Consider the following 51,757-nt stretch of genomic DNA (forward strand, 5'->3'; position numbering starts at 1 on the left):
GAGATCGACGGCGCGCTGGCGATGGGGGGCGGCGCAAAGTCTGAGTACTGGCTCCGCGTTATCGCCACGACATTGGGCATCCCTCTTCGCGTACCGGAGGCAGGCGACTTTGGCGCGGCCCTAGGCGCTGCACGCCTTGGCATGATGGCCGCGACTGGCGCTGGCGTCGAAATTGCCACCATGCCGCCAATCGCAAAAACCATTGACCCAGACACCCGCCTTCAATCCGCATTTGCGCAAGCGCACGACCGCTACCGCACCGCCTACAAAGTTCTAAAGGATATCTAACATGACCGACTTCTTCAAAGGCATCCCCGCCGTCAAATATGAAGGGCCAGACAGCGACAACGACTACGCGTTCCGCCACTATAACCCCGACGAAGTGGTCATGGGGAAACCGATGAAAGACCACCTGCGCTTTGCCGCTGCCTATTGGCATTCGTTTGCATGGCCGGGCGGAGACCCATTTGGCGGGCAAACCTTTGAGCGCCCTTGGTTCGGCGACACGCTGGCCGACGCAAAGCTAAAGGCCGATGTGGCCTTCGAGATGTTTCAAATTCTCGGCGTCCCCTACTACTGCTTCCACGACGCCGACGTGCGCCCCGAAGGTGCAGACTTTGCCGAGAACACCCGCAATCTAGAAGCCATCGTCGATTACTTCGGTGAGAAGATGGACGAGACCGGCATCAAGCTTCTTTGGGGCACGGCAAACCTGTTTTCGCACCGACGGTTCATGTCCGGCGCGGCGACAAACCCTGACCCGGATGTATTTGCCTTTTCGGCAGCAACGATCAAAACCTGCATGGACGCGACCATCAAACTGGGCGGCGAAAACTACGTTCTATGGGGCGGCCGCGAGGGCTACGAGACTTTGCTTAACACCGACATGGGCCGTGAACGCCAGCAGGCTGGCCGGATGTTGCAGATGGTTGTCGATTACAAACACAAGATGGGCTTCGAAGGCGCAATCCTGATCGAGCCGAAGCCACAAGAGCCCACAAAGCACCAGTATGATTACGACGTGGCAACGGTTTACGGCTTCCTCAAGGACTTCGGTCTCGAAGGTGAGGTACAGGTCAACATTGAACAAGGTCACGCCATCTTGGCAGGCCACTCGTTCGAGCATGAGTTGGCGCTGGCCCGTGAGTTGGGAATTTTCGGCTCCATTGACATGAACCGCAACGACTACCAATCGGGCTGGGACACCGACCAGTTTCCCAACAACGTGCCAGAAATGGCACTGGCCTACTATGAGGTGCTGCGTGCCGGTGGCTTCAAAACCGGCGGCACCAACTTTGACGCCAAGCTGCGCCGTCAGTCGCTGGACGCGGAGGATCTGATCCTTGCCCATGTCGGCGGTATGGATGCCTGTGCTGCGGGCTTCAAAGCCGCTGCCGCGATGCTGGAGGACGGCAAATTGGAAGCGGCACGTGACGCGCGTTATGCCGGCTGGCAAACGGAGGCAGGCACGGGCCTTCTCGATAGCGACCTGAGCGCGATCCACGACCGCGTTGTCGCTGAAGGCATCAACCCCGAGCCGCGTTCCGGCAAGCAGGAGCGTTTAGAAAATCTGATAAACCGTTACCTGTAAGAACACACCCCGCCGCGCGCACAGGAACGCGCTGCGGGGTTACCACGGACTGAGTTGGTGGTAGGTTGCGGCTCTCTGGCAACCAATGACGAGCACAGACCGCACATGACCCTCCGACAGTATGCCGCCATTGTCACCGCCATCGTGGCGTGGGGAGCGCTCACGCTGCAATGCGGCCTGATCATAGAGCGGATGACATCTGAGGGCGCGACGGCCTTGCAGGCTATCTGGCGCTTTGTTGGCTTTTTCACCATCCTGACAAATCTACTCGTCGCCATAGTGTCGAGCGCACTTGTGTTGCGACCGATGCATCCTCTTGCGTCTGCCCCGATGCGCTTGGCGGCGCTGACCGCCATACTGATGGTGGGCATCGTCTACTCAGTAGCCCTACGCGCCATCTGGAGCCCCACTGGCCTACAAGCCATCGTCGACAGCTTGCTCCATGACGTGACGCCGGTTTTGTTTCTGCTCACTTGGATTGCCTTCCCGCACGGTGACCTGCGCTGGCGCGACATGGCCCCCGCCATTCTGGTACCGCTCGCCTATTTCGCCTATGCCATGACGCGCGGGGCCTTTGATGGCTGGTACGCCTATTGGTTCCTTGACCCATCGCAGCAGAGCATTCCAGCTCTGGCGATTAGTATAGCTATCCTTATCGCCGCCTTCGCCCTTGTCGCGACCCTCGCCATTTGGGCGGACAGGTGGCTCGCAGGACGTCGGACATGACAAGGATCACACGACGGCACGCGGTAACAGGGCTCGCCGCGTTTTGCGCGCTAATTGGCCCGACACAAGCGAGTGACCGGAACACGCGGGCATGGCAGCCCCGCACTTATGATGACGGGCTTATTCCAGACTTTTCGTTTGAGTTGATCGAAATGGACCTCCAAGGTAGCCTCAATGTCTATGCGCTGGATACCGAGACGGGGCGTGCTGCAGTTTGGGGGCCACAGGAGCGCGTGCCAATTGGTGCGCTCATGCCGCTCATACTGGTCGCTGAAGTTTTGCGTGGCGTCGACGCTGGCACCAAGCAGTTCGAGAAGGGCCGCCCCCTGTATGACCTTTGCGAGGCCGCGCTGTTGCGTGGTGATAGATCTGCCGCGCGGTCGTTATTGGATCATGTCGGAGGCATCGTGGCCCTGTCTGCACAACTCGCCCTTGCCGGCGATAAGACGACCCGCATCGCCGGGTTAGACAGTGAACCTTGGGACATGCAGCACAGCACCACCGCACATCAAGCGGCCAATACGTTATGGATGTATCTGTCTGGGCCTGCGCTATCGCCGCAAAGCAAAGCGCTGCTACGCGGGTGGTTAACGGCCCCGATGTATGGCGTGCCCGCTGGCTGGGAAGCTGCGGCGCTAACTGGGGCAGAAGGCGACAACACGTTAAGTGTCGCGACCATCTTCCCGCCGGATCGCTCACCACTCCTTCTTGCGGCTTTCATTACCGGCGCGAACCGCGACTCAGATTTTCAGTTCGCCCGCCATGCGGAGCTAGTGCGCATCGCCACGACCAACCTCATGTCGCCGCCTTATGACCCATACGCCGATGAGTAGGTTCTCCCCTACCTTCTGGGGCGCCGGAATTTTCATGGTCCTTCCCGTAGCTGTCTTAGCGCAGGACGCTGGCCAGACATGGGCCGAACGCAAATGCGTGCTGTACCAACGCGCGGTCACCGACGCGACGAAGATGATCGGGCGCGACAGGTTGCGCGACGAGTTTATCAAGAAAAACCAAGAATTCATCACTGGCGGATGCCTGACGCAAGGCAACGTTTGCCCAATGACGGACGGCGAATTTGAGTTTGCCAACCTGCTGACGGTCATGACGATGAATGAAGGCATGGCGAGCACCTTTGTGCCCTTCGGGTGCCGTGACACGGCTGGCGAATGACTAGCGACGAGTGCTCAAAGGCAAAGTAGCATCCGTCGCAAATCATTCGATGATGGATAAGCGCCTCACTCCTGGTGAGCCTCCCCCTTTGAAGTGGTCTGCCCTCATAGTTAGAAAGCGGAGGGCCAGAGATGGCGATTAAAAGACCCAAGCCCGAAGAGGGCATGCACCTGCCCATCCTTGAATACAGATCACCACGCATAAACACGCGACTTAAGAGACTAAAACGAAAAATGCCTCAGCGAATTACCGCTAAGGCATTGAATTCATTGGCGCGCTGGGGAGGATTCGAACCCCCGACCCCTTGATTCGTAGTCAAGTACTCTATCCAACTGAGCTACCAGCGCACTGTCTGGGGGCGATGTAACCTTGCTGAAAGACCAATGCAACCCCAATTTGAAGCGTTCTTCAAAGAACCGCTCCGGATCGTGAAATTCCTGTGGAAAACACTGTTCGAAGCAACAAAACCAATCGTCGCTGCTGCCCAAACCGACGTCGAATCTCCTGCTGAGGGCCGACGACTTATTGCGCCGCCTGATCGAACAACGCGTTTTCTTTCGGCAGGAACAGTTGAAATTCTGTCCCGTGCTCATCCGAGCGTACCAACTTCAACTCACCGCCGTGGCCACGTGCGAGTTCTGCGGAGATGGCGAGGCCGAGGCCCGTCCCCCCGACCCGCACGCCGCCCTCAAACGCGGTGAACAAATTCTGGCGAGCCTTCGGGGGCAGCCCTGGCCCACTGTCTTGAATGGTCAGACGCCACCCGTCAGCGGCCTCCCCCCCGACTATACTGATTTTTCCCGCAGTGCCTGATGCTTCAAGGGCCTGCCGCGCGTTGCGCACCAAGTTCCCGAGAATCCGGTACAGCTGCTCGCCGTCGCAGCGTACCATCATTTGCTTAGGGACGTCGCAATCGAAGCGAATATCCGAGGACGTCGACAGCTGTTCACTTTGCAACACGTCCTCAACAATGTCGTGCACTTGCGTCATGGCAAGCTTCGGCGGGGCCTCTTCCACGCGACCGAAGGCCAGCGTCCCTTCGCACAGGTTAACGGCTCGGCTAAGGGAGTTCACGAGCTTTGGCGCAGACCGTTGCACCGCGGGGTCGTCAGACATCTCCATGCGGTCGGCGAGTAAGGTCGCCGTTGTCAGAATATTGCGCAAGTCATGGCTGATTTTGGCCACCGCACCGCCTAGTTGCGCCAAGCGTTCTTTCTGCTTGAGCGAGCCTGTCAGACGCGTCTGCAATTCCGCCAGCGTGTCTTCGGCCGCGCGCAACTCTGTAATCGAGGAGGTCGGCTGGATCACACGGCGCGCATCTTCGGGTGCCAATGCGTAGGCCTCCATCGAGTGAACAACCCGCTTGATCGGGCGCACCATGAAACGGCGAACGGCCAAAAACAACAGTGCCGCAGAAATGATGGAGATGACGGCAGACAACGCCAGAACGTTTAGCCCATAGTCGACCATTGCAGCCCTTAGCGGGGCTTGCGGCATGGCAACCTCAATCATCGTGCCTGCCGCGCGCGTCGGCGCCCCGATAACTCGAATGACCCCTTCGGGCGGTACGAACAGCTGACGCATGGCCCCGATAATCAGATAGGCGGCAGACGGATCACGCAGGTCCACCATAGTCGTCACAGGACCAGGAACCGGCGAAGACAAGACCAACTGGCTCGCGGCGTCGCGCCTCAAAACCACGTTGTAGACACCCGCGTTGTCCAGCAACTCCTGCGCAAGGCTGGACGAGATGTTCTGATCCTGAGACGCCAGAACCGACAGGGACGCGATTTGGGATTTTTCCAAACGGGCCAGCAAGTAATCCTCTCTGAAGCGCGCCACGGATGGCACGAAAATCAGAACTTCGGCGAGCATCACGAAGATGACCGTCAGTATGAGGAACCGACCTGAGAGCGAATTAATCAAACATCTGCCTCCAGCAGGTGGGGTCTATGGCAGGAACCTCTGCACTAAGCCCACGACTTTCTTGACCATATCGCTTTCGAATAGCCTTGGCGAGAAATAGGCACCCGCAGCCCGTTTGTTAACCTCTCCGAGGGTCGGATATGGCGCAACCATGCCCGCGATCTGGCTCATCTTCATATTATTCGCGATTGCGAGCGCCCAAACACCGATCAAATCCCCGGCGCTTGCGCCGACAATAGACGCCCCAACAGGCCGCCCCTTCACAACCGTGACTTTGATCAAGCCGGTTGTTTTGCCTTCCGCAATCGCCCTATCGTTTTCATGGAACGGAAAACGGTACACCTCGGCCTTGTCGCCGTGCTCTTCGCGCGCTTGTGCTTCGGTCAGGCCAACCTGCGCCAACTCAGGGTCGGTGTAGGTGGCCCATGGGATGTGCGCCTGCTTGGTTTTGGCGGGAAGCCCGAACAAGATGGAGCGGATAACAACACCCGCATGATAGCCTGCCACGTGAGTAAACTGTAGCTGCCCCGCAACGTCGCCGATGGCGTATACTTTCTTGTTAGACGTCTTCATCGACGCATCCACGTCGATACCACGGCGTGAGTATTCCACACCGGCTTGCTCCAGCCCCAAGTCGCTCACGTTTGCGGAGCGTCCAACTGCGACAAGCAAATGCGACCCATTGAACACGCGCCCGTCTTTGGCTTTCACTGTAATATCGCCCGCTATGCCGGATACTTCATCCGCATGCGCGCCCTCTTCTATCACCATGCCCTCTTCACGCATCCGGTCTAGCACGACGGCGGCCAGCTCTGGGTCATCCTTGCCCATCGCCTTGTCGCCCTCAATCACCGTCACCTTGGAGCCGAGGCGCAAGTGGGCCTGCGCCATCTCAATGCCGATAGGCCCGCCGCCAATGATCAACAGATGCTTTGGCAACTCACGCAGGTCCCACAGGCTTTCGTTGGTCAAATAGGGCACTTTGTCCAATCCAGGGATTGGTGGCACAAACGGCGCGGAGCCGGTTGCGATAACAATGCGCCGCGCCGTGATTTCCGTGTTGCCAGCTTGCACTGTTGTGGGACCAGTAAACCGCCCACGCTCTCGAATGACGGTGACGCCGAGCCCTTCGAACCGCTCCTGGCTGTCGACGGGCTCAATCGTCGCAATCACGTTGTTCACGTGATCTTTGGCGGCTGCATAATCAATTTGGGGTTCTACATTCGCCACGCCAAACTTGGCACCGTTGCGCATAACATGTGCCTGCTTGCCCGCCGCGATCAACGCCTTGGACGGCACGCAACCATAATTCAGGCAGTCGCCACCCATCTTGTGATCTTCCAGAAGCACAACCTTGGCCCCCATTTGAACGGCGCCGGCCGCGACTGAAAGCCCGCCGGAGCCTGCGCCGATCACGAGAAGGTCGGTTTTAATGGTTTCCATATCTATAGTCCTTCTTTGCCGCGCACGGCTTTTAAGATGATCGGCAGCAGCGCCAGCGCGCAGAGGCCAAGAATAGGCAGCAGGATGTGCGGCTCAAAAATTATCCCCAAGTTCGGCGTATCGCCGCGCTCGAACACTTCGCCCAAACCGGCCCCGACGGAGGTATAGACGATGGACCCGGGAATGATCCCCAAGAACGTCGAGATCACAAAGCGGCGCAGCGGCACGTCCACCAGTGCAGGCACCAGATTGGCCACAAAGAAGGGAACGGCAGGCACGAGGCGGATCAAGAACAAAACCGACCACTGATTTTCGTCTATACCGTCCTTGATCTTCTTCACCATCCCAGCGCCGCTTTCCATTTTAGCGGCCAGCTTGTCGCCGAACCCCATGCGCGCAGCCGAGAAAATCGCGGTGGCACCGATGGTGGCCCCCACAACGTTATATAAAAAACCGGGAAACGTGGCGAACAGGAAGCCACCTGTTAATGTCGCAATCGCTGCCCCCGGCAACGAAAACGCAACAATGACAACGTAGATTGCAATAAACCCCAACACCGCCAGCACATAGTTGGCGTCGCGGTAGGCGATCAGCGCCTCGCGGTTGTCACGCAGCGCGTCGAAGCTGAGATAGTCGCGCAGGGTGAACGCACCGATCAGCGCCACCGCGACGATAATCAGAATAGGCAGTTTCTTTTGAAAGGCCGACTTTCCGGTGTTTGTCATCATATCTGCCATGGATTCGGGTTCCTGAAGGTTAAGCTGCCATGTTAGTGAGCGAATTGAATGCGTTTTGATACCACCGCTCACGGTCGCTTGATCAAGGGTGAGCCAAACACAGGCCGGATGGCCTTTATTCGCGGCTTAGGTTACAACACTGTTCAGAATTGTTGCAGAATTGGGCAGGTTTGCCCGTTGACGCAGAACACAGGGCTGTCTATGACGCAGGCTCTGAACACTTATGGGTTCGAATCCTTTCCGGATTCCCCCCTATCCGCAGGAGCCTCGCTCATGAGCAAACGTACATTCCAACCGTCGAACCTGGTTCGCAAGCACCGCCACGGCTTCCGTGCCCGTATGGCGACTAAAGCTGGCCGTAAGATTTTGAACGCGCGTCGCGCGAAAGGCCGGACGAAGCTGAGCGCGTAAAGCGCCCTTCTTCTTCCTTTTGACCTAGATGCCGCCGGAGGCCAACGTGACAGGACCAAACGTCCAGATCGCGGATGTGCCACCGGCGGCTTCCGTTCGTCTAGAGGTTATCAGCAAACGCGCTGACTTCTTACGTGCGGCGCGGGCCAAGCGCGCGGGCCAACCGGGCTTTCTGCTGCAAGCACGAAACCGCGGAGACGACGCCCCCCCGCGTGTCGGCTTCACCTGCTCCAAGAAGATTGGCAACGCCGTAGCGCGCAACCGCGCCAAACGGCGATTGCGCGAAATCGCCCGCATCGCCCTCAGCGCCAAGGCGCAGACAGGCTGGGACTACGTTCTTGTCGGTCGCCCGACTGAGACGGTGTCGCGCCCTTTCGCACAACTCATGGCCGACTTGGAACGCGCCATCGCCAAGGTGCACACATGACGCCGCTCGCGTGGGTCTGCGCCCTGCCCGTGCGCGGCTACAGGGCGTTGTTTAGCCCATGGGTCGGCCACAACTGTCGCTACGACCCGACCTGCTCTGCATATGCCTTGGAGGCCTTGCAAAAGCACGGCGGCCTAAAAGGGTCTTGGCTTGCGGCCCGACGCATTGCGCGGTGCAACCCTTGGGGCGGGATGGGCGTCGACGACGTGCCTGACTAGCCGCCCCTCACACCTTCTTCTTTGGCATCATTCTCTCAAGCTCCGGCGAGATCGGGATGTGCTCCGCGTTATCACCTGCGGGAAGCTTGAACGGACCATTCTCCCAATCAGCCTCCTTCCAAGCCTCTTTGGCGTCCTCGATCTTGTCACGTGATGACGATACAAAATTCCACCAGATCAAACGGCCTTCATTCATGGTTTCACCGCCTAGGGCCATCAGTCTGGCCCCGCGCGCGCCAGCGCGAACGCTGATATTATCGCCAGGTCGGAACACCATCATGCGGCCCTCCTCAAACACATCGCCCGCCACCTCAACGGACCCTTGCGTGATATAGAGCCCCCGATCTTCATGGTTGACGGGCAACGGAAAATGCGCACCAGGCTTTAGCACCACATCCAGATAGAATGTTTCTGACTGCATGGTCACTGGGCTGATCTCGCCATAGGCGCTGCCAAGGATCAGCTTTGCCTCGACACCGGCCTCAGCAATCACCGGAAGGGCCGCCTCCTTGTGATGTTCAAACTCGGGAGCCATGTCCTCTTTGTCTTCCGGCAGGGCGATCCATGTCTGAATCCCGAACAGCTTGTGCCGTGTCGCGCGGGTCTCGTCGCTGGTGCGCTCTGAGTGCGTCACACCCTGACCAGCCACCATCCAATTGACCTCTCCGGGGTAAATCATCTGGTGGGTACCCACACTGTCACGGTGCTCAAACTCGCCCTGATAGAGATAGGTTACAGTACCCAAGCCAATGTGGGGGTGTGGCCGCACATCAATTCCACCCTCGGTGATAAATTCAGCCGGGCCCATTTGGTCGAAGAAAATGAATGGGCCGACCATCTGCCGCTTCGGGCTTGGCAATGCCCGACGCACCTCGAAGCCACCCAGATCACGTGCGCGGGGGATGATTAGCGTATCAAGCGCATCAAGGCTTGTATGCGGACAGTCGGGTTTTTGGGTTGGGTTCCAGCTCATGTCTTCACCTCGGTGTTTCTACGTGGTTTTAGCGGTTGGCTCTACGAAATTGGATGGAAGCATCCGCCCTCTCAGCTGATGATATCAGCTGTTTCCGCTTTGTGGCGGGACACATAGCTGCTCATGAATGGGCAAAGGGGCACAATCTTTTGTCCCGCCCGCCGTGCGTCCGCAATTACTCTCTGAGCCAAGGCCCCCGCGACCCCCATCCCGCGCATGGCGTCTGGCACGGCGGTGTGATCGACGATGATCAACACGTCTGACACCTTCGATAGCGTCAGCTCTCCTTCGCCCGCGACGCCGTCAAGCGTGGCGGTGTAACGCGCCTTGGAATCGGTGTCCGTGCGGGTAATCTTAATGTCAGTCATATCAGTAATCCTTCGTATTCTGGCGAGGGGCGTGCTCCCCCTCCTAGCCGGGGGCGGTGGTGAATTGTGCTGCAAGTGCGGCAAGCTCTTCGCGCCGAATTTCGTGCCCGCCCGCATGGAAGCTTGTGCTGACACAAGCCCCTTGCGCCGAAGCCCAAGCAACGAGCTCCTCCGTCATCGGCCATGGGCAGATAGGATCGTGCTGTCCGGCGGTGATAAGAACAGACCTACCAGCCAATCCCGCCACCTCATTCGGGCTCCACGGGATCAAGGGATGAAGCATCCCCACCCTATCGAAAAGATCAGGCCGCGCCATCATCACGGACGCCAGAATATTAGCCCCGTTGGAGTAGCCGAACCCATACACCTCACGGTTAGGAAACTGGTCCTTCCAGTCGTCCACGAGTGCCGCCATTTTATCAGTCGCACGGGCCAAATCTTCCATGTCGTACACGCCTTCACCCGTTCTGTGGAAGAAGCGCGCAGCGCCGTTTTCAAGAACATCACCACGCGGGGAGATAACGCCCCCATGTGGGACCAATTCCTGAGCTAGGCCGAAAAACTGCGTTTCGTCACCACCGGTCCCGTGGAATGCGAACACAAGTGGCGCATCCCCTTCCGGATCCTTTGTAAGCGCATGATAGGTGCTGCTTTGCATCTTTGCCCCCTAACCAATCACCGCTAAATTTCGTTCGATCTGATCGCGGTATGGCTGATAACGCTCTGGCAGCATGAGCGCCTCGCCCAAATGCGCCGTGTCTTCGTCGCGGTCGAACCCCGGTTCATTCGTCGCCACCTCAAACAACACACCACCTGGCGTGCGGAAGTAGATCGCCCAAAAGTAATCTCGGTCAATCACAGGCGTGACTTGATACCCCGTGTCGACAAGCGCCTTGCGCACCTCCAACTGGGCAGCGCGATCCTCCACAGCAAAGGCGATGTGATGCACTGAGCCCGCCCCTTGCGTGGCTTGCTTGCCCACCGGAATTGCCTCCAGATCAATCGTCCGCGCTGCATTTCCGTCTTGGATGCGGTACCGCGTGACGCTGCCTTCCTTCTCGTCCCTTTCGTATCCCATGAAGGTCAAAAGCTCACCCGTCGCGTCGGCGTCCCGCAGCCGGAACCGCGCACCGTGAAAACCCAGAACACCCTCGGCATTACCGACACCGTTTCCCGTCCAAGCCGCCCTACCTTCTGGGTCGGCCTCAACCAATGCAAAGCTATCGCCGTCGGGGCCGTCAAATTCCAGACGGTCTTCCCCCAGAAACGAGCTGCCGGACAGCCCGGTGACGCCATTGGACGCGAGACGCTCCCTCCAAAAGCCAAGCGCCCCTTTGGGCACCGCAAACTCGGTAACGCCCACTTCACCCACGCCACGCTTACCTTTCGGCATTTTCCCGAACGGAAAATAGGTCATCACAGATCCCGGCGTTCCGACCTCATCACCGTAGTACAGGTGATAGACGTCAGGGGCATCGAAGTTCACCGTCTTCTTGACCCGCCGCAGGCCAAGTATGCTCGTAAAGAATTGGTTATTTTCCTTCGCATCTGCCGCCATAGACGTAACGTGATGCAACCCTTTGATAAGTTTCTTCATGGCCTATCGCTAACCTCTTTGAAATCGTTGAGCTAAACCTAGGGATCGCAAGGCATTCAATCTATAATAATTATATTGCACTCACTGTTACCAAGAATAATAACAATAATATGCAACAAGACTTAAAACCCGTTCGGGTATTCCTAGAGGTCGCGCGGCTTCAAAGCTTTAGCGCCGCCGCAAAGTCCCTTCAGATGACGCCTGCGTCCATCACACGCATAGTTGCACGGCTAGAGGAAAATTTCGGGCAGCAACTCTTGATCCGTACGACGCGGCAGGTATCGCTGACATCGACTGGTGCGCTTGTCGCAGCGCGCTACCAGCCGCTGGTTGATGCGTTTGACCGCGTTAAGCTCGACCTTGACCGCGAAATGCAACCTTACCGCGGACGTCTGTCGGTCAACGCCCCTATGTCATTAGGGTTGCGGTTGATGCCAGAATTAGTCGACAGCTTTAAGCTTGCCTATCCGAACATCGACCTCGACATCCGGCTCACGGATCGGTTGGTCGATATCGTGTCCGAGGTCTGCGATCTGGCGATCCGTGTATCATCGCCGCCGACCGACAAGTCGACTATCTGGCGAAAGCTGTGCGAGGTCCCGTTAACCGCCGTCGCGGCGCCGTCCTTGTTTGACCGACATCCGCGCCCCAAAACGCCGGACGCCCTCGATCAAAACCTCTGCATGTCCTACGGAGACAGCAACGAGCCGGAGGTCTGGCGCTTTCATAAGGACGGCGTGAAGCGTGCGATCACAACGGGCACGTCGATCCACAGCAACAGTGGCGATTTACTGTACAGGTTGGCCTGCAAGGGCACAGGTATCGCGGTGCTGCCAGAGTTTCATGTGAGAGATGGAATCACGAATGGTGACGTCGAGGTGGTCCTGCCCGACTGGCACCTCCCGCCGCTCTGGCTATCGCTTTACTACCCGCCTTACGAAGCACTACCGCCGCTTGTGGCGACCTTCACCGACTTCTTTGAGGCATATCTGGCCGACGAACGGGGCTTTAACTTTGCAAAGTAAGAAAACTGCCACCTGACATTAACCACGCGCTTGACCCGTGTTCCGCGCCCTCTTCCTTTGGTCACAGTAAGACCATATAAGCGCGGCCATGTTGGACAAACCAGATAACCCCGATCACATGAACGACGACATCCACGCGCTGTTCCACGGCGCGCCCTCGACCACTGAGTTCAAGAAGCTTCGCAAACGTATCATCCGCGATACGCGGCAAGCCATTGACGACTTTGGCATGGTGGAGCGCGGGGCCAAATGGCTGGTCTGCCTCTCCGGCGGGAAAGACAGCTACACGCTGCTAGCCGCGCTGACAGAGCTGCAGTGGCGCGGCCTGCTGCCTGTCGAAATACTGGCGTGCAATCTGGATCAAGGCCAACCCAACTTTCCGGCAACCGTCTTGCCAGAGTTTCTTAAAAAGATGGGCGTGCCGCACCGCATCGAGTATCAAGACACTTACTCAATTGTAAAAGACAAGGTCCCAGCTGGCCGCACGTATTGCGCGCTCTGCTCGCGTCTGCGCCGCGGAAACCTGTACCGCATCGCCCGCGAAGAGGGGTGCTCCGCAGTTGTTTTGGGCCACCATCGCGATGACATTCTGGAGACGTTTTTCCTGAACCTGTTTCACGGATCGCGCCTCTCGGCGATGCCGCCCAAGCTGCTAAACGAGGAAGGCGACGTGTTCGTCTACCGTCCGCTGGCCTATGTGTCAGAGGCCGATTGCGAGCGGTTTGCGCGTGATATGAACTACCCGATCATCCCCTGCGATCTGTGTGGCTCCCAAGACGGGCTTCAGCGACAGAACATCAAACAAATGCTTGACCTGTGGGAGCAGAGATCACCCGGCCGGCGACAGAAGATGTTTAGGGCGTTGGGCAACACCAATCCGTCGCACCTGCTCGACACCAGCCTGTTCGACTTTGCAGCGTTGACCCGCGATCAGGGACAAATTGAACAAAACCCTCCTGACTTGCTGTCGGGTGATTAACACGCTGCAAAGCATGCTTGCCTAACCTTCCCTTTGTCCGAGTGTGAAAGGGAAGTTGATGAAACGGCAATGGGCGTGGACAACACAAGTATTCAGGTCGGCTTTCGTAACGCGCTGCGGCCTCGCTGCACTCCCGTTAATTGCAGGTGTCTCTTTCGCGACGTCGCAATGGCAAGTGCTGGCGGTGGCCAGCTTCGCCCTCCCCGTACTCCTACTGGGCATTCGCCCCTTACACGCACGACCATATCGCTTGCAGTTACGCAGCGGGGGCAAAGCTGGTCTAGATGCCGCGCTTGATGAGGCAATGACCTCGTCAGATGGGAACCATCGATGTGCTGCGGTACTTCTCGAACTTGATGCGCAGGCCAAACTGCAAAATGCTTGGGGCGCTGATGGCGTGGAAACGATCATGGCCACTTTGGCTGATCGGCTCTGCTCCGTTCTGCGCCCTGGCGACGTTATCGTGCAACTGGACGGGAATCGCTTCGCGCTCGCCTTAGCAAACATCAGAACACCAGAGCTAGGCGCTATTATTTCTTTAATCGAACGCCTGCAAAAAGCCGCGAGTGGCTCCATCATCCTCGATGATACCAGTACCTACGTCACGTTAAGCGCAGGGTTTTGCCTGGAACACCGTGCACCGGAGAGAAACGCGCAATCGTTGCGCCGCGCCGCAGCCCTTGCGTTAGAGGACGCAAAGTCCAAGGGGCCTGAAGGGTTACGCGGGTATTCGACCGACACCCCCACTCCATGCGCAGCGACGGATTCCTGCCAAGAAGAGGTTCTGGAAGCGCTGCAAAGCGGCCAGATCATCGCGTGGTTTCAACCGCAGATATCTACCGAGACCGGCCAAGTCACAGGATTTGAGGCCCTTGCCCGATGGAACCACCCGACACGCGGCATCCTCCCGCCAGCAGGGTTTCTGAGCGCGATGGAGGATGCGAACGCGATGGAGCAACTTAGTGAAACGATGCTTCAACATGCGTTGCGCGCCATTCGCGCGTGGGACGCTTCAGGTTTTAACATTGCGTCCGTCGCTGTTAATTTTTCCACGCAGGACTTGCGCAACCCCAGCCTAGTTGAGCGAATCAAGTGGGATGTGGATCGTTTCGAAATGGTCCCATCGCGATTGACGGTGGAGATACTGGAAACAGTGGTGTCGGAGAATGAGGACGACATGATCACGCGCAATATCAGAGCGTTAGGGAGCCAAGGCTACAACATTGATCTAGACGACTTCGGAACCGGCCACGCCTCCTTGGCGAACATTCGTCGCTTTAAAGTCGACCGCATCAAGATCGATCGCTCATTCGTCACACGTGCTGATGACGACCCTGAGCAACGGCGCATGATCAACGCCATCGTCAGCATGGCGGAGCAAATGGGTGTCAAAACACTTGCTGAAGGCGTTGAAACCCTCGGTGAGAAAAGCATCCTGTCGCAGCTCGGCTGCACGCATATGCAGGGCTATGCGATTGCTCGCCCGATGCCATTCGAGCAAACGCTTGTGTGGCTCAAAGAGCACCAGAGCCGGCTGTCGAAAATGAACTACGTTCCAAGACGCGCCGGATAGCCGCGTCCCACCCCATGCGTGTGACCAAGCAAGAACGCGTGATCAGCCAATACCGCTTGACCTTTCGGTCCCCAGCCTGTTGAACCACCATGACTTAAAATTGACAGGTGGCGGCCCCCAAATGGACGATCAAAACAAGAACCTCATTCTTGCAACAGCGCTCAGCTTTTTGGTGATCCTAGGCTGGTTCTTCATCTTCCCACCAGAAGATGTCGCGGTCGATCCGAATGCCAGCTCGCCCAGTGTCGCGCAGACCGACGGGTCAGCCGTTCTTCCGCCAGCAACAACCGCGCCTACGTCTATTGCGACGCCGGCCATGGTCGCAGAAACACGGGCAACAGCACTAGCCGAAAACACCCGCCTGAAAATCGAAACCCCAAGGCTGAACGGGTCCATCTCCCTGACCGGCGGCCGCCTTGATGACTTATCCTTGACGACATACCGCGAGACGCTCGACGCGGAGTCTGACAACGTCACGCTTTTGTCGCCAGTCGGAACCGACAACGCTTATTACGCCCTTTACGGCTGGGCCCCGTCAGGCACGTTGACATACGAACAGGTTCCGGGCGCGAACACTCAGTGGACCCTCGCTCAGGGCGACACACTTGCCCCCAATGCTCCCGTCACACTGACATGGGACAACGGCGCTGGCCTGCTTTTCAGCCGCACTTTCACCGTTGACGAAAACTTTATGTTCACGGTCACCCAAAAGGTTGAGAACGCTTCAGGAACCGCGCAACGCATTCAGCCTTACGGCATCGTGGCCCGCCACGGCGAACCGGAAATCGAAGGTTTCTTTATCGCCCACGAGGGCGTTGTTGTGATGGCCGATGGTGTGCTGAGCGAGATCGACTACGACGACATGCCCGAACTGCCGAACGTCGCACGTGAAGCGGCCAACGCCGAGGTGTCCGAAGTCGGAGCAAACGGTTGGATCGGCTTTGCCGACAAATACTGGATGACCACGCTGATCCCTGATGGCGCAACCCCCTTCACATCCGTCGTCAAATACGTCCCAAGCGCCGATATCTACCAGACGGAAGCCCGCCTGCAGCCCGTCGACATCGCGGCTGGTGCCTCTGCAGAGGTGACCACGCGCCTGTTCGCCGGCGCGAAAGAATGGGAAGAAATCAAATCCTATGAAGCGAATGGCGTTTACAACTTCATCGACAGCATTGACTGGGGTTGGTTCTTCTTCCTGACCAAGCCAATCTTCGCGGTGCTACACTGGCTCAACACAATTATCGGGAACATGGGTTGGTCGATCATTGCGCTGACATTGCTTATCAAGGCGCTGCTCTTCCCGCTGGCATATAAGTCATATGTCTCCATGGCGAAGATGAAAGAACTCCAGCCTCGCATGGAGAAAATCAAGGAAAAGGCCGGGGACGACCGCCAAAAGCTTCAGCAAGAGATGATGGAGCTTTACAAGAAAGAGAAGGTTAACCCCGCCGCCGGTTGCTTGCCGATTTTGCTGCAAATTCCGATCTTCTTCTCGCTCTATAAGGTTATTTTCAACACCATCGAACTGCGCCACGCGCCGTGGATTGGCTGGATTCGCGATTTGTCCGCGCCAGACCCGTCGTCCATTCTGAACCTGTTCGGCGCACTGCCCTATGCAACCCCAGAGCCCGGCTCGATTTTCTTCATCTTCTCGCTTGGCGTGCTGCCGATCATCCTTGGCGTCTCCATGTGGCTGCAGCAAAAGCTGAACCCAGCCCCCACCGACGCCACACAAGCGATGATCTTTGCTTGGATGCCGTGGGTCTTCATGTTCATGTTGGGTAGCTTCGCATCCGGTCTGGTCATCTACTGGATCGCCAACAACATTATCACCTTCATCCAGCAGTACTCGATCATGCGGTCCCAAGGGTACAAGCCGGACATTTTTGGAAACATCAAGTCCGGGTTCCAACGGAAAAAAGCGACTGAAGGCGACAAAAAATGACGGCAACTCTCGCCCCTATCTGGCGCCACCCCGTCAAATCACATGGGCGGGAGCAGCTCTCCGAGGTGTCCCTTGAAGCTGGCAAGACAATGCCATGGGACAGAACTTGGGCGGTGGCGCATGAAGGTGCACGCACGGACGGCACAGACTGGGCACCTTGCGCGAACTTTTCGCGCGGGGCCAAAGCCCCCCAACTCATGGCAATCGCGTGTAAGTTGGATGAGGCCACAGAGGCGCTAACCCTGTCGCACCCCGACCAAGAGACCGTGACCCTACACCCGGAGCGCGACAGTGCTCAGCTGATGGAGTGGGTCAAACCCCTGATGCCAGAAAACCGCGCGCAATCCACGCGGGTCGTTCGCGTGGACGGACGCGGCATGACTGATACTCCGTTTCCATCACTGTCCATTGCCAACATCGCGACGCATCGCGCAGTGGAAGGCGCGTTAAATACGCCCCTATCTATGCAGCGCTGGCGCGCGAACCTTTGGTTAGACGGATTGGAGCCATGGGAAGAATTTGGCTGGATCGGAAAAACACTGCGCATTGGCGACGTCGAATTCACTATCGAGGAACGCATCACGCGCTGCCTCGCCACAACCGCGAACCCCGAAACCGGTGAGCGCGACGCAGACACGTTGGGCGCGTTAAAAACTTGGGACCACCAAGATTTTGGGGTCTATGCTGTCGTCAAAACGTCAGGCATCATCCGCAGCGGCGATAAGGCATATATCACATGACCAGTTTTACATTCTCAGTCGCTGAGGAACCCACTTCCGAGGAAATCGAAAAAGGCCGCGTTCTGTTTGCCGGCGAAACCGACTTCCTGAAGGGTGTCGTGGCGATGGATGGCATGCCGCCCGCTGATCGGTTGGAAGTCTGCTTCGCAGGCCGCTCCAACGTGGGTAAGTCCAGCCTGATCAATGCTTTGACGGGCCGGAAGGCCTTGGCGCGTACGTCCAACACACCCGGCCGCACCCAAGAGATCAACTTCTTTACGCTCGCTGAAAGCCACTACCTTGTCGACCTTCCGGGCTATGGCTTTGCCGAGGCACCGGTGGCGATTGTCCAAAAATGGCAGCGCCTGTTGAAGGCTTATCTTTCAGGCCGCCAAACGCTTCGGCGTGCGTTCGTGCTGATCGACTCGCGGCACGGTGTGAAAGCCGTGGATGAAGAAATCCTGTCGCTATTGAATAAATCCGCTGTGACATTTCAGGTTGTTCTGACAAAAACAGACAAGTTGAAAAAGGGTGAGCTTGAGAAAGTCATCGCGCAGGTCAGCACCGCCTTGCAAAAGCACCCCGCTGCATTTCCAGAGATCGTTTTGACCTCTTCTGAGAAAGGCCTAGGCATCCCGACGCTGCGCCATATAATCGGCACATTGGTTTAAACCCAGCCACCTTGCCACCGTTCGGCAGGTCACCAATTCACCCAAGTAACCGACCGGCTCCAAATGAAACAACAGACCGCAATGAACAGCAACTGGATCGAAACTGCCAAAACCTTGTCGGCGGCCCTGCCATACCTGCAGCGCTACGACGATGCGATCGTGGTTATCAAATTGGGCGGCCACGCGATGGGCAGCGACGAGGCGATGGACCTCTTCGCACGCGACGTCGTTTTGATGCAGCAAGTCGGCATTAACCCTGTGATTGTTCACGGCGGCGGCCCGATGATCAACGACATGCTCGCGCGTCTTGGTGTGCAGTCTGAATTCGTCAACGGCAAGCGCGTCACCGATGCTGCAACTGTAGAAGTTGTGGAAATGGTCTTGTCTGGCTCGGTTAACAAGAGGATCGTGCAAGCCATCAACCAGCAAGGCGGTCGTGGGGTTGGCCTGTCCGGAAAAGACGCCGCCATGATCCGCTGCACCGCATCCCAACCAGAGTTGGGCTTCGTCGGGGAACCGGTCGATGTGAACCCAAAAGTCCTGCACCAGATGTTTGCAGCAAATATCATACCCGTTATCGCCCCCTTGGGCTTCGGTGAGGACGGCGAGACGTTTAACATCAACGGCGACACAGCCGCAGGTGCCATCGCCGCCGCGCTGAAGGCGGACCGTTTGCTGCTGCTGACCGATGTAGCTGGGGTGAAGGACGCCAGCGGCGAAGTGGTAACGGAGTTGACCGCGTCCTACATCCGTAAGCTCACGGAAGACGGCGTTATAGCAGGCGGCATGATACCCAAAACGGAAACCGCCCTTGCCGCCTTGGACGGTGGTGTTCGCGCTGCGGTTATCCTTGACGGGCGCGCACCCAATGCTTGCCTGTTGGAGCTGTTCACGCCGCATGGTGCGGGATCCATGATCCGTCAGGACAGCTAAGCAACCGGCACACTTATGTGTGAGCAGCCAAGCCCAATGCACGCCACCCCTTGCCAGCCTGCAGCAACGCCGTAGGTTGAAGGTCATGGAAAACGAAGCTCTCGTCCGATTGGTGGTCTTTGCAGGCCTGTTCGCGCTCTTTGCTGCTGTGGAGGCCTTCGCCCCCCGCCGTAACCGCACACAAACGCGCAAAGCGCGCTGGACGACGAACTGGGCCATCATCATTCTTGATACCGTCACGCTGCGTGCGATGGCTGTATTCTTGCCACTCCTCGCCGTGGGCGCGGCTTATGACGCCTCATCTAAAGGCTGGGGGATTTTCAATACACTGGATTGGCCCGTTTGGATCGAAGTGGTGCTGGCCATCCTGATCCTTGATTTTGCAATCTGGGCGCAGCATCTGATTACGCACAAGGTACCGCTACTGTGGCGTCTGCATCAGGTCCACCACGCGGACGTCGACATAGACGTCACCACGGCCATCCGCTTTCACCCCATTGAGATCGGCCTGTCCATGCTGCTCAAGATCGGGCTGGTCTATGCCTTGGGCCCCGCAGCGGTGGCCGTCATCTTGTTCGAGATCATCCTGAACGGCACAGCCATGTTCAATCACGCAAACATCAAGCTGCCGCTACGGCTGGACGCAGTGCTTCGCCGCGTTCTTGTGACACCCGACATGCACCGCGTGCACCATTCGGTCCACCGCGCTGAACATGACAGCAACTACGGTTTTTCCCTATCAATCTGGGACCGCATGTTTCGCACCTACATTGCCCAACCGAGTGAGGGACACGACGACATGAAGATCGGGTTACGCTGGCAAGACGGCCGCCCGTCAAAACTCGGCTGGACCCTTGCCCTGCCATTTCGCAACAAATGACCTTGGACGAATTGCGCGCCCGCTGTCGTAACGTCAACTTGGACATTCTGGGGGCATTTCATCCCAAACCTGAAGACTTAGCCCCCGAAGGCTGCGGCACACTGGTGCTGCTCGGCCCGAATGAGCCTGGATTTTGGGACGCGTTCACAGCCTCACCTGAGTGGCGGGACGATGCTGCCGACCCTATGGATCGGTGGTCCCTTCGCGTCATCAACGACCTCGCGCAGCAGCTTCATGCGACCGCGCTGTTCCCCTTTGGTGGTCCTCCGTATCAGCCGTTCTTTCGCTGGGCCTTGGCATCGGGCCATGCGTGGCAAAGCCCCGTGTCGTTGCTCGTGCACGCAGAAGCCGGGTTAATGGTCTCTTACCGCGGCGCCTTGGCCCTGCCTGACCGGTTGGAGTTGCCACCGCCCTGTACACGCCCCTGCGATAGCTGTGCGGTCGAACCATGCCTGACGGCCTGCCCCTCCGGCGCGCTGACTGCGGCTGGCTATGACGTCCCCAAATGCCACGACCACCTCGATACGCCAGCAGGCCGAACGCAGCTGACCAAGGGCTGCAACGTGCGCCGCGCTTGCCCGCTGTCCCAAAGCTATGGCAGGGTGGAGGAACAGTCGGCGTATCACATGTCGATATTTCACAAGGGGGCCGCTACTTGAAACTCATCCTCACCCGCCACGCCAAATCCAGCTGGAACGACTTGACGCTGGACGATCACGACAGACCACTTAACGAGAGGGGGCAGTCAGCAGCACAACGGATGGGAAATTGGGTTCAGGGCCGCAGGCACACCCCCTCGCAAGTGCTGTCCTCAGACGCCGCCCGCGCCAAGGAAACCGCGGAGCTGATGATCTATGAGATGGGAAATGCACCGAGCCTCACTCTAGACGCGGGCCTTTATCATGCCTCTGCAGATACCATTCTTGCCCGCATTCAGCGCGCGCCTAAGGGTGATTTGATGATTGTAGGGCACAATCCCGGAATGGCGGAGCTGGCGGCGCGTATCGTGGACGTGCGCCCGGTGCACGACCGCTTTTCGGTCTACCCGACGACAGCAACCTTGATCACCGAAGTACCAGTAGATGACTGGGCTGATCTGAAATTTGGCATGGCGCGTGTCATACAGTTCATCGTCCCGCGCGAACTGAAAGAGCTGAACACAGCCTAGAACCTGTACATCGAATGCAAAAAAGGCCCCGACAAATACTCGGGGCCTTTTTTGTGTTTTTTCTCAGCCTTAGTGACCCAAAATCTGGCTCAGGAACAATTGTGTACGTTCCGATTTGGGGTTGTTGAAGAATTCTTCCGGCTCGTTCTGCTCCACAATTTGTCCCGCATCCATGAAGATCACGCGGTTGGCAACCTGACGTGCGAAGCCCATTTCGTGGGTCACACAGAGCATGGTCATGCCTTCTTCCGCCAGCTCGATCATGGTGTCGAGCACCTCTTTGATCATCTCGGGGTCAAGCGCAGATGTCGGTTCGTCGAACAGCATAATGCGTGGCTGCATGCACAAAGAACGCGCGATCGCCACACGCTGCTGCTGGCCACCCGAAAGCTGACCGGGGTACTTGTCGGCCTGCTCAGGAATTTTGACCTTCTCAAGGAAATGCATCGCGATTTCTTCGGCTTCTTTCTTAGGTGTTTTGCGCACCCAGATCGGTGCCAGCGTGCAGTTCTCCAAAATGGTGAGATGTGGGAACAGGTTGAAGTGCTGGAAGCACATGCCAACCTCGGAGCGGATTTTGTCGATGTTTTTCAGATCGGACGACAGCACCGTGCCATCCACAACGATCTTGCCCTTCTGGTGCTCTTCCAGCGCGTTAATGCACCGGATGAGTGTGGATTTACCCGAGCCGGACGGCCCGCAGATCACGATACGTTCGCCGCGCTGCACGGTCAGATCAATATCGCGCAGCACGTGAAACGTGCCGTACCACTTGTTCATGTTCGTGATCTCGATCGCGACTTCGTCGGAGACCGTCATTTGGGATGCTTGGTTCATTGTTAAGGTCTCCTTAGTGGTGGCTGGTGTTGAGCTGACGCTCTAGCCACTGGGAATATTGCGAGATCGAGTAGCACACGACGAAGAAGAGCAAGGCACCAAAGCCGTACACTTCCCAGTAAACACTGGTCCACTCGGTCGAGTTTTGAATGGGGCCACGGATCATACCGACCAGATCGAACATCGAGATGATCGACACTAGCGTGGTATCCTTGAACAGCCCCACCGCGACATTCACGATGCCTGGAATAGAGATTTTCAAAGCCTGCGGCAGAATGATCAAACGGGTCGCTTGGTTGTAGTTCAGACCAAGACTATCCGCTGCCTCGTATTGACCTTTCGGCAGGGCCGCGAGGCCCCCACGGATCACCTCGGCAATATATGCCGCAGAGAACAACGTGATCATGATGATAACGCGCAAGATCAGATCGAAGTTGGATTCAGGCGGCAGGAAATACGCGAGCATCACGTTCGCCACGAACAGCAGCGTGATCAATGGAACGCCACGGATAAACTCGATGAACACCACACAGACGCCCTTGATCAGCGGCATAGGCGATTGACGACCAAGTGCAAGCAAGATGCCCAAAGGCACCGACAACGACACGCAGATCGTACCCAACAACATGTTGAGCATGAAGCCCCCCATGTCACGCGATGCAACGGCTTCCAGCTCAATCGGAACGACCGAATTCAGCGCCATCCAGATCGGAGCCAGCAAGAAGCTGAAGGCGACGTATGCGAACAGCAGGGACGCCACGATTGATACCAGCCCGCCATCCTCAAAGCTGTTGTAGATCGCGTAGCCCACGAAGATGCCCATAGGAACACAGAACACGAACGCGAAAACAGCCATGACCCAGAACACGCCATAGGCAATCGTTGCAATAGCACCTTCGGTGCCGACCGAGTTCGCGATGAACACCAACTCTTTTGCACCGATGAACAGCAAGTAGGCCAAGCCAATGCCACAAATCCCGCCGATGACAGCCGACACGATCTGGCGAAAGTTGACGGGGATTTGCGCAGAGATCAGCCGGAATACCAGCACGGTCGCGATGATCAGCCCCAGAATAGTCAACGGGAACCAAAGTGACCCGCCCCAAATCAGCCAGAACGCCAAGAAGGGGTAGAAGGCTGTGAAGAACAGCAACTTGCGGGGCAGCGACGCAAACAATGCTGGCGCGGCGGCAACAACCAACAGGATGAAGGCCACCAGAATGCGCCAGTACCCGTCAGGCGGGTACTTAAAGCCAAAGACCAAGTGGTCCCACCGATCAACGAGTACCGCAAAGCAAGCACCCGTTGCGCCGTCCAAGATGTCGAGACATTCCTTACGGCTGCTGGCCTCCCAAACACCGTTATAGAACCACGGGAAGACGAAGACGGCGAAGCGCGCCACAAAGTAGATCGCGACTAATGTCAGGACAGTGTTGAACACCCCCGAGAACAAGTTCTCACGAACCCACTTTACGGCACCGGCCTCTGTAACAGGTGGCGGGGACGGTGGAATTTGCGTTTCGCGAACGAAGGCGACGGTTTGAGCGTGTGTATCTGACATCTCAGCGTTCCTTCAGCTTCATTGAGTTGTTGTAGATATTCATGAAGAACGAAATCGCCAGCGAGATGATGAGGTAAAACAGCATCAGCAGCAGCACGGATTCAATGGCACGTCCGGTTTGAAGCAAAGTAATGCCCCCCAGCGTTCCCGTCAGATCCATGTAGCCCACTGCAATAGCCAGCGAGGAGTTCTTGGTAATGTTTAGGTACTGCGAAATCAGCGGCGGGATAATGACCCGCAGCGCTTGCGGCAAGATCACAAGGTTCATAATCCGACCCGGACGGAGTCCCAGCGCGCCAGCGGCTTCGCTTTGGCCTTTGGAGATCGCCAAAATACCGGCCCGCACGTTCTCAGCGATAAAGGCACCCGTGTAAATTGCCAACGCAAACCACAGGGCAATCAGCGATCCCCGAATTTGTGCGCCACCTTGAAAGTTGAAACCTTTCAACGCAGGGTAGTCCAACGTAATGGGCGATCCGAGCACAATCTGCGCCAGGATTGCAGGGATAAAGAACAGCGCGACAGACGGCCAGAAGGTCGGCACCATCTTACCGTGATCGAAGAGCTGTTTGCGCGCGTAGCGGCGGTACATGAAGATGCCAACGATTGAAGCAAGGAAGACGCCGACAACCAGGAGGGAGCCCGGCCCCCAGATAGGGGCAGGCAGATAAACACCACGGTTGGTGACCGCGATGGAATCAAACAACCACATCGACGCGGTCGCATTGTCACCGCGGAACGCCCGTGGCGCGGGCGTGGCGTTGATCATTATTGAGAAAATGATGAGAATCCAGATCAGCACCGGCACGTTGCGGAAGATTTCCACGTAGAACGCCATGATTTTGCGCACCAGCCAGTTTGGCGACAGGCGCAGAACGCCGGCAACGACGCCGATGATGGTGGCTGTGACGCAGCCAAGAACCGCCACGATGAGCGTATTCAGCAGCCCGACCATAGCGGCGCGGCCATGGGTATCCTGACTGTCGTAGGAAATCGGGCGTTGGTTGATGTCGTAACCAGCCTGCGCGCCAAGAAAATCGTAGGAGATGTTCAACCCGGCCTCAGCCAGATTTCGCACAAGATTGCCGCCGATAAAGGCCATGGTCGCGATGATCGCTACCAGCGCGATGAACTGAAATGTAAGAGAGCGGTAGCGCGTATCGTTCAACAGCATAGAAAGCCGGAACGACTCCTTATGGGGGTCGGCTATTGTCGTCATCTGGGACGTTCCCTGTCTAGGCCGGCGCTTATGAAATGCACGTCATTTGCGCGTGCGGTGCTGCCAGCTCTTTATTGTTTTGGTCTGGTGTCTTGGAGGTGAAAAGGGGCGCGAAACAATCGCGCCCCCTTCCGATCAGGTTCTAGCGGAACGGTGGCGAGTAGATCAGGCCGCCGTCAGTCCACTGTGCGTTCAAGCCACGGGCCAGACCGATTGGGGTCGCAGCGCCGATGTTTTGCTCGAAGATTTCGCCGTAGTTACCAGCAACACCCAGTGCAGCTTTTGCCCAGCCAGCGTCCAGGCCCAGCATGGAACCCAGTTCACCTTCGGTGCCCAGAAGACGGTTGATCTCCGGGTTCTCGGTACCTGCGGACAGCTCTTCAAGGTTCACGGAAGTCACGTTCAGCTCTTCAGCGGAGATCAGTGCGTTCAGTGTCCAACGCGCGATATCTGCCCATTCGTTGTCGCCGTGACGGACCAGCGGGCCGAGTGGCTCTTTCGAGATGATTTCTGGCAGCAGAACGTGTGCTGTTGGGTCTTCGAAGTTCGCACGCTGAGCAGCCAGAGCGGATGCGTCAGTTGTGTAAACGTCACAAGCGCCAGCGATGTACTGCTGAACAGCTTCTGCACCGGTTTCGATCGGAACTGGCTCATAAGAGATGTTGTTCGCGCGGAAGAAGTCCGCGAGGTTCAGCTCTGTTGTTGTACCAGTTTGGATACAAACGGTCGCGCCGTCCAGATCTTTAGCGGATGCAACGCCCAGCTCTTTTGGAACCATGAAGCCTTGGCCATCGTAGTAGTTTACGCCGATGAATTCGAACTTCAGGTCAACGTCACGGGAGAATGTCCAAGTCGTGTTACGTGCCAACAGGTCGATTTCGCCGGAAGCCAGCGCGGTGAAGCGTGTCTTACCAGTTGTCGGAACAAACTCGACAGCATTGCCGTCACCCAGAACAGCAGCGGCAACAGCGCGGCAAACTGCAACGTCGAAACCCTGCCATACACCGCTTGCGTCTGGCTCAGCAAAGCCTGGAACGCCAGTCGTCACGCCGCAGTTCAGCTTGCCGCGTGCTTTTACTTCGTCAAGCGTGGCTGCCGATGCACCGCCGGCAACGATGCCAGCAACTGTCAGGGCGCCAAGAAAAACGGATTTTTTCATATTTACCTCTTCCTGATGGTCCACCCCTTTTGGCGGGGCGGTTTTTCCGGCCGAGTGAAAGGCCGGTATAGATACGAAGGGATGCAATATCCCTTGGTGAGCCTGAATAAGGGCAAATCGGCGAACGAACGTCAAGGTAATACGCCAGATTTCCCCTAGGTCAGCGGGGGCATTTTTTCATGAAAAATAGCGGCTTTGATGAAAAAAGGAGAGAAAGTATCACATTATTAGCCATTTCGCGCCAACCTCAGGCACATAGCCGGAAGAAGGCCTCCGCGCGGATCAGATCCCGTTTTTTTAGCGCTGCTTGGGCTTCTGCCTCTTCATCAGCCCCCCATTGCGCGATTTGCCAGCTTTCATCGATTCGACTTAAGTCCCATACCTGTTCGGCTGTAAGTCTGTCTCGGGTGACCGCGAGTCCGAGAATCAACGAGCCAGAGATCGCCACGAGATCATGGAAAGCGGTCAGCTGAAACGCATCGAAATCAGCCACATGGGCATGCAACGTTGCAAGCGATTTAGGGTCTTGCGGCGCGTGCATAACTCCGGTGCGCAGCAAAAGCGGCGCGCCAAGGTCAGTGGCGGACCAATCGACGAGCGGATCCCAGCCAGCAGCCTGAGCAGCCACCAATCCATCCGGACCCTCCGCACGATAGCATAGCAAATCGCTGTCTCCGTAAGCCGACAACATATCTACGACCTCGGCGTGTTGCGTCGCTACCTTATCCAGCGCCGCGTTCGCCGCACGGGTGACGGGCATGCTCAGCGGGTCGACCTTCTCGACTTGGGCGTCCCATTCGGCGCGCATGGCATCGGCCATAGCCTGCGTCGGAACGATCACCGGCGTCTTCAAAGGTGTCCGCACAGGCCGACCATCCAGATGCACGGCGAAGCCACCATCGACCTCCTCAGCGCTTACATTTTTCCAAAAGCGTTTCGCGGCCCAATCACTCATAGGGAAGCTCTCCAAATCTTGTTCAAGGCGGCGTCGAGGTCCGCATAGTCATCTATCAACAGGTTTGCACGGGGCTGCAGGACTTCGGCTGTGTGGTAGCCCCAGCATACTCCCACGGACGCGATTTTTGCGTTGTTAGCCATGTCCATGTCGTAGCTCGTGTCACCAATCATCACCGTATGGGCCGCCTCAACGCCTGCGTCATACATGCAGCGCTCCAGCATGGAGGGATGCGGCTTGGAGGGATGATCATCGGCAACCTGCGTCGTCACAAAAAAGTGGCGCAACTTATGGGCGTCCAGCAGATGATCCAAACCCCTGCGCGACTTGCCAGTCGCAATGCCCAGCAAAACGTTGTCTTGCGCGTGAAGCCGCTTAATCGCGTCCAGCGCACCTGGGTAGAGCGGGCTGCTATCCGTGCTTTTACGCAGCTTGCGCGAGGTCCTGAACGACGTCTTATACCCCTCAACCAGTGTATCGCCGTGCGCACCATACAGCGCGGGCGCAAGCTTCTGGAACGCCGCTGGCAACGACAGGCCGACAATGCCCAATATCTCGGCCCGCGACGGCACCGGCTGACCGATGGCAGTGAACGTTGTCGTCATCGCTGCGACGATGTCGTCTTGACTATCCACCAGCGTCCCGTCGACGTCAAAAATGACGAGCTTTAGCTCTGCCATTTCTCATCCGCATCGAAGGGGTCATTCGGCACATCGTTCTCGGTCCAGCCAAGGAAGTCCCACGTGCGCTGCATGTGATCCGGCAATTCGGCGCGAAGGGTCACAATCTTGCCAGTCACCGGATGTTCAAACTCAAGCGACCGCGCGTGCAGGTGCATCTTCTTGCTAATCTCATCACCCAGCTGGGAGCCCCAGCCGTCACCCATGTTTTCCTGACCAGACCCGCCGTATTTGCCATCACCCACGATAGGATGACCCATTTCAGCCATATGCGCGCGCAGTTGGTGCGTTCGACCCGTTACCGGAACCAACGCCATCCATGATGCCCGTTGCCCGAGGAAGCAAAGCGTTGCGTAGTCTGTCTGCGCGCGTTTTGCGTTCGGAGTCTGTGCGACCTCGTTCGGGTGGACGCAGTGCATCTTCTCGCCCTCGCCGCCTTTACCATGGCCGGGCGCTTTCATGAGGCCGTATTTGATCGTCCCGATCTTCGGGTATGGGACGCCAGCGACCATCGCCCAGTAGATCTTGCGCGTGCCGTGGTGACGGAAAGCAGCTGTCAACGCTGTCGCCATCGCAGGCGTACGCGCCAAAACCAACACGCCAGAGGTATCTTTATCCAAGCGGTGAACAAGTCGCGGTGTGTCATGCCGATCAAAGCTTAGCGCCGCCGCCATACCGTCAACATGCCGCGTCGTCTTTGAACCGCCCTGAACCGCCAAACCTGGTGGTTTATTCAAAGCGATAATGTGGTCATCCTTATAGATCACGCAGTTGCGGATCATCTCCGCGTCAGCCTTGGAGACGTGCGGCATGCGCGTCTGCGCCTCCATGTCCTCCTCAGTCGGGAGCGGCGGGATACGCACCTCTTGCCCCGGCCCGACGCGGGTGTTCGATTTTACGCGCCCACCGTCAACGCGAATCTCGCCCTTGCGGCACATCTTCTCGATGCGGCCCTGAGGAACATGCGGGAATTGCTTGCGGAACCAACGGTCGAGCCGCTGCTCTGCCTCGTCGGGGCCAATTTTCAGGGTTTGTACCTTGCTCATGCGAATAGTCCTCTGGCGATCATCACGCCTGCGATCAGTCCAGCGATGGACAGTGTAACGGAAGCGAGCACGTATAGACCGGCTGCGCCCGTCTGGCCACGCTCAAATAGGGTGTATGCCTCTAGGGAAAAGGCTGAAAACGTCGTGAAGCCACCCAAAAGGCCGGTCATCACGAAGGGGTTCAAGTGTGTGTTGGCGGTTTTGGCCGCAAACACAACGAAGAGCCCCATCACAAAGCTGCCCACCACGTTGACCGATAGCACCGCCAGCGGAAACCCCGAGCCGGACAGCTTGAGAACGCCAACGCTCGCCAGAAACCGCAGCGCAGCGCCAATGGCCCCACCAAGGGCAACTTGAAGAGTGGTGTAAAACATGGGCGTTCTCTGTGCCCTGCTTAGGCCAGAGTCAAGTTTCGCGTTTCGCCCGCAGCTTGGTAAAGTAATCAACCCGCCGCTTCAATTCCCTCTCGAACCCGCGCTCGACCGGTGTGTAGTAAACGCCGCGCTTCATGGTTTCAGGAAAGTAGTTCTGCCCAGAAAAGGCGTCTTCCGCGTCATGATCATACGCATAACCATCGCCGTAGCCTTGATCCTTCATCAGAGCCGTCGGCGCATTCAAGATGTGTTTGGGTGGAGGTTCGGACCCAGTTTTCTTGGCTGCGGCCATCGCGTTCTTATACGCCGCATAGCCCGCGTTCGATTTCGGGGCGAGCGCCAGATAGGTGACGGCCTGCGCCAGCGCCAACTCCCCCTCTGGCGAGCCTAGACGTTCATAAGTTTCCCACGCATCAAGGCAAACGCGATGCGCATTCGTGTCTGCCAACCCGATATCCTCAACCGCCATACGGGTAATGCGGCGTGCCAGATATCTGGGATCTTCGCCGCCCGTCAACATGCGGGCATACCAGTAGAGCGCCGCGTCAGGGTCAGAACCGCGCACGGATTTGTGTAATGCGCTGATCAAGTTGTAATGGCTATCACCCGACTTGTCGTATTGCGCCGCGCGGCGCATCAGACGTTTCCCCAAACCTTCTGGCGTCAGCTTTTCACTCAATGTCCAAGCGCTGATTTGCTCGATCAAATTAAGTAAGCTTCGCCCGTCTCCGTCCGCCATTTCCAAAAGGGCCGCGCGGGCCTCCGGATCAAGCAGCAGCGGCTTGTTGAAGTCTTTCTCGGCGCGCTGCGCCAGTCGTTCCAAATCGGCCAAGGACAACCGCGTGAGCACCAGAACCTGTGCGCGTGACAGCACAGCGGCATTCAACTCGAACGACGGGTTCTCGGTGGTGGCCCCCACTAACAAGATCGTGCCATCTTCCATATACGGCAGAAAGCCGTCCTGTTGCGCTTTGTTGAAGCGGTGGATCTCGTCCACGAAGAGCAACGTCCCCTGCCCGTTTTCACGACGGACTTTGGCCGCTTCGAAAATCTTCTTCAGATCGGGGACGCCGGTAAAAATCGCACTTATCTGAACAAAATTCAGATCAGTCTCATCAGCCAGCAACCGCGCGATCGTTGTCTTCCCGACACCCGGCGGCCCCCAAAAGATCAGCGATGAGAGCGCGCCCGACGCCAGCATAACGCCAAGTGGGCTGTCAGGGCCTAGCACTTGCTCTTGCCCTATTACCTCGCCCAACGTCTTTGGCCTAAGCCTGTCGGCCAGAGGTTGCATTTTCGAAGGGGCTTTCGCGCCCGTGTCAAAGAGATCCGCCACTAGATACGGAACCGGTAGGAGAAGCGTTGACCGCCGCGCACGCCATCAATGCGCCAATTTCGAGAGCGCGCCTCGGAGGCTTCATCCACGTCCTTAGTGGTCTCTACCACATCGCCGTTGATCGCGCTCAAAACGTCCCCGACGCGCAAGCCCACGCGGGCTAACGGCCCGTCGATATTCAAGACAACGACGCCCTCCGACACGGAGGTCGGTAGCTTTAACTCCGACTGAACGGCCGGGTTGATGTTTGCAACTGTAAGACCGGCCAAGGTGCCGCCGCGTATCGTGCGGGTGTCGCGGTCCGGCGTGTCCGGGGCCACGATCAACCCAACGTCTACAGTTTGGATTTCACCGTCGGACAGATACTCGACTTCTATCATGCCGCCCACAGGGCGCACCGACATTCGAAATAACATCTCCGCAGGGGTGTTAACCGGCTGTCCGTCCACCGAAAGCACTATATCGCCCGCCTCTAAGCCAGCGGTCGCAAAGGGGCTGGCTGCGTGCATTGAGGTGATCACCACCCCTTCCGGCACGCTGAGGCCGAACCCTTCCGCCAAAGAGTAATCAACGGCTTGACCGTAGATGCCCGCCCAAGCCTGTGTGAATGTCTCATTACCCGCACGCGCCTGCTCCACGTACCGCGCCACTAGGTTGGCTGGGATAGCGAAGCCCACCCCGTTTGAGCCGCCAGAACGCGTCAGGATGGAGGTATTCACCCCGATGAGTTGCCCCTTCGCGTCGATCAACGCGCCGCCGGAGTTGCCTGGGTTAATGGCAGCGTCAGTTTGCAAAAAGTAGCCGCGTGCATTTCCTGTCGCCATGCCGGATCGCGCCAACCCTGAAACGATACCGGAGGTCACGGTTTGGCCAATCCCGAACGGGTTCCCAATCGCCAGCGCCAACTCGCCCACTTCAACATCATCGCTGTCGCGAAGATCGAGATGCGGCAACGGCGTGTCGGAGTTGATCTTGAGGATTGCCAGATCGCTGTCTTGGTCCGCCAAAAGTATCTCCGCCTCAAATTCGCGGCGATCGGTCAGAACCACACGGATTTCAGTGGCCATCCCCACGACGTGATAGTTCGACACGACGATCCCGTCGTCCGACAAGATCACGCCAGAGCCGAGCGAGTTCTGCACCCTTGGTCGCGTCGCACCAAAGCCGCGAAACAGCTCTTCAAACATCGGGTTGCCGCGAAACGGGCTTTCGGATTGCTGAACAACGCGGTTAGCAAAAATGTTTACAACGGCGGGCGCCGCCTCTTTGACCAGAGGTGCGAAGCTTAGGCTAATCTCTGCTTGGCTTTCGGGCACTTTAACCTGCGCAGACACCGGCAAGACAAATGCTAGACTAACAAGAACAGGTAGAAACAGGCGCATGAGGTCCCCCAAACTGTTGTGTGCATCTGATATGCAGCCGCGGCATGGGAAATTCAATGCATATGCTGCGTTACAGTTCACCCTCGTAGGCCAAACGGCGACGACGACGCTCTTCCAGAATTTCCAGCCTCGGATACCATTTGTAGCGTTTATCTTCTAGCGTCTTGCTCCAGAACAGCTTTCCGCCATACCGCCAAGGATCGAGCACGATTGCATCATACATGCTGTCCCCCTTGGCCGAAATCAGCGCGGTGCTGTGCGAAATCAGGATCGGGTTCAAGCCGTTGGCAATTGCGCGGTGAACCTCCAGAGTTTCAAAGTTCTGGCTGTTCAGCCTGGCCTGCAGATCTTCAGCCCAGTGCCAGCACAAACCACGCGGGCGCGCGCCTCTGTTGACCTTGCGATTGTGGGCAAGCGGCGTATCTGTGACGCCGTACTGCGCTGCGAGTTCAATCGGGTACTCATACGCAATATGCGCCGCACGGCGCGCCTCATCTGGGTCGACGTGATCGCCAAGGGCCGCAATGCTGGCCGCGAGTGCCGCGATGTCGGCATCGGTTGGCGGGGGCGGTCCGCCCTCGCGCGCACTGCAGGCGGCCAGCGTAATTGCCATCAACGGAGCGAAGAGAAACGTACGTCTAAAAATGGTCTCGCCTCATGAGTTTACCGGTTTTCACGATACCTATTCGGCGCGCTTCCAGTTGTCGAGCGGATGACCAAAAAGTGAAAAACCCCGCCGGTTCGGGCGGGGTTGTCCAGTTGCTACATGTGCAGCGAATTATGCGGAAGCTTCTTCTGCTTCAAGGCGGGCCTTGTCAGCAGCACCTTTGGCCGAGACGTCGCGGTCGACGAACTCGATGATCGCCATTGGCGCCATGTCGCCGTAACGGAAGCCGGCTTTCATGACACGCACGTAACCACCTTGGCGGTCTTTGTAGCGTGGGCCCAAAACTTCGAACAGCTTGGCGACATCTTTGTCTTGTACCAGCTTGGAAGCTGCCTGACGGCGGGCGTGCAGATCGCCACGTTTCGCCAAAGTGATCAGCTTTTCGATGATCGGACGAAGCTCTTTAGCTTTCGGCAATGTTGTTTTGATTTGCTCATGCTCGATGAGCGAGCCGCACATGTTGATGAACAGCGCTTTGCGGTGCTCGTGTGTGCGGTTTAAGCGGCGATAGCCTCGTGCGTGACGCATTTGGTCGTTCCTTCTACTATACTTTGTACGGGTCACCGATGCGTGTCGGTGCCTCTGTTGGGGCAGGATTGCCCATATATTCCCGGTCATTGCGCCGGAATTGGTGGGGTCCGCCGACCAGGCGAACCCCGAAACTTTTAGAACGCGTCTTCGAATTTCTTAGCAAGATCTTCGATGTTCTCCGGTGGCCAATCCACGATGTCCATCCCGAGATGCAAGCCCATGCCAGACAGCACTTCCTTGATCTCGTTGAGGGACTTGCGACCAAAGTTCGGAGTGCGGAGCATCTCGGCTTCGGTCTTTTGGATCAGGTCGCCAATGTAGACGATGTTGTCGTTCTTCAGACAGTTTGCCGAACGCACAGACAGTTCCAGCTCGTCCACCTTCTTCAGCAGAAGCGGGTTGAACTCTAGCTCGTCTTCGTCGTCCTGCGCACGTGCGGATTCTGGCTCGTCGAAGTTGACGAAGATGCCCAACTGGTCCTGCAAAATGCGTGCCGCGTAAGCCACAGCATCGTCAGGTGTCAGGGAGCCGTCAGTTTCGACTTTCATGGTCAGCTTGTCATAGTCGAGCACTTGACCTTCGCGGGTCGGCTGCACGTCGTAAGACACTTTCTTGACCGGCGAGAAAATCGCGTCGATCGGGATCAGGCCGATTGGCGCGTCTTCCGGCTTGTTCTTGTCAGCGGAGACGTAACCTTTGCCCGTGTTTACTGTCAGCTCCATGAACAGCTCTGCGCCGTCATCAAGGTGGCAGATCACGTGGTCGCGGTTCAGAACCTCGATACCAGCGGAGTCAGAGATGTCACCAGCCGTTACAACTGCTGGCCCCTTCGCAGAAACCGACAGGCGCTTAGGCCCTTCGACTTCCATGCGGATAGCCACGCCTTTGAGGTTCAGGATCACGTCCGTCACGTCTTCGCGCACGCCAGCAATCGACGAGAACTCGTGCAGCACGTTGTCGATTTGCACCGACGTAATGGCAGCGCCTTGCAAGGAGCTCATCAGAACGCGACGCAGGGCGTTGCCCATGGTCAAGCCGAAGCCACGCTCCAGCGGCTCTGCAATAACGGTTGCTCTGCGCGCGGGGTCGTTACCTGGCTTAACGTCCAGTTGAGTTGGCTTAATCAGCTCTTGCCAATTTTTGTGGATCATGTGTGTCGCCTCCATGCTCGGCCGCAGATCATGTCCAAATCCGGGGCCACTCGAGGTTGAAATGACAAACACGGACCCCGCCCAAAATGAGGACGGGGACCGCGCGATAGAATAGGTGTCTTAGACGCGGCGTCGCTTAGGTGGGCGGCAGCCGTTGTGAGCCATAGGCGTCACGTCACGGATAGACGAGATTTGCAAGCCAGCAGCAGCCAACGCACGCAGCGCGGACTCACGTCCGGAGCCAGGGCCCTGAACTTCGACTTCCAAAGTTTTAACACCGTGCTCTTGAGCTTTGCGTGCTGCATCTTCAGCAGCCATCTGAGCGGCGTAAGGTGTCGATTTACGCGACCCTTTAAAGCCCATGGTCCCAGCGGAGGACCAAGAGATTGCATTGCCCTGAACGTCGGAGATCAGAATTTTTGTGTTGTTGAAGGAAGAGTTTACGTGCGCAACGCCAGCGGCGATATTCTTGCGGACCTTCTTCTTCGTGCGTACTTTTTCACGTGCCATAGATCAGATCTCCCCTTACTTCTTCTTGCCAGCAATGGCCTTTGCAGGGCCTTTGCGCGTGCGTGCGTTCGTGTGGGTCCGTTGACCGCGAACAGGGAGATTGCGACGGTGGCGAAGGCCACGGTAGCAACCCAGATCCATCAGACGTTTGATGTTAATGGTTGTCTCGCGACGCAGGTCGCCTTCGACGTTGTAGTTTTCGTCGATGTACTCACGCACTTTCAAAATCTCGGCGTCCGAGAGTTCGTTCATGCGACGTGTAGAGTCGATACCAACAGCTTCACAGATCTCTTTTGCAGAGGTGTGGCCGATGCCGGTAATGTAAGTCAGTGCGATGGGGACGCGCTTCGCGTCTGGCAGGTTAACGCCGGAAATACGTGCCAAGAGGCAATTCCTTTTCAGTCGCGGTTCCGTAGCTCCGGAACCTTTTTTCACAACGTAAGCCCGAAGGTTTTTCATAACCTGCGGGCTTGGCTTAGATATGGTCAGCACCGTTTCGGCTAGCTAGGCCGTGGCGCGATTCCCTTGCGGGATGATGCGGCTTAGGAGTTTTTTAACATGTGGTCAATAGCCTCCGCCGCCGCGCCTTAGTCTAGGCGTCCAAAATCTTTGAAATGGCCTTAGCAACCACGTCGATTTCGCCCAAACCGTTGATCGGGCTCAGGTCACCCTTGGCGTAGTAATAGCCAATCAGTGGAGACGTCTTTTTGTAGTATTCCATCAGGCGGGTGCGCAGGCTTTCTTCGTTGTCGTCCGCGCGGCGCTTGAATTCCGTCCCGCCACAATTGGCGCATTTGCCATCATCGGGGATCGGCTTCATCTGATCGTTGTAGACCTCGCCACAACTCGCACATGTAGACCGCGCAGTGATGCGCGCCACCAGCGCCTCATCGTCAACCCGCATCTCGATGACTGCATCAAGCGTGGTGCCGTGCTTCGCCAACAACTCACCTAACGCGTCTGCCTGCGGCAGTGTCCGCGGGAAGCCGTCAAAAATGAAACCACCAGCATGGTCGCCTTCAAGCTTCTCTTCGATCAGCCCGATGACGATCTCATCGGTGACCAGTTGGCCCGCATCCATGATGGCAGCAACCTTGTTGCCCATCTCTGTGCCGGAGCTTTTAGCCTCGCGTAGCATGTCCCCTGTGGACAGCTGCACCATGCCGCGTTCCGCGACCAACTTACGGGCTTGCGTGCCCTTCCCCGCGCCAGGCGGCCCAAGCAGAATGATATTCATCGACGCGACGGCCCTTTCGCTTTGGTTTTGCCATTGCGCTTCTTGCCGCGCAGTTGCGATTTTTCAATCAGACCTTCGTACTGATGCGCCAGCATGTGCGACTGAACCTGCTGGATGGTATCCATGGTCACCGACACAACGATCAGAACCGAGGTGCCCCCGAAATAAAACGGGATCGCTAGTTGGCTGCGCAGAATTTCAGGCAACAAGCAGACGGCAGCCAGATAGGCGGCACCCACAACGAGGATGCGGTTAACCACATATTCGAGATATTCGGCGGTGCGCTCGCCCGGACGGATGCCCGGAATGAAGCCGTTCTGCGACTTCAGGTTCTCTGCAACTTCCTCTGGCTTGAAAGCCACGTTGAAGGTGTAGAAATACGCGAAGAACACGATCATCGAGGTGAAGAACAGCAGGTACAGCGGTTGACCGGGGCCAAAGTAGGCCAGAATGGTCGCCATGACCTCACCAGTTTGCGCACCTGAGAAGGTGGACACAGTCGTCGGCAACAGCAGCAAGGACGACGCGAAAATCGCTGGGATAACGCCCGCTGGGTTTACCTTTACAGGTAGATGCGAGGAACCACCGTCATAGACCTTCATGCCAACTTGGCGGCGCGGGTACTGAATGTGAATCTTGCGCAACGCGCGTTCCATGAACACCACGAACATGATGGTCAGGACGACGACCAGCAGCACACCAACGATAACCGCTGGGCTGATGGAGCCGGAACGACCCTGTGCGAAGAACTGCGCGAGTGCGGCTGGGATTTCGGCGATGATACCAACAAAGATGATCAGCGAAATGCCGTTGCCGATGCCGCGTTGCGTGATCTGCTCACCCAACCACATCAGGAACATTGTGCCGCCCACAAGCGTAATCACCGCGCCTACGCGGAAGTACATGCCCGGATCAGTCGCCAAGCCAGAGCCTTCAAGACCGGCGGAGAGCCCGTAGGCTTGCAGCGTGGCCAAGAACACCGTGCCGTAGCGGGTGTATTGGTTAATTTTCTTGCGACCCTGTTCGCCCTCTTTCTTCAGCTGTTCCAGCTGAGGAACCATGGCGGTCATCAGCTGCACAATGATAGAGGCCGAAATATATGGCATGATGCCAAGGGCAAACAGGCCCATCCGGCCGATCGCACCGCCGGTGAACATGTTCAACACGCCACCGATGCCCTGCTGGGCTTGCTCGACGAACTGGCGCAAGGCGTCGGCGTCGATGCCCGGTACCGGAATGTAGGTGCCCAAACGGTAGACGATCAGCAGACCGATGGTGAAGAGAATGCGTTGGCGTAACTCGGTGGCCTTCCCGAAGGCGGACCAGCTCATGTTTTGTGCCATTTGCTCGGCGGCTGAAGCCATGTGCGTGGGTATCCCTGTCTAGATATGCACAGCGCCGCGAACGGGGCTCCCCGTCGCGGCGCTGGAAAACTTAAGAGGTATGTAAGGGGCGCATAAGCCCCTCACAAGGCTTATTCAGCAGCAGCCGCGGTGTTGAGCTTGCCGCCAGCTTTTTCCACAGCTTCAACAGCCGATTTGGAAGCGCCGGTAACAGTCAAAGTCACCTTGGATGTCAGATCGCCTTTCGCCAGAATGCGAACGCCGTCAAGCTTGCGACGCACGAGGCCTGCTTCAATCAAAGCGTCCTCGGTGATGTCGCCTTTGGCGTCCAATTTCTTGGCATCGATGAATTTCTGGATCATGCCGAGGTTCACAACAGCGAACGACTTCTTGTTGCGGGAGTTGAAGCCCCGCTTTGGAAGACGCATGTACAGTGGCATTTGGCCACCTTCGTAACCGTTCAGGGCAACGCCCGAGCGGGATTTTTGACCTTTGATACCACGGCCAGCCATTTTACCTTTGCCAGAGCCCGGGCCACGGCCCACGCGCTTTTTGGTTTTGGTGGCGCCTGGATTGTCGTGCAATTCGTGTAGTTTCATGTCGCTTCTCCTATTGCCGGAAGGGTCCTCGAAGCGAAATGGACCAAACGCGGCGTTTCTTGTTGATTCTGCAGGCCGAATGCCCACTGGGGGTGTTTAGGGGAGAGCGTAAGGTGTGGCAAGGGGCCTAAGTCCCCTCAAAACTATTCTGCGCTTAGCTTTTTGTGCGCGTCTACGTAAGCACGAAGCACCGAATGCATCTTCGTCAGATGCCCGCCCCCCTGAGACTTAAAGAACTCAAGGATATCGGGGTCTACACGCATGCTGACCGCCTTCTTTGTTTTCGGCAGTTCAACCTGTGCCGTCTCCCAGAAATCATCTGGGAGCTCAGGTGCTTCGGTCGCCTTCGCCGGAGAGGCAATCTCGCCTCGCTCCTTCATCGCGCGCAATTCCTCAAGGGATGCGGTTTTTGTATTGTTCATACTCTTTACGGCCTCCTTGCCACGCAGAGATAATACGGATGGTTTCACCACGCATCGTATATGTGACGGCATAGACGGTCTCGCCAACCATGCCGAGAGACATCAGCCGCGTTTCGCCGTAGTCCTGTCGAGTATCCTCTCTGATCAGAATAGGATTCTCAAAAATTAATGCTGCGTCGAGGAAATCGACACCATGTTTTGCATGATTGTGTTTGCGCTTATTTTCGTCCCATTCGAACACTTGAGGCGCCTCCGATAGGTTCAATCCATCCCTGTATGAGTAGCCTCTCCGTGACCTCTTATGGGTCTTGAGTGTGTATATACATCATGTATCCCATCACGTCAACGCGCAAAAACGCCCCGCTTTTCAGCGAGGCGTTTCAATTTTCTAGATAGCCGAAGAGGCAAGCCGAAGGGGCTTAGCCTTTTTCTTCGATGATCTCTACCATGTGTGGGATGCTCTCAACCATGCCGCGCACCGAAGGTGTGTCTTCCAGCTCGCGGGTTTTGTGCATCTTGTTCAGGCCCAGACCGATCAGCGTTGCACGCTGTTTTTGTGGGCGACGGATTGGCGAGCCAATCTGTTTTACAACGATAGTTTTAGCCATGTCTTAGGCCTCCGTTACAACTGGGGCTTGCTCGCCATCGGCCTTAGGGGCGTCATCGGAGCGAAGGATGTCAGCAACTTTCTTACCGCGACGCTGCGCAACCATACGAGGCGACGCTTCGTTCACGAGACCGTTCAAAGTAGCACGGATCATGTTGTAAGGGTTTTGCGAACCGATCGACTTTGCAACAACGTCTTGGACGCCGAGCATTTCGAACACAGCACGCATTGGACCACCCGCGATGATACCAGTACCTTGTGGTGCAGTGCGCATCACAACCTTACCAGCACCGTGACGGCCAGCTACATCGTGGTGCAGCGTGCGGCCTTCGCGCAGTGGAACGCGGATCATTTGGCGCTTGGCTTGTTCGGTGGCTTTGCGGATGGCCTCTGGGACCTCTTTCGCTTTACCTTTACCGAAGCCCACGCGGCCTTTTTGGTCGCCGACAACGACAAGTGCGGCGAAGCCAAAGCGCTTACCACCTTTAACGGTTTTGGATACGCGGTTGATTGCAACCAGACGATCTGCAAATTCGGGTGTTTCTTCCCGATCGCGGCGACCGCGATTTCCTTGTTCTCTTGCCATTGGGCAATTCCTTAATTTCTATGCGCTAGGCGCAGTTTGGTTCAATCGCAGTGGGCAAACGCCCCCCGATCATCGAGGCCATAAGACCTGCAAAAATGGGCACCCCCGAGGGAGTGCCCAAAGACTTAGATTTTCAGACCACCTTCACGGGCAGCTTCGGCCAAGGCCTTCACTTTACCGTGGAAGAGGAAGCCGCCGCGGTCGAAGTAAGCTTCGGACACACCAGCTTTTTTGGCGCGTTCCGCAATTGCGGCACCGACTTTGGAGGCAGCTTCGATGTTGTTCTTGCCAACGATGCCCAGATCCTTCTCGAGAGAAGAAGCGGAGGCCAGCGTTACGCCGTTCACATCATCAATCAGCTGAACGCTGATGTTTTTGTTGGAGCGGTGAACCGACAGACGCGCACGTCCGGCGTTTACCTTGCGAAGCTTGTTCCGAACGCGCAGGCGGCGTTTGATGAACAGATCACGTTTCGTGTTAGCCATTACTTCTTCTTCCCTTCTTTGCGGAAGACGAACTCGCCTTTGTAGCGGATGCCCTTGCCTTTGTAAGGCTCTGGCTTGCGCCACGCGCGGATGTTGGCAGCCACTTGGCCGACAACCTGCTCGTCAATCCCCTCGATGGTGATCTCGGTGGGCTTAGCAGCCACAACGGTCACACCCTCAGGCACTTCATAAACAACGTCATGTGACAGGCCGAGGTTCAGCTTCAGGTTTTTGCCTTCCATCGCGGCGCGGTAACCCACACCTTGAATTTCAAGCTCTTTCTTGAAGCCGTCCGTCACGCCGGTCACCAAGTTAGCGACCATAGTGCGGCTCATGCCCCACTGCTGGCGCGCGCGCTTGCTAGAACCACGAGGCGTGATGGTAACCACGTTGTCTTCGACAGCGAGTGTCACATCGTCGGTTGCTTTGAAGGTACGGACACCCTTGGGGCCCTTAACTTCGATGGTCTGGCCAGAAACGGACGCGGTGACGCCGGAAGGCAGATCGACTGGTTTTTTACCAATACGAGACATACTAGGCGCTCCTTAGAATACCGTGCAAAGCACTTCGCCGCCAACGTTCTGGCTGCGAGCATTTGCGTCCGACATCACACCGCGAGGCGTGCTGACAATCGACACACCCAGGCCCTGACGGACAACTGGGATGTCACTGGAACCCACGTAAACGCGACGGCCAGGCTTGGAAACCCGCTTCAGTTCGCGAATGACAGGAGTGCCTTCGTAATATTTCAGCTCAATGTTCAAAGCCGGGTGACCGTCTTTGCCCGTAGTCGCCTCATAGCCACGGATGTAGCCTTCGTCTGCAAGCACATCCAGAACCCGAGCACGAAGCTTGGACGCTGGCGTCTCTACAGTGGCTTTCCCGCGAAGCTGCGAGTTACGGATACGTGTGAGCATATCTGCGATAGGATCGTTCATAATCTAATGCCCTCCTTACCAGCTGGACTTAACCATGCCGGGGATCAGGCCAGCAGAGCCCAAGTCCCGCAACATGATCCGGGAAATCTTCAGCTTACGGTAGTAAGCGTGAGGACGGCCGGTCAGTTGGCAGCGGTTATGCAAACGCGTAGCCGAGCTGTTGCGCGGCAGTTCAGCCAATTTCAGACGCGCTTTGAAGCGCTCTTCCATTGGTTTCTCTTGGTCGTTTGCGATAGCAAGCAGAGCAGCACGTTTAGCGGCGTATTTCTTCACCAGCTTTTCGCGCTTCTTCTCGCGTTCGATCATTGCTTTTTTAGCCATGTTCTATTCCTTCCCGCGGATCAGCTGTTGAAAGGCATGTTGAAAGCTTTCAACAGGCTCTTTGCTTCAGCATCGGTGGCGGCGGTAGTGCAGATTACGATATCCATACCCCAAGCCTCATCAACTTTATCAAAGTCGATCTCAGGGAACACGATGTGTTCCTTCATGCCCATGGCGTAGTTGCCACGGCCATCGAAAGACTTGCCCGAAATGCCGCGGAAGTCACGGATACGGGGCATTGCGATAGTGATAAGACGGTCAAGGAATTCGTACATACGCTCGCCGCGCAGGGTAACTTTGGCACCAAGAGGCATCTCTTCACGGACCCGGAAGCCAGCGATGGATTTCTTAGCGCGTGTCACCATGGCTTTTTGACCAGCGATGGCAGTCAGGTCAGCAGCAGCCGATGCCGGCTTCTTGCTGTCTTTAACTGCAGCTTTACCGGCGCCGATGTTCAGGACAATTTTGTCCAAGCGCGGGATCTGCATGTCGTTTTTGTAGCCGAACTCTTCTTTCATGGCGGCACGGATTGTGTCGACATAAACAGACTTCAAGCGCGGGGTGTATTTTGCGTCGTCAAGCATCAGATCACGTCCCCAGTTGTTTTGGCAAAACGCACCTTCTTGTCGCCGTCCATTTTGAAGCCCACACGTGTGGCCTTACCGTTGGCGTCGAGAAGCGCGAGGTTGCTCAGTTGGATCGGCATCGCAGTTGGAACGCGTCCACCTTGCGAGTTCTGGCTTTGCTTCACGTGACGGATGGCGACATTGACGCCTTCTACCAACGCTTTACCGGTCTTAGGGTTTACGGAAGCGATAACGCCTTCTTTGCCCTTGTCTTTGCCGGTCAGCACGACGATTTTATCGCCCTTTTTCAGTTTAGCAGCCATATCACAGCACCTCCGGGGCGAGCGAGATGATTTTCATGAAGTTCTTGCCGCGCAGTTCGCGAACAACTGGCCCGAAGATACGAGTACCTACAGGTTCGTTGTTGTTATTCAGAATAACAGCAGCGTTGCGGTCGAAACGGATGGCGGTGCCATCTTCGCGACGAACTTCTTTAGCGGTGCGAACAACGACGGCTTTACGAACGTCGCCTTTTTTCACACGGCCGCGTGGGATGGCTTCTTTAACCGACACGACAATAATGTCGCCGACGGATGCGTACTTACGCTTGGAACCACCCAAAACCTTGATGCACTGAACACGGCGAGCGCCGCTGTTGTCAGCTACATCTAGGTTGGTCTGCATCTGGATCATTTGATGTCTCCCGACCTTTGGGGACCGATGCCTCGGCCCCAGGGTTTCGAATAAATCGAAAAGTTATCGCTTAACCGACGATAACTTCCCAACGCTTGGTTTTGGACTTCGGCGCGCATTCTTGAATGCTAACCTGGTCACCCACGTTAAACGTGTTCTTCTCATCGTGAGCCCGGTACTTCTTGGACTTACGGATAATCTTCTTCATCACTGGGTGCTGAAAACGGCGCTCAACGGAAACTGTTACAGTTTGCTCGTTCTGGTTGCTGGTGACGACACCGGTCAGGATACGCTTAGGCATTAGTTAGCCTCCCCAGCTGCAGCTTGCGCTTTTTCATTCAGGATTGTTTTCACACGCGCAGCGCCGCGCTTTACGTCGCGCATACGTGCTGTGTTCTCAAGTTGGCCAGTGGCCTGTTGGAAGCGCAAGTTGAAGGCTTCCTTTTTCAGTGCGACAAGCTCTTCGTTGAGCTGGTCAGCAGTCTTCTCGCGAAGTTCGCTGGCGTTCATTGCCATTTCCTTTTTCATACATCGGAGGGCCCCTAAAAGAGGTCACCCTGATTCCAATGGAGTTCATGATGAAACGTGGCTTTAGACCCCTGCCCGACTTATTGCAAGCCCTGTCGCCAACTTGGCGCATATATCTGTAAAATAGGGGCTTACTTGCGCTCTGGGCTGCGGTATCACGGGTCCATGAACATCAAATCCCTCTTCGTGACCCGCCTCTATCAAGCCCGCCTTTCCGATCATGGCACTGCCATTGATCCGGAGGAGTTCGAGGACGAGTGCCTTGGCACCGCCGAGGATGACGAGGCTGGTCAAGACTGGTGCGAGGAAAACCAATTCGCGGGCTACACCAGCTACGCGTCGCTGACGGACCTGCCGTGGCGCTCACCGATCTTTAAAGCAGTGGTCGAGGCGCTGGATCAACATGTGGCCGCCTTCGCGAAGGATCTGGAGCTGGACCTAGACGGGCGCGAGCTGAAGCTGGAGGACATCTGGATCAACATCCTGCCCCAAGGCGGAATCCACACATCCCACATCCACCCGCATTCCGTCATTTCCGGCACCACCTATGTTGCCATGCCCGAAGGCGCGTCGGCGTTGAAGCTTGAGGACCCACGGTCCCAAATGATGATGGCCGCCCCAACCCGCCTGAAAGACGCCCGCGAGGAGATGCGGCAGTTCATCTATGTGAAGCCAGTGGTCGGGGACGTGCTGCTATGGGAAAGCTTCCTGCGCCATGAGGTGCCGATGAATATGTCTGAGGATGATCGGATTTCCGTCTCTTTCAACTACGCTTGGGCGTAGAGGGACGAGACGCGTGCGTGGCAGTTGCTCTTGCGTAGCAAAAGCAATGAGAGCGTCACTCGGTTGTTTTTGGACGCACCACTAGTTCAAATCCTAACTTTACTAGCCCTTTATGACGGTCTCGATGTAGAGCGTTTGAAATATCATCGAAATTACGCCCAACACTATCATCAAGAAACAGAGAGTGCTGAACACGGTCGCTCGGTTGGTAACCCCTAAAAGTACAAATGGAACAAAACCTGACGTCGTTGCGTCGTCCTTAAACGTGTAAAAAATTATAGTTGAAAAGAACAATATGCGCGGAGATGCGAGTGTAACCAATCAATGAGTGGTTGCCGCACTAGAATACTTGGACATGATGGCGTCGGGAAGAGTGCCAAAGGTCACTCGCTGAGTAAGGAACGCCATTGCAATTGAGACCGCCAACCAAGCTGTCCATTTCAAAAGTCGTCTATTCAGTGGGATGCTCTCAAGGATCATGATTTCTAGCACTCAAAATTACTAATACCCCGCAAGCCTCAATTCTAATCCATCTTTACTACTCACAAATCATCAAAACAAGAAGCCCCCGCCGATTTCTCAGCGGGGGCTCTTTTATATCAACCGTGGCGGAACGCGTGTTTTCTAGAAAACACGCTGCCTCCGCCTACGCCGCTCGCAAGCGAGCGACGGGATTACCAATCCTCGCGGACAACAACCCGTGTTTTGATCGGCAGCTTCATCGCAGCAAGGCGCAGGGCCTCACGGGCGATTGGCTCGGCCACACCGTCGATTTCAAACATCATACGGCCAGGTTTGACCTTACATGCCCAAAAGTCCACGGAACCTTTACCCTTACCCATACGAACTTCGATAGGCTTGGAGGTCACTGGCAGGTCTGGGAAAATACGGATCCAGACACGACCCTGACGTTTCATGTGACGCGTCATTGCACGACGGGCAGCTTCGATCTGGCGCGCAGTGATACGCTCAGGTTCAGTTGCCTTGAGGCCGTAGGTGCCAAAGTTCAGGTCTGTCCCGCCCTTTGCTTCACCCTTGATACGGCCTTTGTGCATCTTGCGGAATTTAGTACGCTTTGGTTGTAGCATTGTTCACGCCCCCCTTAGCGACGACCGCCAGCACCGCGAGGTGTTGGGCCGTCTTGGAGTTCCTGTTGCTTACGGTCACGCGCTTGTGGATCGTGTTCCATGATCTCGCCTTTAAAGATCCAGGTTTTGATCCCGATGATGCCGTAGGCAGTCATCGCTTCAACGTGTGCGTAATCGATGTCGGCACGCAAGGTGTGCAAAGGCACGCGGCCTTCACGGTACCATTCGGTCCGAGCGATCTCGGCGCCACCGAGGCGGCCAGCGAGATTGATACGGATGCCGAGGGCGCCCATGCGCATTGCGTTCTGTACCGAGCGCTTCATAGCGCGACGGAAGGACACACGACGCTCCAACTGCTGAGCGATGGACTCGCCAACCAGTGCTGCGTCCAATTCAGGCTTGCGGACCTCAAGGATGTTGAGGTGCAGCTCGCTGTCAGTGAACGCGGACAGCTTCTTGCGCAGTCCTTCAATATCGGCGCCTTTTTTGCCGATGATGACGCCTGGGCGTGCTGTGTGGATCGTGACGCGGCACTTCTTGTGCGGACGCTCGATGATCACACGGCTGATGCCGGCTTGTTTGCACTCGGTCTTGATGAATTCGCGCATCCGGATGTCTTCCAGAAGCAGATCACCAAAGTCCTTGCTTTCAGCGTACCAGCGGCTGTCCCAGGTGCGGTTGACCTGAAGACGCATGCCGATAGGATTTACTTTGTTACCCATTATGCTTGCTCCTCAGCTTGAACTTGGCGCACCTTGATTGTCAGCTCGGAAAACGGCTTGACGATCTTGCCGAACCGGCCACGGGCCCGCGGGCGACCGCGTTTCATGGTCAAGTTCTTGCCAACATAGGCTTCGGCCACGATCAGATCATCCACGTCCAGGTTGTGGTTGTTCTCAGCGTTCGCGATAGCGGACTGCAGGCACTGTTTCACGTCTTGCGAGATACGCTTCTTGGAGAAAGTGAGGTCGGACAAAGCCTTGTCCACTTTCTTGCCACGGATCAGTTGAGCAACGAGGTTCAGTTTTTGCGGGGAAGTACGGAGCATGCGCAGTTTTGCCATTGCTTCGTTGTCTGCCACGCGGCGGGGGTTCTTATCCTTACCCATGGCTTACTTCCTTTTCGCTTTTTTGTCAGCGGCGTGACCGTAATAGGTACGAGTTGGCGAATACTCACCAAACTTTTGACCGATCATGTCTTCAGTGACGCTAACTGGGATGTGCTTCTTGCCGTTGTACACACCGAAGGTGAGGCCAACGAACTGAGGCAGGATGGTAGAGCGGCGGGACCAGATCTTGATCACGTCGTTGCGGCTGCTTTCTTTCGCAGCTTCGGCTTTCTTCAACACATAAGCGTCGACGAAGGGGCCTTTCCATACAGAGCGAGACATCTATTAGCGTCCCTTCTTCTTGGCGTGACGCGAGCGGATGATCAGCTTTTGCGACGCTTTGTTCTTGTTGCGAGTACGTGCACCTTTTGTTGGCTTGCCCCATGGGGAAACCGGGTGACGACCACCAGAGGTCCTACCTTCACCACCACCGTGCGGGTGATCGATCGGGTTCATAACCACACCACGAACCGATGGACGCACGCCTTTGTGGCGCATACGACCGGCTTTACCGTAGTTTTGGTTGGAGTTGTCTGGGTTCGACACGGCACCAACGGTACACATGCACTCCTGACGGACGAGACGAAGCTCGCCGGAGCTCAGGCGGATCTGAGCGTAACCACCGTCACGACCCACAAACTGAGCGTATGTGCCCGCAGCACGGGCGATCTGGCCGCCTTTGCCTGGCTTCAACTCGATGTTGTGGATGATTGTGCCGATTGGCAGACCGGAGAACGGCATCGCGTTGCCCGGCTTCACGTCGGCCTTGGCCGATGCGACTACGGTGTCACCAACGCCCAGGCGTTGTGGAGCAAGGATATAGGCCTGCTCGCCGTCTTCGTATTTAACCAGTGCGATAAACGCGGTCCGGTTCGGGTCATATTCGATCCGTTCAACTGTAGCGGTGACGTCAAATTTCGTCCGCTTGAAGTCAACGATCCGGTAAAGACGCTTGGCGCCCCCACCCTTGCGACGCATTGTGATCCGACCGGTATTGTTCCGTCCACCATTTTTGGTCAAACCCTCTGTGAGAGCTTTGACCGGGCGGCCTTTCCAAAGTTCCGAGCGGTCGATCAGAACCAACCCACGTTGGCCTGGCGTCGTCGGCTTATACGACTTAAGTGCCATGCTTTCTGTCTTCCGTTTTGGAGCAGCGGGACTTACCGCTGCTTGGTTTATAGGGCCCCGAAGGTCCCCGAATTAAAGTGTTCTTGCGAACAACAGCAAAGCCCCAGACGAATCTGGGGCTTGGCCGATGTCGGTGTTTAGGTTGGAGGGTGTTTCGGGTCAAGGGGGATTGCAGCGCAAATCGCAGTACTTGTTGCTTCTATATTCAAACTTACACCCTATAGTCACTCGAAGAACCATTGAGGAACAAAAAATGTTAGCCATCATTGGAAGTTTAATTCTTGCTACCATCAGCTTTTTGTTAGGTAAGATATTCTCGGAGTCGGAAAAGATACTCGCCGAGAAAAGAAGCGCATACATAGATTTTTTGAACGTGCTACCGCCAACAAACGATGCATATCTTAATAATTCTGAGGAAGATTTTATACAGATGATGCGTCCATCGGAAGAGATGTCCCCTAGGCTTTTATTCTATGCAGACACCAATGTGGTTTTCGCTTGGAAGGCGCTTATCGAAGCCTATGGCTCCGCTCAATCAAACTTGAATCCAAGCTCTCCAGCACTCGCCGCAGAATATAAAGCACTGGCGCGTGCTCAGAACGACCTTGTTTTGGAAATGAGACGTGATGCGTTTCGTTGGTCAATATTTAATTACTCAGGAAAGTCGCGCTTGCCAACGCTCCAGCGTGAAAGACTAGACAACCACTAACAACGTACGCTGAGCACCGCCGGACCGAGGGATGGTGACCCTACGCAGGTTAATACCACTTTATCGCAGCCAAACTCGTCCACCACCAGACCACGCCACCCAGCCTCACCAAATCGCCAGCCCGTGGGACGGTCCGGCGATGCTCGGCGCCTGCGGCTTGATTCCGAGCTTTCGCACCCAAACACAAAAAAGCCCCGCTCAGCTGAGCAGGGCTTTTTCATTTCTATGCGCAGTGCGGGGTTGCCCCCTGCCCTACTTAAAGACCTGTGGAAACGTCGATTGTGTTACCTTCTTCCAAGGTAACATACGCCTTCTTCACGTCCTTACGGCGACCAGGCTGGCCGCGGAAACGCTTGACCTTACCTTTGGTGATCGTGGTGTTAACCGCTTTCACCTTCACGCCGAAGAGTGTTTCCACCGCTTCTTTGATCATCGGTTTGTTCGAGTCGATAGCGACCTCAAATACAACCGCGTTGTTCTCCGAGGCCAGTGTGGCTTTCTCGGTGATCAACGGCTTGCGGATCACGTCGTAGTGCTCAGACTTCGTGCTCATGACAGGCGAGCCTCCAGTGCTTCGAGACCGGCTTTGGTGATAACCAAAGTGTCGCGTTTCAGGATGTCGAAGACGTTCGCGCCCATAGTCGGCAGAACGTCCAGACCGGCGATGTTGCGCGCAGCTTGAGCGAAGTCAGCGTTCACGTCGGCACCGTCGATGATCAAAGCACGCTTCCAACCCAGCTCTTTAACCTGTGCGGCCAAAGTCTTTGTCTTCAGATCTTTGATGTCGATGCTGTCGATGATGACCAGCTCGCCTGCAACCGCTTTCGCGGACAGCGCGTGCATCAAACCAAGCTTACGAACCTTCTTAGGAAGGTCGTGGCCGTGGCTGCGAGGTGTTGGGCCTTTGTAGACACCACCACCGCGGAAGATCGGAGCCGAGCGAGCGCCGTGGCGAGCGCCACCGGTGCCTTTTTGGCGATAGATCTTCTTGGTCGAGTAGCTCACTTCCGAACGGGTCTTCACCTTGTGGGTGCCGGCCTGTGCGTTGTTACGCTGCCAGCGAACCACACGGTGCAGGATGTCCGCACGTGGCTCCAGGCCAAAGATAGCGTCAGACAGCTCAACAGAGCCGGCCGATTTGCCATCAAGTTTGATTGCATCAGCTTTCATCGGACGCATCTCCTTCTGGGGCAGCAGCTTCAGCTGGTGCTTCAGTTACAGCGGCGGAACGCAGCGCGGCAGGGAAGACAACGGTGTCAGCCAATGGCTTCTTCACGGCATCTTTAATGGTGACCCAGCCACCTTTGGAACCAGGTACGGCGCCTTTGATCATGATCAGGCCACGATCAACGTCGGTTTTAACAACTTGCAAGTTTTGCGTAGTCACGCGGGCAGCGCCCATGTGGCCAGCCATTTTCTTGCCTTTGAAAACCTTACCAGGATCTTGACACTGACCTGTCGAGCCGTGCGAACGGTGCGAAATCGAAACACCGTGAGTAGCGCGAAGGCCCCCAAAGTTGTGACGCTTCATAGCACCGGCAAAGCCTTTACCAATCGAGGTACCAGCTACGTCAACGTACTGGCCTTCGAAATAGTGTTCCGCGATGATTTCTTCACCAACGGCGATCAGGTTTTCCTCAGCAACGCGGAACTCAGCGACCTTGCGCTTAGGCTCCACCTTCGCAGCGGCGAAGTGGCCGCGCATAGCTTTGGATGTCCGTTTAGCTTTTGCAGTGCCTGCACCGAGCTGAACAGCTGTGTAGCCGTCCTTCTCCATGGTGCGGTTGGCAACCACTTCCAGCTTGTCGAGTTGAAGCACGGTAACAGGGATCTGCTTGCCGTCTTCCATGAAGAGGCGGGTCATGCCGACCTTCTTCGCAATTACACCAGAGCGCAACATATCAAGTAGCCCTCCTTAAACCGAAATCTGGACGTCAACGCCAGCAGCCAGGTCGAGCTTCATCAGCGCGTCCACGGTTTGCGGTGTTGGGTCAACGATGTCGAGCAGACGCTTGTGCGTACGGATCTCGAACTGATCGCGGGATTTCTTGTCCACGTGTGGGCCACGCAGAACGGTGAATTTTTCAATGTGTGTGGGCAAAGGGATCGGGCCACGAATGTCGGCGCCGGTGCGCTTTGCTGTGTTCACGATCTCTTGGGTGGATGCATCCAGGACCCGGTAGTCAAACGCCTTCAGGCGGATGCGAATGTTTTGGCTTGCTGCCATGACATATATCCCTCGAATGAGGTCTTAACGGATTGGAGGAGTACCGCTCATCGGAGCCCCTCATCGCGCCTATTTTCCAGAACAAAAGAAGGGCACGCATCGCGTACCCCTGTTCCGTGTGGGTGCTATAGACAGGGTTCGAGAGAGTCGCAACACTTTTTCTGACGGTTTTAAAATCCCCAGAGATTTTAAAGCCCGTGCGCAAGGTCATTTTGCGAACGCAAAGTGACAGCGACACCCTGTTGCTAATCTGGGTGCCGTGCACCCCTCTCTGTTGGTCACAAGTCGGGCGTCGCCAGACCGCGGGGTGGCGACGCAACACTGCTTCACACCACTTTATGGTAGCTGAACACATTCCTCATCGAGATGACGAGGCGAGGTCTCAATATCGCCAGCCCTGTCGGGCGGTCTGGCGATGCCCGGCGCGCTACGCGCTTGATTCCGGGCTAGTAGGAGTCTGGGGCTTTGTAGGGAAACTGTAATTCGGTCAGTCCCCGTCGCCGGCCCCTGACGTTTCATTGCACACCAATTCGATTAACCAGCTATCGCAAAAAGATATATCGCGGTAATTCCACGAGAATTTATCAGTCTCCGTAAAGCCTTCATCATATCCAAATTTTCTGGATGATGCGCTAGACATCAATTTTCTGAATTCTTGGCAATCGGAAATAATCGGAAAAAGGAAAGTGGTCATTCTTCCATTGGCTATCTGGTTGCGCATCTTCGAATCAACCTTCGAACTCAGCACTTCGTACAAAGCCAGAATCTGCTGATCTAATCGTTCGGTGGGAATAGATAGATCACCTTCGCAAACAAAGCGATCCTCATCCAATTCAAAAGTGTTCGAATACTCGTACACACCCGCAGGCAAACTAGTGCAAACGGGTTCGCTTAGTCCCAAAAAATTCAGAAAACGCAATTTAACTTCCTTCAGAGCACACCAACATCTCATACGGCCAAATCTTTGGGGAAAATGGACTCGAACGCAATGAATGCCCTAGATGAAAAAGGCCGCCCCGTTATGGAGCGGCCTTCTGTTTAGTCACAACCGAGTGGGTTCTCATTGCTCTTGCGAGCAACTGCCACCCACGCGGCGGCAGAGCCGCCGTTACTCAGTAATCTTGGATACAACACCCGCACCAACGGTACGGCCGCCTTCGCGGATCGCGAAGCGGAGGCCTTGCTCCATCGCGATTGGCGCGATCAGCTCAACGTCGAACTTCAGGTTGTCGCCCGGCATAACCATCTCAGTGCCTTCTGGCAGCTGAACTGTGCCCGTGACGTCAGTTGTCCGGAAGTAGAACTGTGGACGGTAGTTCGCGAAGAACGGTGTGTGACGACCGCCTTCTTCTTTGGTGAGGATATAGGCCTCAGCTTCGAACTTGGTGTGTGGTGTCACGGAACCTGGCTTGACCAGAACCTGACCACGCTCAACGCCGTCACGGTCGATGCCGCGCAGCAGAACGCCAACGTTGTCGCCAGCTTCACCGCGGTCCAG

At 56.5% G+C, this 51,757-nt stretch carries 69 protein-coding genes and 1 tRNA gene (1 of these 70 only partly in view); 20 read left to right on the forward strand and 50 right to left on the reverse strand.

The genetic code is table 11. The features are described from left to right. The 5 genes from xylB to BLW66_RS11820 form a co-directional block, all read left to right on the forward strand. A protein-coding gene (gene xylB / locus BLW66_RS11800) for a xylulokinase (protein ID WP_089947362.1) crosses the window boundary here: on the forward strand, positions 1–288 show its end. Its footprint begins 1,152 nt before the window's first position; the window shows 288 of its 1,440 coding nt (coding positions 1,153–1,440); the start codon falls outside the window, past its left edge; it ends in the stop codon at positions 286–288. Position 289: 1 nt separating this feature from the next. Continuing rightward, on the forward strand, positions 290–1,591 hold the full coding sequence (gene xylA, locus BLW66_RS11805) for a xylose isomerase (RefSeq protein WP_089947363.1): 1,302 nt from the start codon (positions 290–292) through the stop codon (positions 1,589–1,591). 105 nt (positions 1,592–1,696) lie between these two features. Beyond that, positions 1,697–2,317, forward strand: a complete 621-nt coding sequence (locus tag BLW66_RS11810) for a Pr6Pr family membrane protein (protein WP_089947364.1) — start codon at positions 1,697–1,699, stop codon at positions 2,315–2,317. After that, the gene (locus BLW66_RS11815) at positions 2,314–3,150 is read left to right on the forward strand and encodes a serine hydrolase (RefSeq protein ID WP_089947365.1); all 837 of its coding nucleotides are present in this window, start codon (positions 2,314–2,316) and stop codon (positions 3,148–3,150) included. Before BLW66_RS11810 ends, BLW66_RS11815 begins: the two co-directional genes overlap by 4 nt. 34 nt (positions 3,151–3,184) lie before the next feature. Beyond that, positions 3,185–3,487 carry a hypothetical protein gene (locus tag BLW66_RS11820; RefSeq protein WP_089947366.1) on the forward strand — a complete coding sequence of 101 codons (303 nt, stop codon included), beginning with the start codon at positions 3,185–3,187 and terminating at the stop codon, positions 3,485–3,487. 270 nt (positions 3,488–3,757) lie between these two features. Here BLW66_RS11820 and BLW66_RS11825 read toward each other — a convergent pair. From BLW66_RS11825 to BLW66_RS11840, 4 genes are all read right to left on the reverse strand, one after another. Then, positions 3,758–3,834, reverse strand: a tRNA-Arg gene (locus tag BLW66_RS11825). A 175-nt stretch (positions 3,835–4,009) separates the two neighbouring features. Continuing rightward, positions 4,010–5,413, reverse strand: coding sequence for a sensor histidine kinase (locus BLW66_RS11830; protein ID WP_089947367.1), 1,404 nt, complete (start codon positions 5,411–5,413; stop codon positions 4,010–4,012). 24 nt (positions 5,414–5,437) lie between these two features. Beyond that, on the reverse strand, positions 5,438–6,856 hold the full coding sequence (locus tag BLW66_RS11835) for a dihydrolipoyl dehydrogenase family protein (protein WP_089947368.1): 1,419 nt from the start codon (positions 6,854–6,856) through the stop codon (positions 5,438–5,440). 2 nt (positions 6,857–6,858) lie between these two features. Beyond that, a complete protein-coding gene (locus tag BLW66_RS11840) occupies positions 6,859–7,593 on the reverse strand; it encodes a TVP38/TMEM64 family protein (protein ID WP_089947369.1) in 735 nt (244 codons plus the stop codon). 273 nt (positions 7,594–7,866) lie between these two features. Between BLW66_RS11840 and rpmH the strand changes: the two genes are divergently transcribed. The 3 genes from rpmH to yidD are packed head-to-tail and all read left to right on the forward strand — an operon-like array spanning position 7,867 to position 8,649. Next, entirely contained in the window at positions 7,867–8,004 is a 138-nt protein-coding gene (gene rpmH, locus BLW66_RS11845; protein WP_073142323.1) for a 50S ribosomal protein L34, read from the forward strand. 28 nt (positions 8,005–8,032) lie between these two features. Beyond that, positions 8,033–8,431 carry a ribonuclease P protein component gene (gene rnpA, locus BLW66_RS11850; RefSeq protein ID WP_089947370.1) on the forward strand — a complete coding sequence of 133 codons (399 nt, stop codon included), beginning with the start codon at positions 8,033–8,035 and terminating at the stop codon, positions 8,429–8,431. Next, positions 8,428–8,649 (forward strand): membrane protein insertion efficiency factor YidD, encoded by a 222-nt coding sequence (yidD, locus tag BLW66_RS11855; RefSeq protein ID WP_089947371.1) that lies wholly within the window; start codon positions 8,428–8,430, stop codon positions 8,647–8,649. The genes rnpA and yidD overlap by 4 nt, the downstream gene beginning before the upstream one ends. Before the next feature lie 7 nt (positions 8,650–8,656). Here yidD and BLW66_RS11860 read toward each other — a convergent pair whose 3' ends face one another. The 4 genes from BLW66_RS11860 to BLW66_RS11875 all read right to left on the reverse strand — a co-directional run bounded on the left by BLW66_RS11860 (position 8,657) and on the right by BLW66_RS11875 (position 11,587). Next, a complete protein-coding gene (locus BLW66_RS11860) occupies positions 8,657–9,622 on the reverse strand; it encodes a pirin family protein (protein ID WP_089947372.1) in 966 nt (321 codons plus the stop codon). A gap of 71 nt (positions 9,623–9,693) precedes the next feature. Beyond that, positions 9,694–9,990 (reverse strand): GNAT family N-acetyltransferase, encoded by a 297-nt coding sequence (locus BLW66_RS11865; protein ID WP_089947373.1) that lies wholly within the window; start codon positions 9,988–9,990, stop codon positions 9,694–9,696. A 43-nt stretch (positions 9,991–10,033) separates the two neighbouring features. Continuing rightward, a complete protein-coding gene (locus tag BLW66_RS11870; RefSeq protein WP_089947374.1) occupies positions 10,034–10,648 on the reverse strand; it encodes an alpha/beta hydrolase in 615 nt (204 codons plus the stop codon). Between the two features lie 9 nt (positions 10,649–10,657). Further along, positions 10,658–11,587 (reverse strand): VOC family protein, encoded by a 930-nt coding sequence (locus BLW66_RS11875; protein WP_089947375.1) that lies wholly within the window; start codon positions 11,585–11,587, stop codon positions 10,658–10,660. 110 nt (positions 11,588–11,697) lie between these two features. On the opposite strand from BLW66_RS11875, the gene BLW66_RS11880 reads away from it, so the two are divergent. The 10 genes from BLW66_RS11880 to BLW66_RS11925 all read left to right on the forward strand — a co-directional run bounded on the left by BLW66_RS11880 (position 11,698) and on the right by BLW66_RS11925 (position 21,483). Beyond that, positions 11,698–12,612 (forward strand): LysR family transcriptional regulator, encoded by a 915-nt coding sequence (locus tag BLW66_RS11880; RefSeq protein ID WP_089947376.1) that lies wholly within the window; start codon positions 11,698–11,700, stop codon positions 12,610–12,612. A gap of 88 nt (positions 12,613–12,700) precedes the next feature. Further along, positions 12,701–13,591, forward strand: a complete 891-nt coding sequence (ttcA, locus tag BLW66_RS11885) for a tRNA 2-thiocytidine(32) synthetase TtcA (RefSeq protein WP_170833468.1) — start codon at positions 12,701–12,703, stop codon at positions 13,589–13,591. 58 nt (positions 13,592–13,649) lie between these two features. Then, on the forward strand, positions 13,650–15,164 hold the full coding sequence (locus BLW66_RS11890; RefSeq protein WP_089947377.1) for a putative bifunctional diguanylate cyclase/phosphodiesterase: 1,515 nt from the start codon (positions 13,650–13,652) through the stop codon (positions 15,162–15,164). 121 nt (positions 15,165–15,285) lie between these two features. Continuing rightward, positions 15,286–17,112: a membrane protein insertase YidC gene (gene yidC, locus BLW66_RS11895; protein WP_089947378.1), complete on the forward strand. Its 1,827-nt coding sequence runs from the start codon at positions 15,286–15,288 to the stop codon at positions 17,110–17,112. Then, on the forward strand, positions 17,109–17,852 hold the full coding sequence (locus BLW66_RS11900; protein ID WP_089947379.1) for an MOSC domain-containing protein: 744 nt from the start codon (positions 17,109–17,111) through the stop codon (positions 17,850–17,852). Before yidC ends, BLW66_RS11900 begins: the two co-directional genes overlap by 4 nt. Beyond that, on the forward strand, positions 17,849–18,502 hold the full coding sequence (gene yihA / locus BLW66_RS11905; protein ID WP_089947380.1) for a ribosome biogenesis GTP-binding protein YihA/YsxC: 654 nt from the start codon (positions 17,849–17,851) through the stop codon (positions 18,500–18,502). The genes BLW66_RS11900 and yihA overlap by 4 nt, the downstream gene beginning before the upstream one ends. 81 nt (positions 18,503–18,583) lie before the next feature. Further along, positions 18,584–19,435 carry an acetylglutamate kinase gene (gene argB, locus BLW66_RS11910; RefSeq protein WP_089947437.1) on the forward strand — a complete coding sequence of 284 codons (852 nt, stop codon included), beginning with the start codon at positions 18,584–18,586 and terminating at the stop codon, positions 19,433–19,435. A gap of 85 nt (positions 19,436–19,520) precedes the next feature. Continuing rightward, positions 19,521–20,315: a sterol desaturase family protein gene (locus BLW66_RS11915; RefSeq protein ID WP_089947381.1), complete on the forward strand. Its 795-nt coding sequence runs from the start codon at positions 19,521–19,523 to the stop codon at positions 20,313–20,315. Further along, positions 20,312–20,974: a ferredoxin gene (locus tag BLW66_RS11920; RefSeq protein WP_089947382.1), complete on the forward strand. Its 663-nt coding sequence runs from the start codon at positions 20,312–20,314 to the stop codon at positions 20,972–20,974. The genes BLW66_RS11915 and BLW66_RS11920 overlap by 4 nt, the downstream gene beginning before the upstream one ends. Continuing rightward, entirely contained in the window at positions 20,971–21,483 is a 513-nt protein-coding gene (locus BLW66_RS11925) for a SixA phosphatase family protein (protein WP_170833470.1), read from the forward strand. Before BLW66_RS11920 ends, BLW66_RS11925 begins: the two co-directional genes overlap by 4 nt. Before the next feature lie 69 nt (positions 21,484–21,552). Here BLW66_RS11925 and BLW66_RS11930 read toward each other — a convergent pair whose 3' ends face one another. From BLW66_RS11930 to rpmC, 31 genes are all read right to left on the reverse strand, one after another. Beyond that, positions 21,553–22,320, reverse strand: a complete 768-nt coding sequence (locus BLW66_RS11930) for an amino acid ABC transporter ATP-binding protein (RefSeq protein WP_089947384.1) — start codon at positions 22,318–22,320, stop codon at positions 21,553–21,555. 13 nt (positions 22,321–22,333) lie between these two features. Next, positions 22,334–23,881: an amino acid ABC transporter permease gene (locus BLW66_RS11935; RefSeq protein ID WP_089947385.1), complete on the reverse strand. Its 1,548-nt coding sequence runs from the start codon at positions 23,879–23,881 to the stop codon at positions 22,334–22,336. A 1-nt stretch (position 23,882) separates the two neighbouring features. After that, positions 23,883–25,100, reverse strand: a complete 1,218-nt coding sequence (locus BLW66_RS11940) for an amino acid ABC transporter permease (protein ID WP_089947386.1) — start codon at positions 25,098–25,100, stop codon at positions 23,883–23,885. A gap of 142 nt (positions 25,101–25,242) precedes the next feature. Beyond that, complete coding sequence (locus BLW66_RS11945) at positions 25,243–26,259, reverse strand: amino acid ABC transporter substrate-binding protein (protein ID WP_089947387.1); 1,017 nt, start codon at positions 26,257–26,259, stop codon at positions 25,243–25,245. A gap of 247 nt (positions 26,260–26,506) precedes the next feature. Then, on the reverse strand, positions 26,507–27,214 hold the full coding sequence (locus BLW66_RS11950) for an ATP12 family chaperone protein (RefSeq protein WP_089947388.1): 708 nt from the start codon (positions 27,212–27,214) through the stop codon (positions 26,507–26,509). Further along, positions 27,211–27,894, reverse strand: a complete 684-nt coding sequence (locus BLW66_RS11955; protein ID WP_089947389.1) for an HAD-IA family hydrolase — start codon at positions 27,892–27,894, stop codon at positions 27,211–27,213. Before BLW66_RS11955 ends, BLW66_RS11950 begins: the two co-directional genes overlap by 4 nt. Further along, positions 27,882–28,940 carry an RluA family pseudouridine synthase gene (locus BLW66_RS11960; RefSeq protein ID WP_089947390.1) on the reverse strand — a complete coding sequence of 353 codons (1,059 nt, stop codon included), beginning with the start codon at positions 28,938–28,940 and terminating at the stop codon, positions 27,882–27,884. The genes BLW66_RS11955 and BLW66_RS11960 overlap by 13 nt, the downstream gene beginning before the upstream one ends. Continuing rightward, positions 28,937–29,314, reverse strand: coding sequence for a fluoride efflux transporter CrcB (crcB, locus tag BLW66_RS11965; protein ID WP_089947391.1), 378 nt, complete (start codon positions 29,312–29,314; stop codon positions 28,937–28,939). The genes BLW66_RS11960 and crcB overlap by 4 nt, the downstream gene beginning before the upstream one ends. Before the next feature lie 31 nt (positions 29,315–29,345). Beyond that, complete coding sequence (locus BLW66_RS11970; protein WP_089947392.1) at positions 29,346–30,650, reverse strand: replication-associated recombination protein A; 1,305 nt, start codon at positions 30,648–30,650, stop codon at positions 29,346–29,348. Next, positions 30,650–32,032: a trypsin-like peptidase domain-containing protein gene (locus BLW66_RS11975; RefSeq protein WP_089947393.1), complete on the reverse strand. Its 1,383-nt coding sequence runs from the start codon at positions 32,030–32,032 to the stop codon at positions 30,650–30,652. The genes BLW66_RS11970 and BLW66_RS11975 overlap by 1 nt, the downstream gene beginning before the upstream one ends. A 70-nt stretch (positions 32,033–32,102) precedes the next feature. Further along, positions 32,103–32,645 carry a hypothetical protein gene (locus BLW66_RS11980; RefSeq protein WP_089947394.1) on the reverse strand — a complete coding sequence of 181 codons (543 nt, stop codon included), beginning with the start codon at positions 32,643–32,645 and terminating at the stop codon, positions 32,103–32,105. Positions 32,646–32,810: 165 nt separating this feature from the next. Continuing rightward, positions 32,811–33,227 carry a 50S ribosomal protein L17 gene (gene rplQ, locus BLW66_RS11985; protein ID WP_089947395.1) on the reverse strand — a complete coding sequence of 139 codons (417 nt, stop codon included), beginning with the start codon at positions 33,225–33,227 and terminating at the stop codon, positions 32,811–32,813. A gap of 137 nt (positions 33,228–33,364) precedes the next feature. Continuing rightward, positions 33,365–34,381 (reverse strand): DNA-directed RNA polymerase subunit alpha, encoded by a 1,017-nt coding sequence (locus tag BLW66_RS11990; protein ID WP_089947396.1) that lies wholly within the window; start codon positions 34,379–34,381, stop codon positions 33,365–33,367. A gap of 120 nt (positions 34,382–34,501) precedes the next feature. Beyond that, a complete protein-coding gene (gene rpsK, locus BLW66_RS11995; RefSeq protein ID WP_089947397.1) occupies positions 34,502–34,891 on the reverse strand; it encodes a 30S ribosomal protein S11 in 390 nt (129 codons plus the stop codon). A gap of 15 nt (positions 34,892–34,906) precedes the next feature. Further along, positions 34,907–35,275, reverse strand: a complete 369-nt coding sequence (gene rpsM / locus BLW66_RS12000; protein ID WP_089947398.1) for a 30S ribosomal protein S13 — start codon at positions 35,273–35,275, stop codon at positions 34,907–34,909. A 208-nt stretch (positions 35,276–35,483) separates the two neighbouring features. Further along, positions 35,484–36,128, reverse strand: coding sequence for an adenylate kinase (locus tag BLW66_RS12005; RefSeq protein ID WP_089947399.1), 645 nt, complete (start codon positions 36,126–36,128; stop codon positions 35,484–35,486). Continuing rightward, positions 36,125–37,492: a preprotein translocase subunit SecY gene (gene secY / locus BLW66_RS12010; RefSeq protein WP_089947400.1), complete on the reverse strand. Its 1,368-nt coding sequence runs from the start codon at positions 37,490–37,492 to the stop codon at positions 36,125–36,127. Before secY ends, BLW66_RS12005 begins: the two co-directional genes overlap by 4 nt. 110 nt (positions 37,493–37,602) lie before the next feature. Continuing rightward, a complete protein-coding gene (rplO, locus tag BLW66_RS12015) occupies positions 37,603–38,070 on the reverse strand; it encodes a 50S ribosomal protein L15 (protein WP_089947401.1) in 468 nt (155 codons plus the stop codon). A gap of 143 nt (positions 38,071–38,213) precedes the next feature. Then, positions 38,214–38,492 carry a BrnA antitoxin family protein gene (locus BLW66_RS12020; RefSeq protein WP_089947402.1) on the reverse strand — a complete coding sequence of 93 codons (279 nt, stop codon included), beginning with the start codon at positions 38,490–38,492 and terminating at the stop codon, positions 38,214–38,216. Next, on the reverse strand, positions 38,464–38,733 hold the full coding sequence (locus BLW66_RS12025) for a BrnT family toxin (protein ID WP_089947403.1): 270 nt from the start codon (positions 38,731–38,733) through the stop codon (positions 38,464–38,466). The genes BLW66_RS12020 and BLW66_RS12025 overlap by 29 nt, the downstream gene beginning before the upstream one ends. A gap of 178 nt (positions 38,734–38,911) precedes the next feature. Continuing rightward, complete coding sequence (rpmD, locus tag BLW66_RS12030) at positions 38,912–39,100, reverse strand: 50S ribosomal protein L30 (protein WP_089947404.1); 189 nt, start codon at positions 39,098–39,100, stop codon at positions 38,912–38,914. A 3-nt stretch (positions 39,101–39,103) separates the two neighbouring features. After that, complete coding sequence (gene rpsE, locus BLW66_RS12035; protein ID WP_089947405.1) at positions 39,104–39,685, reverse strand: 30S ribosomal protein S5; 582 nt, start codon at positions 39,683–39,685, stop codon at positions 39,104–39,106. 125 nt (positions 39,686–39,810) lie between these two features. Further along, complete coding sequence (gene rplR, locus BLW66_RS12040) at positions 39,811–40,170, reverse strand: 50S ribosomal protein L18 (protein WP_089947406.1); 360 nt, start codon at positions 40,168–40,170, stop codon at positions 39,811–39,813. Next, on the reverse strand, positions 40,170–40,703 hold the full coding sequence (rplF, locus tag BLW66_RS12045; protein WP_089947407.1) for a 50S ribosomal protein L6: 534 nt from the start codon (positions 40,701–40,703) through the stop codon (positions 40,170–40,172). Before rplF ends, rplR begins: the two co-directional genes overlap by 1 nt. A 12-nt stretch (positions 40,704–40,715) precedes the next feature. After that, positions 40,716–41,108, reverse strand: a complete 393-nt coding sequence (gene rpsH, locus BLW66_RS12050; RefSeq protein ID WP_089947408.1) for a 30S ribosomal protein S8 — start codon at positions 41,106–41,108, stop codon at positions 40,716–40,718. 15 nt (positions 41,109–41,123) lie between these two features. After that, positions 41,124–41,429 carry a 30S ribosomal protein S14 gene (rpsN, locus tag BLW66_RS12055; RefSeq protein ID WP_073142245.1) on the reverse strand — a complete coding sequence of 102 codons (306 nt, stop codon included), beginning with the start codon at positions 41,427–41,429 and terminating at the stop codon, positions 41,124–41,126. Positions 41,430–41,449: 20 nt separating this feature from the next. Continuing rightward, positions 41,450–42,013 (reverse strand): 50S ribosomal protein L5, encoded by a 564-nt coding sequence (gene rplE / locus BLW66_RS12060; RefSeq protein WP_089947409.1) that lies wholly within the window; start codon positions 42,011–42,013, stop codon positions 41,450–41,452. Continuing rightward, a complete protein-coding gene (rplX, locus tag BLW66_RS12065; protein ID WP_089947410.1) occupies positions 42,013–42,318 on the reverse strand; it encodes a 50S ribosomal protein L24 in 306 nt (101 codons plus the stop codon). Before rplX ends, rplE begins: the two co-directional genes overlap by 1 nt. A gap of 1 nt (position 42,319) precedes the next feature. Then, complete coding sequence (rplN, locus tag BLW66_RS12070) at positions 42,320–42,688, reverse strand: 50S ribosomal protein L14 (protein WP_008757934.1); 369 nt, start codon at positions 42,686–42,688, stop codon at positions 42,320–42,322. Positions 42,689–42,758: 70 nt separating this feature from the next. After that, entirely contained in the window at positions 42,759–42,989 is a 231-nt protein-coding gene (gene rpsQ, locus BLW66_RS12075) for a 30S ribosomal protein S17 (RefSeq protein WP_089947411.1), read from the reverse strand. Next, positions 42,989–43,198 (reverse strand): 50S ribosomal protein L29, encoded by a 210-nt coding sequence (gene rpmC / locus BLW66_RS12080; RefSeq protein ID WP_089947412.1) that lies wholly within the window; start codon positions 43,196–43,198, stop codon positions 42,989–42,991. Before rpmC ends, rpsQ begins: the two co-directional genes overlap by 1 nt. Positions 43,199–43,381: 183 nt before the next feature. Here rpmC and BLW66_RS12085 point away from each other — a divergent pair, with 183 nt between their 5' ends. Then, the gene (locus tag BLW66_RS12085) at positions 43,382–43,999 is read left to right on the forward strand and encodes a TIGR02466 family protein (RefSeq protein ID WP_089947413.1); all 618 of its coding nucleotides are present in this window, start codon (positions 43,382–43,384) and stop codon (positions 43,997–43,999) included. 674 nt (positions 44,000–44,673) lie between these two features. On the opposite strand, the gene rplP is transcribed toward BLW66_RS12085, so the two are convergent. From rplP to rplB, 5 genes are read right to left on the reverse strand one after another with little or no spacing between them, the layout of a single operon-like run. After that, positions 44,674–45,087, reverse strand: a complete 414-nt coding sequence (rplP, locus tag BLW66_RS12090; RefSeq protein ID WP_089947414.1) for a 50S ribosomal protein L16 — start codon at positions 45,085–45,087, stop codon at positions 44,674–44,676. A gap of 14 nt (positions 45,088–45,101) precedes the next feature. Continuing rightward, complete coding sequence (gene rpsC / locus BLW66_RS12095; protein ID WP_089947415.1) at positions 45,102–45,809, reverse strand: 30S ribosomal protein S3; 708 nt, start codon at positions 45,807–45,809, stop codon at positions 45,102–45,104. Beyond that, a complete protein-coding gene (rplV, locus tag BLW66_RS12100; protein ID WP_089947416.1) occupies positions 45,809–46,195 on the reverse strand; it encodes a 50S ribosomal protein L22 in 387 nt (128 codons plus the stop codon). Before rplV ends, rpsC begins: the two co-directional genes overlap by 1 nt. A 3-nt stretch (positions 46,196–46,198) precedes the next feature. Further along, a complete protein-coding gene (gene rpsS, locus BLW66_RS12105; RefSeq protein ID WP_089947417.1) occupies positions 46,199–46,477 on the reverse strand; it encodes a 30S ribosomal protein S19 in 279 nt (92 codons plus the stop codon). 3 nt (positions 46,478–46,480) lie between these two features. Beyond that, entirely contained in the window at positions 46,481–47,323 is an 843-nt protein-coding gene (rplB, locus tag BLW66_RS12110; protein ID WP_089947418.1) for a 50S ribosomal protein L2, read from the reverse strand. A 253-nt stretch (positions 47,324–47,576) separates the two neighbouring features. On the opposite strand from rplB, the gene BLW66_RS12115 reads away from it, so the two are divergent. Then, positions 47,577–48,032: a hypothetical protein gene (locus BLW66_RS12115; protein WP_089947419.1), complete on the forward strand. Its 456-nt coding sequence runs from the start codon at positions 47,577–47,579 to the stop codon at positions 48,030–48,032. 256 nt (positions 48,033–48,288) lie between these two features. Here BLW66_RS12115 and BLW66_RS12120 read toward each other — a convergent pair whose 3' ends face one another. The 6 genes from BLW66_RS12120 to BLW66_RS12140 all read right to left on the reverse strand — a co-directional run. Then, positions 48,289–48,585, reverse strand: a complete 297-nt coding sequence (locus BLW66_RS12120) for a 50S ribosomal protein L23 (protein ID WP_089947420.1) — start codon at positions 48,583–48,585, stop codon at positions 48,289–48,291. Next, a complete protein-coding gene (gene rplD, locus BLW66_RS17790; protein ID WP_139254565.1) occupies positions 48,582–49,202 on the reverse strand; it encodes a 50S ribosomal protein L4 in 621 nt (206 codons plus the stop codon). The genes BLW66_RS12120 and rplD overlap by 4 nt, the downstream gene beginning before the upstream one ends. Further along, complete coding sequence (gene rplC / locus BLW66_RS17795) at positions 49,192–49,932, reverse strand: 50S ribosomal protein L3 (protein ID WP_139254566.1); 741 nt, start codon at positions 49,930–49,932, stop codon at positions 49,192–49,194. Before rplC ends, rplD begins: the two co-directional genes overlap by 11 nt. A 15-nt stretch (positions 49,933–49,947) precedes the next feature. Then, entirely contained in the window at positions 49,948–50,259 is a 312-nt protein-coding gene (rpsJ, locus tag BLW66_RS12130) for a 30S ribosomal protein S10 (RefSeq protein WP_089947421.1), read from the reverse strand. Positions 50,260–50,746: 487 nt separating this feature from the next. Continuing rightward, positions 50,747–51,178 (reverse strand): hypothetical protein, encoded by a 432-nt coding sequence (locus tag BLW66_RS12135; RefSeq protein ID WP_089947422.1) that lies wholly within the window; start codon positions 51,176–51,178, stop codon positions 50,747–50,749. Between the two features lie 189 nt (positions 51,179–51,367). Next, on the reverse strand, positions 51,368–51,757 hold a 390-nt coding region (locus BLW66_RS12140; RefSeq protein WP_483099574.1), incomplete at its 5' end, for an EF-Tu C-terminal domain-related protein.

Origin of the sequence: Litoreibacter albidus, from assembly GCF_900107015.1 — a bacterium.
Taxonomy (GTDB): Bacteria; Pseudomonadota; Alphaproteobacteria; order Rhodobacterales; family Rhodobacteraceae; genus Litoreibacter; species Litoreibacter albidus.

Coding starts and splice junctions, on each gene's coding strand:
- xylA (WP_089947363.1), top strand. CDS start 290: ATGACCGACTTCTTCAAAGGCATCCCCGCCGTCAAATATGAAGGGCCA.
- BLW66_RS11810 (WP_089947364.1), top strand. CDS start 1,697: ATGACCCTCCGACAGTATGCCGCCATTGTCACCGCCATCGTGGCGTGG.
- BLW66_RS11815 (WP_089947365.1), top strand. CDS start 2,314: ATGACAAGGATCACACGACGGCACGCGGTAACAGGGCTCGCCGCGTTT.
- BLW66_RS11820 (WP_089947366.1), top strand. CDS start 3,185: ATGGTCCTTCCCGTAGCTGTCTTAGCGCAGGACGCTGGCCAGACATGG.
- BLW66_RS11835 (WP_089947368.1), bottom strand. CDS start 6,856: ATGGAAACCATTAAAACCGACCTTCTCGTGATCGGCGCAGGCTCCGGC.
- BLW66_RS11840 (WP_089947369.1), bottom strand. CDS start 7,593: ATGGCAGATATGATGACAAACACCGGAAAGTCGGCCTTTCAAAAGAAA.
- rpmH (WP_073142323.1), top strand. CDS start 7,867: ATGAGCAAACGTACATTCCAACCGTCGAACCTGGTTCGCAAGCACCGC.
- rnpA (WP_089947370.1), top strand. CDS start 8,033: ATGCCGCCGGAGGCCAACGTGACAGGACCAAACGTCCAGATCGCGGAT.
- yidD (WP_089947371.1), top strand. CDS start 8,428: ATGACGCCGCTCGCGTGGGTCTGCGCCCTGCCCGTGCGCGGCTACAGG.
- BLW66_RS11860 (WP_089947372.1), bottom strand. CDS start 9,622: ATGAGCTGGAACCCAACCCAAAAACCCGACTGTCCGCATACAAGCCTT.
- BLW66_RS11865 (WP_089947373.1), bottom strand. CDS start 9,990: ATGACTGACATTAAGATTACCCGCACGGACACCGATTCCAAGGCGCGT.
- BLW66_RS11870 (WP_089947374.1), bottom strand. CDS start 10,648: ATGCAAAGCAGCACCTATCATGCGCTTACAAAGGATCCGGAAGGGGAT.
- BLW66_RS11875 (WP_089947375.1), bottom strand. CDS start 11,587: ATGAAGAAACTTATCAAAGGGTTGCATCACGTTACGTCTATGGCGGCA.
- BLW66_RS11880 (WP_089947376.1), top strand. CDS start 11,698: ATGCAACAAGACTTAAAACCCGTTCGGGTATTCCTAGAGGTCGCGCGG.
- ttcA (WP_170833468.1), top strand. CDS start 12,701: ATGTTGGACAAACCAGATAACCCCGATCACATGAACGACGACATCCAC.
- BLW66_RS11890 (WP_089947377.1), top strand. CDS start 13,650: ATGAAACGGCAATGGGCGTGGACAACACAAGTATTCAGGTCGGCTTTC.
- yidC (WP_089947378.1), top strand. CDS start 15,286: ATGGACGATCAAAACAAGAACCTCATTCTTGCAACAGCGCTCAGCTTT.
- BLW66_RS11900 (WP_089947379.1), top strand. CDS start 17,109: ATGACGGCAACTCTCGCCCCTATCTGGCGCCACCCCGTCAAATCACAT.
- yihA (WP_089947380.1), top strand. CDS start 17,849: ATGACCAGTTTTACATTCTCAGTCGCTGAGGAACCCACTTCCGAGGAA.
- argB (WP_089947437.1), top strand. CDS start 18,584: ATGAACAGCAACTGGATCGAAACTGCCAAAACCTTGTCGGCGGCCCTG.
- BLW66_RS11915 (WP_089947381.1), top strand. CDS start 19,521: ATGGAAAACGAAGCTCTCGTCCGATTGGTGGTCTTTGCAGGCCTGTTC.
- BLW66_RS11920 (WP_089947382.1), top strand. CDS start 20,312: ATGACCTTGGACGAATTGCGCGCCCGCTGTCGTAACGTCAACTTGGAC.
- BLW66_RS11930 (WP_089947384.1), bottom strand. CDS start 22,320: ATGAACCAAGCATCCCAAATGACGGTCTCCGACGAAGTCGCGATCGAG.
- BLW66_RS11935 (WP_089947385.1), bottom strand. CDS start 23,881: ATGTCAGATACACACGCTCAAACCGTCGCCTTCGTTCGCGAAACGCAA.
- BLW66_RS11940 (WP_089947386.1), bottom strand. CDS start 25,100: ATGACGACAATAGCCGACCCCCATAAGGAGTCGTTCCGGCTTTCTATG.
- BLW66_RS11945 (WP_089947387.1), bottom strand. CDS start 26,259: ATGAAAAAATCCGTTTTTCTTGGCGCCCTGACAGTTGCTGGCATCGTT.
- BLW66_RS11950 (WP_089947388.1), bottom strand. CDS start 27,214: ATGAGTGATTGGGCCGCGAAACGCTTTTGGAAAAATGTAAGCGCTGAG.
- BLW66_RS11955 (WP_089947389.1), bottom strand. CDS start 27,894: ATGGCAGAGCTAAAGCTCGTCATTTTTGACGTCGACGGGACGCTGGTG.
- BLW66_RS11960 (WP_089947390.1), bottom strand. CDS start 28,940: ATGAGCAAGGTACAAACCCTGAAAATTGGCCCCGACGAGGCAGAGCAG.
- crcB (WP_089947391.1), bottom strand. CDS start 29,314: ATGTTTTACACCACTCTTCAAGTTGCCCTTGGTGGGGCCATTGGCGCT.
- BLW66_RS11975 (WP_089947393.1), bottom strand. CDS start 32,032: ATGCGCCTGTTTCTACCTGTTCTTGTTAGTCTAGCATTTGTCTTGCCG.
- BLW66_RS11980 (WP_089947394.1), bottom strand. CDS start 32,645: ATGGCAATTACGCTGGCCGCCTGCAGTGCGCGCGAGGGCGGACCGCCC.
- rplQ (WP_089947395.1), bottom strand. CDS start 33,227: ATGCGTCACGCACGAGGCTATCGCCGCTTAAACCGCACACACGAGCAC.
- BLW66_RS11990 (WP_089947396.1), bottom strand. CDS start 34,381: ATGATCCACAAAAATTGGCAAGAGCTGATTAAGCCAACTCAACTGGAC.
- rpsK (WP_089947397.1), bottom strand. CDS start 34,891: ATGGCACGTGAAAAAGTACGCACGAAGAAGAAGGTCCGCAAGAATATC.
- BLW66_RS12005 (WP_089947399.1), bottom strand. CDS start 36,128: ATGAATATCATTCTGCTTGGGCCGCCTGGCGCGGGGAAGGGCACGCAA.
- secY (WP_089947400.1), bottom strand. CDS start 37,492: ATGGCTTCAGCCGCCGAGCAAATGGCACAAAACATGAGCTGGTCCGCC.
- rplO (WP_089947401.1), bottom strand. CDS start 38,070: ATGAAACTACACGAATTGCACGACAATCCAGGCGCCACCAAAACCAAA.
- BLW66_RS12020 (WP_089947402.1), bottom strand. CDS start 38,492: ATGAACAATACAAAAACCGCATCCCTTGAGGAATTGCGCGCGATGAAG.
- rpmD (WP_089947404.1), bottom strand. CDS start 39,100: ATGGCTAAAACTATCGTTGTAAAACAGATTGGCTCGCCAATCCGTCGC.
- rpsE (WP_089947405.1), bottom strand. CDS start 39,685: ATGGCAAGAGAACAAGGAAATCGCGGTCGCCGCGATCGGGAAGAAACA.
- rplR (WP_089947406.1), bottom strand. CDS start 40,170: ATGGCTAACACGAAACGTGATCTGTTCATCAAACGCCGCCTGCGCGTT.
- rplF (WP_089947407.1), bottom strand. CDS start 40,703: ATGTCTCGTATTGGTAAAAAACCAGTCGATCTGCCTTCCGGCGTCACC.
- rpsH (WP_089947408.1), bottom strand. CDS start 41,108: ATGAACGATCCTATCGCAGATATGCTCACACGTATCCGTAACTCGCAG.
- rpsN (WP_073142245.1), bottom strand. CDS start 41,429: ATGGCTAAAAAAGCAATGATCGAACGCGAGAAGAAGCGCGAAAAGCTG.
- rplE (WP_089947409.1), bottom strand. CDS start 42,013: ATGCTTGACGACGCAAAATACACCCCGCGCTTGAAGTCTGTTTATGTC.
- rplX (WP_089947410.1), bottom strand. CDS start 42,318: ATGGCTGCTAAACTGAAAAAGGGCGATAAAATCGTCGTGCTGACCGGC.
- rplN (WP_008757934.1), bottom strand. CDS start 42,688: ATGATCCAGATGCAGACCAACCTAGATGTAGCTGACAACAGCGGCGCT.
- rpsQ (WP_089947411.1), bottom strand. CDS start 42,989: ATGCCTAAGCGTATCCTGACCGGTGTCGTCACCAGCAACCAGAACGAG.
- rpmC (WP_089947412.1), bottom strand. CDS start 43,198: ATGAACGCCAGCGAACTTCGCGAGAAGACTGCTGACCAGCTCAACGAA.
- BLW66_RS12085 (WP_089947413.1), top strand. CDS start 43,382: ATGAACATCAAATCCCTCTTCGTGACCCGCCTCTATCAAGCCCGCCTT.
- rplP (WP_089947414.1), bottom strand. CDS start 45,087: ATGCTACAACCAAAGCGTACTAAATTCCGCAAGATGCACAAAGGCCGT.
- rpsC (WP_089947415.1), bottom strand. CDS start 45,809: ATGGGTAACAAAGTAAATCCTATCGGCATGCGTCTTCAGGTCAACCGC.
- rplV (WP_089947416.1), bottom strand. CDS start 46,195: ATGGGTAAGGATAAGAACCCCCGCCGCGTGGCAGACAACGAAGCAATG.
- rpsS (WP_089947417.1), bottom strand. CDS start 46,477: ATGTCTCGCTCTGTATGGAAAGGCCCCTTCGTCGACGCTTATGTGTTG.
- rplB (WP_089947418.1), bottom strand. CDS start 47,323: ATGGCACTTAAGTCGTATAAGCCGACGACGCCAGGCCAACGTGGGTTG.
- BLW66_RS12115 (WP_089947419.1), top strand. CDS start 47,577: ATGTTAGCCATCATTGGAAGTTTAATTCTTGCTACCATCAGCTTTTTG.
- BLW66_RS12120 (WP_089947420.1), bottom strand. CDS start 48,585: ATGAGCACGAAGTCTGAGCACTACGACGTGATCCGCAAGCCGTTGATC.
- rplD (WP_139254565.1), bottom strand. CDS start 49,202: ATGAAAGCTGATGCAATCAAACTTGATGGCAAATCGGCCGGCTCTGTT.
- rplC (WP_139254566.1), bottom strand. CDS start 49,932: ATGTTGCGCTCTGGTGTAATTGCGAAGAAGGTCGGCATGACCCGCCTC.
- rpsJ (WP_089947421.1), bottom strand. CDS start 50,259: ATGGCAGCAAGCCAAAACATTCGCATCCGCCTGAAGGCGTTTGACTAC.